The organism is Geodermatophilus sp. SYSU D01045, assembly GCF_054050295.1.
In genome coordinates, this window is sequence record NZ_JBJGZB010000010.1 from 114,689 (window position 1) to 162,736 (window position 48,048).

A 48,048-nucleotide genomic window follows, 5' to 3' on the forward strand; every position below is an offset into this window, starting at 1 on the left:
GTGGGAGGGGATCATCCGCCGCGGCGCGAAGCTGATCTACGCCTACGCCGAGGCCACGGTCCCGAAGATCACGGTCATCACGCGCAAGGCCTACGGCGGCGCCTACGACGTCATGGGCTCCAAGCACCTCGGCGCCGACCTGAACCTCGCCTGGCCGACCGCGCAGGTCGCCGTCATGGGCGCCCAGGGCGCGGTGAACATCCTGTACCGGCGGGAGCTGGCCGACGCCCCGGACGCCGACGCCCGCCGCGCGGAGCTCATCACCGAGTACGAGGACGCGCTGCTGTCGCCCTACATCGCGGCCGACCGCGGGTACGTGGACCAGGTGATCCGCCCCTCGGAGACCCGCATCGAGATCACCAAGGCGCTGCGGCTGCTGGCCAACAAGCGCCAGACGCTGCCCCCGAAGAAGCACGGGAACATCCCCCTGTGAGTGGGCATCCCCCTGTGAGCGAGGAGCAGCGCCCGCTGCTGAGAGTGGTCCGCGGCGAGCCGACCGACGAGGAGCTCGCCGCCCTCACCGTCGTCGTGGCCGCGCTCGCGCAGCGCCGGCCGCGGCGGCGCCCGACCCCGGTCGGGGCGTGGGCGAGCCGAGCCGACGCGCACCGGCAGCCGCTGCAGCCCGGCCCCGGCGCCTGGCGCGCGTCCGGGAGGTACGCATGAGTGACATCCGCCGGCTGGTGCTCGCCTCGGCGTCGCCGGCCCGGCTGGCGCTGCTGCGCCAGGCCGGCCTCGCGCCCGAGGTCGTGGTCAGCGACGTCGACGAGACCACCGTGACGGCGCCGCGCGTCGCCGAGCAGGTCGCGCTGCTGGCGTCGGCCAAGGCGTCGGCCGTCGCACGGCACCAGGACGACGCCCTGGTGGTGGGCGCGGACTCGCTGCTGGAGTTCCGCGGTCAGCCGATGGGCAAGCCGGCCGACGCCGCCGAGGCGCGGGAGCGCTGGCGGCGGATGTCCGGGCGCTCGGGCGTGCTGCACACCGGGCAGGCGCTGCTCGACGTCCGCGGTGGCGCGGTCGAGTCCCGCGACGTCGTCGTCACCTCGACCGTCGTGTACTTCGCCACCCCGACGCCCGCGGAGGTCGAGGCCTACCTGGCCACCGGCGAGCCGCTGGCGGTCGCGGGCGCGTTCACCCTCGACGGCCTCGGCGCCCCGTTCGTGCGCCGGGTCGAGGGGGACCCGGCGTCGGTGGTCGGGCTGTCGCTGGCCGCGCTGCGGGAGCAGCTGCGCCGCCGCGGGCTGACGGTCACCGACCTCTGGCGGCGCTGACCTCGGCTCCGCACCGACCTCAGCTCCGCACGAGGTCGTGCACGACGGCGCCGGAGACGACCGGCAGCCGCTCCAGCGCACGCTCGGCCCGGGCGGCCCACGCGGGCAGCGGCGGGGTGCCGCTCGGGACGACGAACATCCGCTCCCGCCCGCGCAGCCGCCAGCCCGCCTGCCCGGCCACCCGGAGGAAGCGGCCCGGCGGGAAGGTCCGCTCCCCGGGGGTCAGGACGTGGTACAGCCAGACCCAGGGGTGCTGGCGGTTGGGCTCCATCGCGCGCCAGCGGCCGCCGGGCCGGGTGGCGCGGGCGAGCTCGCGGGTCACCCGCTGCCCGTCGACGACGTGGTGCAGCGTGTCGACGGTGAGCACGAGGCCGGCCCAGCGGTCGGGCACCACCGCGCCGAGGTCCTCGCCGGCGCCCACCTCGAAGCGCACGTTGCCCAGCCCGTCCCGGTGGGCGCGCTCCCGGGCGTAGTCCACGTAGGCGTCCAGCGGCTCGACGCCGAGGAAGGTGCGGTCGGGGTGCCGTGCGGCGAGGGCGCGCAGCAGCGTGCCCGTCCCCGACCCCAGCTCGAGCACCGGCCCGGGGGTCGCGCGCACGACCTCGTCGAAGTAGTCGTGCCGGCGCAGGGCCATGTGCCCCCAGGCGCGCAGGTCGTCGTAGCCGCCGGGGTCCCCGTCGAAGCCCGCGTTGAGCGGCGCGGCCGGCCGGCTCGTGTCCCGCGTCACCCGCGTCACCCTAGCCCCGTCCGCCCGGTCCCCGGGGGCGCCGGGACACACGTGCACAACGGGTGCCGCTGGACTTGGGCACAAACCACCAGCAGGTCCTCCGGCGACACACGGTGGCGTTCCAGCATCGGAGAGTAACGATCCGGTTACCGTCCCCGCCGTGGAGTTGAGGACGGGGACGACGGCGACGGCGACGGGGCGGACCGGCCGGCCGAGGCTGGACAGCGTCCAGGTCATGCGGGGCGTCGCAGCCGTCGTCGTCGTCTTCGCCCACGCGGTGGACCTGGTCCTGCTGAACCCGGCGCTCGGGCAGTCGCGGATCATCCCGCTGGGCCACCTCGAGAACTTCGGCGCCATCGGCGTCGACCTGTTCTTCGTCATCAGCGGTTTCGTCATGGCGCTCTCGGTCGCCGGGTCGTCGGGAGCGGCTGCAGCGCGGCGCTTCCTCGTCCTGCGCTGGCTGCGGATCGCGCCGCCCTTCCTCGCCGCGTGCGCGCTGTTCATCTGCCTGCAGGCCTTCGCCGGCGAGCCGCACCCGCTGCCCTGGCGGGCGCTGGCCAACGCGGTCCTGTTCGTGCCGGTGGCGGACGCGCAGCACTACACCGTCCCGGTCATCGACGTCGGCTGGACGCTGTCGTTCGAGTTCACCTTCTACCTGGCCGTCGCCGCCCTCGTTGCCCTCGGGCTGGCGCGGCGGCCGGGGCTGCTCGTGGCCCTGATCGTCGTGGCGGTCGGTCTCGGCGCGTGGCTGCAGCCCGGGCACCTGCTGCTCAGCTGGGCGACCAACCCGATCCTGCTCGAGTTCGCCCTCGGCATCGTCGCCTACCAGCTGTGGGTGACCGGGCTGCTCGACCGGGTCCGCCCGCTGTGGTGGGCCCTGGGCGCCGTGGGCGCCGGGGTGCTGGCCACCGAGCTCGTGGTCGGCTTCGGCACCGTCTCCGAGGCGTGGACGGTCCTCGACGCCAGCGGCAGCGCCCGGCGCGTCCTGCTCTGGGGCCTGCCGCTGTTCCTGCTCTTCCTGGCGCTGGTCCCGCTGGGCCGGACCCGCGGGACCGGCCGCGCCGGCCGGCTCGCCCGGACCCTGGGCGACACCAGCTACTCGCTGTACCTGGTGCACATGCCGGTGTTCCTCGTCCTGGGCGCCGTCCTCCGCCGCTCCGGCCTGTCGCTGCCGGTCGCCGACCTGGTCCTGGTGGCCGCCGTCGCCGTCGCCGTCACCGCGGGCGTGCTGTTCCACCGCTGGGTCGAGAAGCCGGTCAACGCCGCGGCACGCCGGTGGGCCACCGAGCGCCGTCCCGACGCACCGCCGGTCGCGGCGGCCGCCCCCGTGCCCGGTCACGCGACCACCCGGCTGCCGCGGGTCGACGTCCCGGCGCCGCCGCACCGCTCCCCCGTCGCCGCGAGCGGCCACGGGTCCGGCCTCTCGCTCCCCGCCGTCCCCCTGCCGGTCCACCGGCAGGCCTCCGGCCGGCACGCGGTGCCGGTGACCCGGTGACCGTGCCGCGGCCGCCGGAGCGGGCCCGCCGCGTCGTCCCGGCGCCGTCGAGGACCCGCCTGCGGCGCCACCTGCGTCTGCCGCTGGTCGTGGCGCTCGTCGTCGCGGGCGTCCTCGGCATCGGCTGGGCGGCCCGGGCCGACCACCTGCAGGACCGTGTGGCCGCCGGCAGCACCTTCGCCGCCGACCGGGGCACCACGATCGGCATCGCGCTCCTCGACCGGGCTACGGGCCAGTACCGGGACAACGGCGGCATCGCCCACCAGCACTTCTACTCCGCCTCGGTGATGAAGGTCTTCATCGCCGACAGCCTGTTGCGGCGGCGCGACCTCGGGCACATCGCCCTCAGCGGCACCGACCTCGCCGACATGTCGCGCATGCTGCGGTCGTCGGACAACGCGCCGGCCAACCGCTTCTGGGTCGCCTTCGGGCAGAACGGGATCGTCACCGACGTCGCGGCCCGGTACGGCATGGCCGAGACCGCCGGCACGACGAACCTGCGGTACTGGGGCAACGTCCGCATCACCGCCCACGACACGGCCGTCTACTACCAGCGCCTGCTGGACGGCACCGGCGGCCTGTCCCCCGCCTCCACCCGCTGGCTCGTCGACGAGCTGCGGGCCTCCACGCCCGACGGCACCGACGGCTACCACCAGTGGTTCGGCCTCCGCGACGGCCTGCCCGGCGAGGCCGTCATCGGCCAGAAGCAGGGCTGGATGTGCTGCGTGGAGGGGCAGGTCTTCCGCCACTCGACCGGCTTCGTCGGCCCGGACGGCCGCTACGTCGTCGTCGTGCTGACCCGCGAGCCCTCCGGCCTGGGCGCGGCGCACGCCGACGCCTCGATCACCGGCGCCGTCGCCCGCATGTTCCCCGAGGGCCGCATCCCCCGGGTGCAGAACGCCATCGCCGACACCTGGACCCGCCTCGGCGGCGCCGCCGGCGCCCTCGGCATGCCGGTCGACGACGAGCGCGCGGTCGCCGACGGGCGCGGCGCCTTCCAGTACTTCGACCGCGGCGCGGTCTACTGGTCCGGTGCGACCGGTGCGCACGCCGTGGTGAACGGCAACCTCGCCGCGTGGATCGCGCAGGGCTACGAGCGGGGCCCGCTGGGCTACCCGGTCACCGACGAGCTCCCCACGGCCGACCGGCGCGGCGCCTTCAACTGGTTCGAGCACGGCGCCGTGTACTGGTCGGCGGCCACCGGCTCCCACTGGGTGGTGAACGGCATCGCCGAGGCGTGGGTGCGCCAGGGCTACGAGCAGGGCCCGCTGGGCTACCCGGTCACCGACGAGCTGGCCACCGTCGACCGCAGCGGGGCCTTCACCTGGTTCCAGGACGGCGCGGCGTACTGGTCGGCGTCGAGCGGGACGCACTGGATGACCGGCCCGGTCCTCGACGCCTGGATCCGCCAGGGCTACGAGCAGGGGCCGCTGGGCTACCCGGTCACCGACCCGCTGACCACCGCCGACCGGCAGGGCCGCTTCGGCTGGTTCCAGGACGGCGCCGTCTACTGGTCGGCGTCGAGCGGGGCGCACTGGCTCACCGGCCCGATCCTCCAGGCGTGGATCGCGCAGGGCTACGAGCAGGGCCCGCTGGGCTACCCCCTCAGCGACCCGCAGACGGTCGCCGGGGGCACGCAGGTGAGCTTCCAGGGCGGCACGCTCCTCCTCGACCGGGCCACCGGGCAGGTCCGCCCGGTCCCCGCCGTGGCTACGGCGGCGGCGCAGCCCGCCCCGGCGGCGCCTGCGGCCCCCTCGACCACCGCGGCACCGACGACGCCCGCGGCGCCGACGACCTCCTCGGCACCGACGACGCCCGCGACACCGTCGGCTCCCCCGGCGCCGTCCGCGACCGCCACCCCGACGCCGACCGCCACCCCGACGGGGACGGCCGGCCCGGGGGCCGCCGGGTCCGCGACGACCGGAGCGGGCTCCGAGGTGCCCGCGACACCGTCGGGCAGCGGCACGGACGCCGCGGCCGGTGCACCGGCCGCCGGGAGCACCCCGTGACCGTGCGACGCCTGGCCCTCGCTCCGCTGCTGCTGCTCGCCCTCGCCGGCTGCACGGCCGACGGCGACGACGCGACGCCCGCCGGCTCCCCCGCGCCCGCCGCCGCCACCGTCCCGCCGGCCGCCGGCGCCGACGTCGCCGACGCGCTCGCCGCACTCCCCGCGGGGGCCGCCTCCGGCACCGTCGACGTCCGGTACCAGGGCCTCGGCCGGCTGGCCGGGCCGTTGACGGGCGCCTGCACCCACCCGGAGGCCGGACGGACGGCGGTCACCGGCTCGGTCGACACCGCGACCCTCGAGGTCGCCGCCGGTCCCGACGGCGTCGTCCTCACCGTCCTCGACGGCGACGTGGAGCAGCGGACGCCCCTGTCCGAGGGCGAGTACCGCGTGGACGGCCCCCGGCTCGTCGTGACCACGACCCTGCTCGGCCAGGACACCGGCGTCGGCGAGGTCGACCTCGACCTGCGCTGCGGCGGCTGAGCCCTCCCCTCCCCCGCCTGGGGCGGCCGGCCCTCCGGCTCCTGGGCACGACCGCGCCGGTGTCGGTCCCGTGTCCACCACGGACGGCGGGAGCCCGCCGGTCACCGCGGACCGGCGGGGCTCCCGCCCCGGCGAGGTGGCGTTCAGACCCGGGTGACGGCCCCCGACCGGTCGGCCACCAGCGAGCCGCCCTGGAAGTCGACCCGCGTCCCCCCGGCGTACGCGTAGGGGTCGCTCACCGGGTAGCCGAGCGGGCCCTGCTCGTAGCCCTGCCGGATCCAGGCGTCCAGGACCGGGCCGGTCATCCAGTGGGTGCCGCTGGACGCCGACCAGTACGCCGCGCCGTTCTGGAACCAGGAGAACGCGCCGCGCCCGTCCGCGGTGGCCAGCTCGTCGGTCACCGGGTACCCGAGGGGGCCCTGCTCGTAGCCCTGCCGGACCCAGGCGTCGAGGATCCCGCCGGTCATCCAGTGGGTGCCGCTGGACGCCGACCAGTACGCCGCGCCGCGCTGGAACCAGGAGAACGCGCCGCGCCCGTCCGCGGTGGCCAGCTCGTCGGTCACCGGGTAGCCCAGGCGGCCCTGCTCGTAGCCCTGCCGGACCCAGGCGTCGAGGATCCCGCCGGTCATCCAGTGCGTCCCGCTCGGCGCCGACCAGTACACCGCGCCGTCCTGGAACCAGGTGAAGGCCCCGCTGCGGTCGACGGTGGCCACCTCGTCGGTGACCGGGTAGCCGAGCCGGCCGCGCTCGCGGCCGGTGGCCCACCAGGAGCGGGCGATGCCGTTGACCACCCAGTGGGCGCCGGTGGCCCCCGACCAGGCGACCGTGCCGCCCTCGAAGTCCTGCGTGGCGCCGCGGCCGTCGCCCACGGCGCGCTCGGCGCCGGTGGGCAGGCCGAGCAGCGAGGCCTGGCCGCCGGCCGCGTACCAGCTGTCGGCGACGGCGTTCTTCACCGGTGCGACGTTCACCATGATGTGCGGCGCCGCGTCCGGGCGCAGCCAGCGCATGAGGGTGACCAGGGCGTTGCGCTCGATCGAGACGCACCCGCCGGTCGCCGAGCTGTTGGCGACGTGGAGGAAGATCGCCGACCCCGCACCGGGCACCCGCGCGAGGTTGTAGCCGATGGTGACCGCGTAGTCGTAGACGGCGCCGGTCCGGTACAGGTTCTCGCTCGCCCCGCCGGGGCTGGCCGCCTGGCGGACGTGCGTGTTGTAGGTGGGCGAGCTCGGGTTGCCGTCCCACCAGTCGAGCTCGTCGGTCTGGAAGTACGGCAGCGCGGTGCCCGGGTTCGGCTGGCGGCCGAAGCCACCGGTCAGCGGGTAGGTGCCGGCGGGCGTCACGGAGATCCCCTCGCGGGCCTGGCCGACACCGGCGGCACCCACGCGCGCGGGCACCGGCCCGAACACCAGGCGCCACCCGGACGCGGTCCGCTCCCACGCGCGCAGGCTGCCGGTCGTCGACGTCGCGGTGGGGACCTCCACCGTCACGAGCTGGGTCGCGTTCGCCGGCACCCAGGCGGCATCCGCCGGGTGCCCGGGCACGACGACCAGCACGGTCGCCAGCGCCGCCAGCGCCAGAGCGGCACACCACCCGCGGAGGCGCCGTCGCGCGGGGCGCACCGCCGGGTGCTCGTCTCGCAGACTCGCGGTCACGCTGTCATGGAAGCGCACGGCGCCGTCCCCGACGGGAGAGCAGCGACGGGTGGGACCGCTGGGACCACGGAGTCGGCAGAGGACGGAACGGTCCCCACCCGGCGCGGCGTGACGGATGGGGCGGGCGCGCCGCCGGTCACCCCGTGCGACGGCGCGGCCGGGCCGGGGCCGTGTCGTCCCCGGTGACCGGCGGGACCGGTGCCGACGATGACGGGGTGACGGAACGCCCCAGCCCGCGCGTCCTCCTGCACGTCGGGACCCCGAAGTCCGGGACCACCTTCCTGCAGGAGCTGCTCTGGGAGTCCCGCCCGGCGCTGGCCGAGGCCGGTGTCCTGTACCCGGGTGAGCACCCGGCCGCCCACTTCCACGCCGTACTGGACGCGCGGCAGCGCAGCTTCCACGGTCACGTCGACCCCGGCGTGGCGGGGGCCTGGGGACGCCTCGTCGAGGCCGCACGGGCCCACGAGGGCACCACCGTCATCTCGCACGAGCTCTTCGGTGACCTCGGCGAGGAGGAGGCCGCCCGTGCGCTGGCCGACCTCGACTTCGCCGAGGTGCACGTCGTCGTCACGGTCCGGGACCTCGCCCGGCAGCTGCCCGCCGTCTGGCAGGAGGACGTGAAGAACCGGCACTTCCTGCCGTTCGGGCACTTCCTCGAGATGGTCCGCCCCGACCCGGCCCGCCCGGACGAGCAGCGGCCCGCCGCCGACACCACCGAGGGCCACGCCGAGGCCTTCTGGCTGCGGCAGGACGTCCCGGCCGTGCTGCGCCGCTGGGCCGCCGGCCTGCCCGCCGACCGCGTGCACGTGGTCACGGTGCCGCCGCAGGGCGCGGACCCGGGCCTGCTCTGGGAGCGCTTCGCCGCTGTCGTCGGGATCGACCCGGCCGTGGCCACGCTGCCCGGCGGTCGGCGCAACCAGTCGCTGGGCCGGGCCGAGAGCGAGGTGCTGCGCCGGCTCAACGAGCGCCTCGGCTACGGCGTCGGCTGGCCCCTCTACGCCTCGCGGATCACCCACGGTCTCGCGGTCGGCGCCCTGGCCGGCCGCCCGGGGTCGGTCCGGCTGACCCTGCCCGCGAGCGACCGGGCGTGGGTCGTGGCGGCCGCCGACGCCGCCGTCGCCGAGCTCGCCGGCCTCGGCTGCACCGTCACCGGCGACCTCGAGGACCTCCGCGTGCCCGCCCGGGGCGGCGACGACGACCGCGAGGCCGACCCGGCCGAACTGCTCGACGCCGCACTCGACGCGATGGCCGCCCTGCTGCCGGTCGGCCCGCCGCCTCCTCCGGAGCCCGTCGCGGAGCCCGCCGCGGAGCCCGCCGCGGAGCCCGTCGCGGAGCCGGTGGCCGGGCCGGCCACCGAGCCCGTGGTGGAGCCGCCGGCCGTCCCGGAGCCGCGGGTCCCGGCCGCGCACGTCGCCGCCCACGTCGCCGCCCACGTCTCCGCGCACCCCGCCGGCGCCGGTCGCGGGCGCGGCGCCCGGCTGTGGCGGCGGGTGGTGGGTCCGCGTGCGCTCCCGCCGCGGCCCGGGCCGGACGCCGAGACCGCCGGCGTCTGAGCTCCGCGCCTCCTCCCCGGGCGCCGCTGCGCGTGCGGCCCTGCCGCCGGTGCGCCGCCGCTTCCTGGCTACAGTCCGAGCGGTCCACGAACGAGGGAGCAGCCCGGTGAAGAAGGTCCTGATCGCCAACCGCGGGGAGATCGCGGTCCGCGTCGCTCGTGCGTGCAGGGACGCCGGCCTGACCAGCGTCGCGGTCTACGCCGAGCCCGACCGGGACGCCCTGCACGTGCGCGTCGCCGACGAGGCCTTCGCCCTGGGCGGGACGACGCCCGGCGACTCCTACCTGGTCATCGAGAAGATCATCGACGCCGCGGAGCGCTCCGGCGCCGACGCCGTCCACCCCGGCTACGGCTTCCTGTCGGAGAACGCCGACTTCGCCCGGGCCGTCCTCGACGCCGGGCTCACCTGGATCGGCCCCTCCCCCGAGTCGATCGTCGCCCTCGGGGACAAGGTCGCCGCGCGGCACATCGCCACCAGGGCCGGCGCGCCGCTGGTGCCCGGGACCCAGGACCCGGTCTCCGGCGCCGACGAGGTGCTGGCCTTCGCCCGGGAGCACGGCCTGCCGGTGGCGATCAAGGCCGCGTTCGGCGGTGGCGGGCGCGGCCTGAAGGTCGCCCGCACCGAGGAGGAGATCCCGCACCTGTTCGACTCCGCCGTCCGCGAGGCCGTGTCGGCCTTCGGCCGCGGCGAGTGCTTCGTCGAGCGGTTCCTCGACAAGCCGCGGCACGTCGAGGCGCAGGTCCTGGCCGACACGCACGGCAACGTGGTGGTCGTCGGCACCCGCGACTGCTCGCTGCAGCGGCGCAACCAGAAGCTGGTCGAGGAGGCCCCGGCGCCGTTCCTCACCGACGAGCAGCGGGCGCGCATCCACGAGTCGGCCAAGGCGATCTGCCGGGAGGCCGGGTACCACGGCGCCGGCACCGTCGAGTACCTCGTCGGCGTCGACGGCTCGATCTCCTTCCTCGAGGTGAACACCCGCCTGCAGGTGGAGCACCCGGTCAGCGAGGAGACCAGCGGCATCGACCTGGTGCGCCAGCAGTTCCGCATCGCCGAGGGGCTGCCGCTGGAGATCACCGAGGACCCCGCCCCGCGCGGGCACAGCATCGAGTTCCGGATCAACGCCGAGGACGCCGGCCGCAACTTCATGCCGGCCCCCGGCCCGGTCACCCGGCTGGAGATCCCGCAGGGCCCGGGCGTGCGCTGGGACTCCGGCGTCGAGACCGGCGGCGAGGTGGCCGGCGCGTTCGACTCGATGCTGGCCAAGCTGATCGTCACCGGCGCCAGCCGCGAGGAGGCGCTGCAGCGCGCCCGCCGCGCGCTGGACGAGCTGGTCGTCGAGGGCATGCCGACCGTCGTCCCGTTCCACCGCGCGGTGGTCCGCGACGAGGCGTTCACCGGCGAGCCCTTCACCGTGCACACCCGCTGGATCGAGACCGAGTGGGACAACCGGGTCCAGCCGTACGGCGCCGCGCCGGCCGGAGCCGAGGAGGAGGCGTCGCGGCAGACCGTCGTCGTCGAGGTCGGCGGGCGGCGGCTGGAGGTCTCCCTGCCCGCCGGGCTGGCCGCGGGCGGCGGGGCGCCGGTGGCCGCCGGTGGCGGGGCCAAGCCGCGCAAGCGGGGCTCGGGCCACGGCGGCTCCGCGGTGTCCGGCGACTCCCTGACCTCGCCGATGCAGGGCACGATCGTCAAGGTCGCCGTCGACGAGGGCGACACGGTCGAGGCCGGTGACCTCGTCGTCGTCCTCGAGGCGATGAAGATGGAGCAGCCCCTCACCGCGCACAAGGCGGGCACCGTGACCGGCCTGTCGGCCGAGGTCGGCGCCACCGTCACCAGCGGCGCGGTCATCTGCACCATCGCCGACGCCGAGGGGTCGACGGCCTGACCGCCCTCCCCCACGCGTACGACGGCCCGGCGGGATCCCCGCCGGGCCGTCGTCGTCAGCGGGTGAGGACCACCTGGGTGCCGGCCCAGGGCGACCAGGTCACCCGGCCACCCTCGAAGCTCTGCGCGCACTCGCTGCGGCAGGTCATCGTCGACACCGGGTAGCCGAGCCGGCCGGTCTCCCAACCCAGCCCCGCCCAGGCGCCGCGGATCGCGCCGCCGACGGCGTTGGTGCCGGTACCCGGGGACCAGTAGACCGAGGAGTCGGCGGCGAAGTGCTGGCCGCACCCGCCGCGGACCATGCCGCACCACATCTCCGTCGTCGGCAGACCCAGCCCCTGGGTGGTGCGCCGGAAGAACCAGTACTCGCCGATCCCGCCGAACAGGCCGTGCGTGCCCGTGGCACCCGACCAGGTCACCCGTCCGCCCTCGAAGGCCTGGAGGCAGTACCCGTCCGTGCAGGTCATGTCGCTGCGCGGGTAGCCGAGGGGACCCCGCTCCCAGCCCTGCCCGGTCCAGTAGCCGCGGATCGCCCCGGAGACGGCCTGCGCGCCGGTGGCCGGGGACCAGTAGATCGAGCCGCCCTGGAACTGCTGCCCGCAGCCGCCGCGCGGCAGGCCGCAGACCATCTCCGTCGTCGGCATGCCGATCCCCTGGGAGTGCCAGGTGACGAACCACCGCTGGGCGATGGCACCGCCCGTGCCGTGGGTGCCGGTGACCGCCGTCCAGGCCACGACGCCGCCCTCGAAGTACTGCGTACAGCGCCCGTCGACGCAGCTCATGTCGCCAGTGGCGTAGCCGAGCCAGCCCCACTCCCAGCCCGTCCCGGCCCAGTAGCCGCGGATGCCGCCGGTCACCGCGTGCGCGCCGGTGGCCGGGGACCAGTAGATCGAGCCGCCCTGGAACTGCTGCCCGCAGCCGCCGCGCACCAGGCCGCAGACCATGTCACCCACCGGGTAGCCCATCACGCCGGCGAGGCCGTCGGCGTGGATCCACTGCTGGAGGATCGCGCCCTCGAGCACCCGTGCCCCGGTGGCCGGGGACCACGTGACCACGCCGCCCACGAAGGAGCGGGCGCAGCCGCCGTCGCGCAGGTCGCACTGCTCGGGGCCCACGGGCGCGCCGAGGCGGCCGCCGTCGCCCCCGAGGTCGCGGTGCAGGACCGTGATCGGGCTGTCGGCCGACGGCACCGGGACACCGCGCAGCACGCTGACCGCCGCGCCCGTCGCCGTCGCGCTGGAGACCCGGATGGCGAGGCCGCCGACGGTCACCTCCCCGCCCGCGGGCAGCACGGTCTGCTCGTCGGCGTCCCACCCCGCCTGCGCCGACGGGGTGGCGTCGAGCAGCACGGAGGTGTCACTGCGCGGACCGGGCCCGTCGACGTGCACGAGCACCCCGGGCTCGAAGCCGTACCCGGTCCCCGGGTCGAGCCAGGCGTCCTGGCCGACGGCGGCCCGGTACTCCAGCCAGTAGCGGACGCCGTCGTTCCCGACCAGGGACAGCACCCGGGTGCCGCTGCGGCCGCCGAGCGGCGACAGCCACCAGCTGCCGCCCTGGTCCGCCGCGGTGGAGCTCGCCGTCGCCGAGGAGGGCAGGAAGCCCAGCCGGGCGGCGTGCGGGGCGTTGAGCGAGCCGACCTCGTTCCACGAGACGCCCATGACGTCGTACCAGTCCCCGTAGGACACGGTCCGGCACGTGCCGGTCTCGACGGCACCGTCGCACTGCACCGCCGAGGCGTGGCCGAGGCCGAAGTTGTGGCCGAGCTCGTGGGCGATGACCGAGGTCCGGACGCCGCGGACGTAGAGGGACCCGCCGCCGCCGGGCGCGGAGCCGACCTGGGCCAGGCCGTAGGCGCACGACGGCATGCCGGCCGGATAGCCGGGGACGTAGAGCAACAGGTGCCGCCCGGGACCGGCGGTCCAGCCGATCTCGCCGGCGACCGCGGTCCACATGGCCGAGGACGTGTCACAGACCGCGGTCGTGGAGACCCACGTCTCCCGGCCGGCGGTGGCGTGGATGCGCACCGCGCCGTCGCTCTGGGTCTCCCAGAAGTCCGCGACCGGCCCGTTCACCTCGTCGACGACCTGCTGCACCGTGGTGGCGTCCGGGGACGTCCCCTTCGGCGCCACCAGGACGACGGTGACCTCGTTGGTGTACGGCGCCGAGGCGGGGGCCACCGGTGCGGCCTCCGCGGGCGCCACGACCTCCGCGTCGAGGACCTCGTGCACCGGCTCGGCACCCGCGGGCGCACCCGGCTCGGCGGGCACCTCCTCACCCAGGGTCACCTCGACGGTCGCGCCGACGGGGACGTCGTCGACGTCCCCGGTGTCCACGCGGACGCTCGTGCCGTCGGCCTCGGTCACCCAGCTGAGCAGGGCGTCCTCGGCGTGCTCGGCCGCCTCCTCCGGGTCCGCGTGCTCGGCCCAGGCCTGGACCAGCTCGCCGACGACGGTGTCGCCGACGGCCGGCGCGTCGTCGGCGAGGGCCGGCCCCGTCCCCACCAGCGGGACGAGGACGGCGGTGAGGGCCGCGGCGGCGAGGACCCGCGGGCGGGGGGCGAGGTGCACGGACTACTCCTGGTCGTGGGCCGTCGGTCGCGGCACTGGCTCCTCCATCGGCGTGTCCGCGCGCGAACCGGACCCCTCCCGGGAGGGGGATCAGCCGCGGCGCAGGCGCGGGAGGACCCGCCGGGTGGCCAGCACGGTCCCGCCGAGACCGGCGACGCCGCCGGCCGCGATCGCGGGCGCCGCCCAGCCGCGGCCGGCGGGGTCCGTGGCGGCGGCCTCCGTGGCGGCTGCCTCGACCGGCGCCGCGGCGACCGGGGCGGGGTCCTCGGCCGCGGGCGCCGGGGCGACCGGCGCGACGGCGGGCGCCGGCGGCGCGGCCGGGGCGGCGGCGGGCGCCGGGGCGGCCGTCCCGGGGCTGCCGGCCAGGACCTGCGGCTCCGGGGCGGCCGGCGCGGGGGAAGGCGCGCCGGCCGCCACGGACGTGCGGACGACGGTCACCGTGGCGCCGGCCGGGGTGACCGCGTCGAGGGTGACGGTGAGCGTGCCGCCGGCGACGGCGACCGGAACGCCCGGCACCAGCGCCGTCTGCAGGTCGGCCTCCCAGCCGGCCGCGGCCGACGGGCTGCCGTCGAGCAGCAGCGAGGTGTCCGGCATGCCGTCGGCGCGGTGCAGCAGCACGCCGCTGTCGAGCCGGTACCGGTTGTCCGAGGCCAGCCACGCGTCGCGGCCGACGGCGGTGCGGTTCTCCAGCCAGTAGTCGGTGCCGGCGGCGTCGGTCAGGCGCAGCACGCGGGTGCCGGTGGCACCGCCGAGCGGCGCGAGCGTCGCCGTCGTCGTCCCCTCGCCGGCGGCCTGCACGGCCGCGGCCGGCAGCACGCCGAGCCGGTCGGCCTGCGCGGCGGTGAGGGTGCCGACCCGGTCCCAGGAGACGCCCATGACGTCGTAGAAGTCGCGGTAGGCGGCGGTGCGGCAGGTGCCGGTCTCGACCGTGCCGTCGCACTGCAGGGCGCTGGAGTGGCCGAGACCGAAGTTGTGGCCGAGCTCGTGGGCGATGACCGAGGCCAGGTCGTCGCGGACGTAGAGCCGCCCGCCCGAGGCGGGGTTCGCCCCGACCTGGCCCAGGGCGTAGGAGCAGCCGGGCAGGTCCTGCGGCCGGCTGCTGACGTAGAGCAGCAGGTGCCGGCCGGGCCCGGCCTGGAAGCCGACGCGCGCGGCGACCTCGTCCCACAGCGCGGTGGGGTCGGCGCAGCCGGCGGCGGTGGTGAGCCAGTCGTGGGCGGCGGTGACCCCGACGGTCACCGCGCCGGCGGTCTGCTGCGCCCAGAAGGCCGCGACGTCGCCGTTGACCGTGTCGACGACGTCCGCGAGCGCGGTGCCGTCCGGGGTGCCGCCGGCGGGCGCGACCATCGCGACGGTGACCTGGTTGGTGACCGAGCCGGCCGGGACCGTGGTCGCCGCCCGCGCGGTGCGCACGACCTGCGTGTCCAGCACCTCGAGCGCCGGCTCGTAGCCGTCCTCGGTGGCCTCGTCGTCGGCGGTGCCGCCGACGGTCACCTCGACGGTGCTGCCGACGTCGATGCCGGCGACCGCGTCGGTCGGCACGCGCACCGAGGTGCCGTCGGCGCCCTCGACGAAGGTCAGCGGCTGCTCGTGCGACTCCCCCGCGTGCTGGCCCTCGAGCGAGGTCTCCGGCCAGGCCTGGACGAGCTCCCCGACCACCCTGGTGGCGCCGGCGTCGCCGGCGTGGGCCACGGCCACGGGGCCGGCGCACAGCGCGACGACGGCGCCGGCGAGGGCGACGACCCGCGGGAGGGACCGCGACAGGACTCGGGAGGCGTGCATCCCTCCCGGCATCGGCGGGCCGGCGTCCCAGGTGCACCACCCGGGACCGCACGCGTCACACCCGCCCCGGCGGCCCCGTCCCGGCCGCCCCGGCCGTCACACGCGTCACGCCAGCGCGTCGGCCCCCATCAGCCTCCGGCCGGCCTCGGTGATCGAGCCCGACAGCGACGGGTAGATGGCGAAGGTGTGCGCGAGGTCGCTCACGGTCAGGCCCTTGGTGACCGCCAGCGCGATCGGCAGGATCAGCTCGCTGGCGCCGGGCGACACGACCACCCCGCCGACGACGACGCCGGTGGCCTTGCGGGCGAACAGCTTCACGAACCCGGCGTGCAGGTCGCTCATCTTGGCCCGCGCGTTGGTGGCCAGCGGCAGCCGGACGACGTCGAGGTCGTGGCCCTCGGGCAGCGTCTTCTCCTGCACGCCGACCGTGGCGATCTCCGGGTGGGTGAACACGTTGGCGGCCACCGTCTTGAGCCGGATCGGCTGCACCGCCTCGCCGAGCGCGTGCCACATGGCGATCCGGCCCTGCATGGCCGCGACGCTGGCGAGCTGGAAGACGCCGGTGACGTCGCCGGCGGCGTAGATCCCGGGCACGTTGGTGCGCGACACCCGGTCGACGACGACGTGGCCGGACTCGCGCAGCTCCACGCCGCACGCCTCGAGGTTGAGCCCGGCGGTGTTCGGCACGGTGCCCACGGTCATCAGCGCGTGCGAACCCTCGACGGTGCGCCCGTCGGTGAGCTCGACCAGCACGCCCTTCTCGGTGCGGGTGACGCTGGCCGCGCGGCCGCGCTCGGCGATCCGCCCGCCGCGGGCCTGGAAGACCTCGGCGATGACGTCGGCGGCGTCGGCGTCCTCCCCGGGCAGCACCTGGTCGCGGGAGGAGACGAGGGTGACCGGCACGCCCGCCTCGAGGTACCCGGAGGCGAACTCCGCGCCGGTGACGCCCGACCCGACGACGACGAGGTGCTCGGGCAGCTCGTCGAGGTCGTAGAGCTGGCGCCAGTCGAGGATGCGCTCGCCGTCGGGCTCGCTGCCGGGCAGCACGCGGGGGTCGGCGCCGGTGGCGACGAGGACGACGTCGCACTCGAGCGTCTCCCGCACGCCCCCGTCGCGGTCGAGGACCTCGACGCGGTGCTCGACCAGGCCGCGGACGTCGTCGGCGAGCCGGCCCTGCCCGGCCACCAGGCGCACGCCCTCGGCCTCCAGCCGGGCGTGGATGTCGGCGGACTGGGCGACCGCGAGGCCCTTCACCCGGGCGTTGACCGAGGCGAGGTCCAGGCCGACGGTGGCCAGGTCGGCGCCGCGCAGGCCGAGGACGCTGGAGTCGCGGACCGACGTCATGGTGCCCGCGGCCGCGATGAAGGTCTTCGAGGGCACGCAGTCGGTGAGGACGCTGGCCCCGCCGAGGCCGTCGCGTTCGACGACGGTGACCTGCGCGCCGAGCGAGGCGGCCACCAGCGCGGCCTCGTAGCCGGCCGGGCCGCCGCCGATGATGACGATGCGGGTCATGCGGGTCTCCTGCGTCGTGGACCGGGGGTTCGCCGTCCATCCTCCCAGCCCGGGCGGGCGGTGTCGGCAGGCTCACGGGGTCGCGCGGGCCACACCGGCCGTAGGCTCGGTCGGCGATGGGTCTCTACGCCGCGTACGGGTCCAACATGGACCCCGAGCAGATGCTGCGCCGCTGCCCGTCCTCCCCGCACGTCGGCACCGGCTGGATCCGCGGCTGGCGGCTCGCCTTCGGCGGCGAGGAGTACGGCTGGGAGGGCGCGCTGGCCACCCTCGTGCCCGCCGAGGACCGCGAGGCGCCCGGCGTGTTCGTCGCGCTCTACGACCTCACGCCCGCCGACGAGCGCGCGCTCGACAGCTGGGAGGGCGCCGACCGCGGCCTGTACCGCAAGCTCAACCTGCGGGTGCACACCCTCGGCGGCGACGTCGTCGCCTACGTCTACGCGCTGGACGCCTTCGAGGGCGGGCTGCCCTCGGCCCGGCACCTGGGCGCGATCGCCGACGCCGCCGAGGCCGCCGGCGCGCCCGACGACTACCTCGCCGAGCTCCGCGCCCGCGACTGCCGCTCCGCCTTCTGACCCCCACCGCTCGCCGGGATGCTGTGCACGGGCGCGCGCCTGGGGACGGCCCGCAGAACGGCTCAGTCGCCGAGGAAGGTCTCCAGGACCTGCCGGGCCGCGAGGGCCGGGGTCAGCTCGCCGGCCAGCACCGCCTTCTCCAGCTCCGGCGCCAGCGACCGCACCGCCGGGTGGGCCCGCAGCCGGTGCTCGAGCCCGTCCCGCACCAGCTGCCAGGTCCAGCGCACCTGCTGCGCGCGGCGCCGCTCGTCGAAGGCGCCCGAGGCGCGCGCCCGGTCCTGGTGCTCGACCAGCTTCGCCCACACCTCGGCCAGGCCCTCGCCGGTCAGCCCGGCGCAGGTGAGCACCGGCACGTCCCACTCGGAGTGCCCGCGCAGCATCCGGATCGCCCCGGCCAGCTCGCGGGCGGCCTTGCGCGCGTCGGCGGCGGCCGGCCCGTCGGCCTTGTTGACGGCGATGACGTCGGCGATCTCGAGGATGCCGCGCTTGATGCCCTGCAGCTGGTCGCCGGTGCGGGCCAGCGTGAGGAACAGGAACGAGTCGACCATCTCCGCGACGGTGACCTCGGACTGCCCGACGCCGACGGTCTCCACCAGCACGACGTCGTAGCCGGCCGCCTCGACGACGACCATCGACTCCCGCGTCGCCTGCGCGACCCCGCCCAGCGTCCCGGCGGTCGGCGCCGGCCGGATGAAGGCGTTCCGGTCGACGGCGAGGCGCGCCATCCGGGTCTTGTCGCCGAGGATCGACCCGCCCGACCGTGCCGACGACGGGTCGACCGCGAGCACCGCCACCCGGTGACCGGCGCCGGTGAGGTCCACGCCGAGCTGGTCGATGAACGTCGACTTCCCCACCCCGGGCACTCCGGAGATGCCGACCCGCCGGGCGTTCCCCGCGTGCGGCAGCAGCTCGACCAGCAGTTCCTGCGCCCGCTCGCGGTGGTCGGCGCGGCGCGACTCCACCAGCGTGATCGCCCGGGCCAGCGACCGGCGGTCGCCGCCGAGCACCCCCTCGACGAGCGCGGGGACGTCCGGTGCCGGCGCCACTAGTCGGTCGCTCCCGCGGGTCGCTCCGCTCCTCGCTCGCTGGCGCTCGCTGCGATGCCCACTCCCCTGTCCGCTCAGCCGTGCCCGAGTCGCTGGGACAGCGTCCGCAGCAGCTCCTGCGCCGCCTCGGCGATGACCGTGCCCGGCGGGAACACCGCGGCCGCGCCCATCTCCTCCAGCCGCGGCACGTCGTCGGGCGGGATCACCCCGCCGACCACGACCAGGACGTCGTCGGCACCGAGCTCGGCCAGCGCGTCGCGCAGCGCCGGCACCAGCGTGAGGTGCCCCGCGGCCAGCGACGAGACGCCGACGACGTGCACGTCGGCCTCGACCGCCTGCCGCGCGACCTCCTCCGGCGTCTGGAACAGCGGGCCGACGTCGACGTCGAAGCCGAGGTCGGCGAACGCGGTGGCGATGACCTTCTGCCCGCGGTCGTGGCCGTCCTGGCCCATCTTGGCGACGAGGATCCGGGGACGGCGCCCCTCGGCCTCCTCGAACGCCTCGGTCATGCGGCGCGTCTCCTCCAGCGGCCCCGAGCGGCCGGCCTCGTCGCGGTACACACCCGAGATGGTGCGCACCTGGCCGGCGTGCCGCCCGTAGACCTCCTCGAGCGCGTCGGAGATCTCCCCGACCGTCGCCTTGGCCCGCGCCGCGTCGACGGCGAGCTTGAGCAGGTTGGAGTCGAGGTCGCGCCCCCGCCGTCCCTCCGCTGCGGCGCGGGCGGCGTCGGTGAGCCGGCGCAGCGCGTCGGCCACCGCGGAGTCGTCCCGGGAGGCGCGCAGCTCGGCCAGCTTGGCCTTCTGCTGGGCGAGCACGTCGGCGTTGTCGACGCGCAGCACCTCGATCGCCTCGTCGGCGTCGACCCGGTACTTGTTGACGCCGATCACCGGCTGGCGGCCGGAGTCGATGCGCGCCTGGGTGCGGGCGGCGGCCTCCTCGATGCGCAGCTTCGGGATGCCGTCGTCGATGGCCTGCGCCATGCCGCCGTGCTCGGCGACCTCCTGGATGTGCGCCCAGGCCCGGCGGGCGAGGTCGTAGGTCAGCTTCTCCACGTACGCGGAGCCGCCCCATGGGTCGATCACCCGCGTCGTCCCCGACTCCTGCTGCAGCAGCAGCTGGGTGTTGCGGGCGATCCGCGCCGAGAAGTCGCTGGGCAGCGCCAGCGCCTCGTCGAGGGCGTTGGTGTGCAGCGACTGGGTGTGCCCCTGGGTGGCGGCCATGGCCTCCAGGCAGGTGCGGACGACGTTGTTGTAGACGTCCTGCGCGGTCAGCGACCACCCGGAGGTCTGCGAGTGGGTGCGGAGCGACAGCGACTTGTCCTGCTGCGCGCCGGCCTCCCGCATGAGCCGGGACCACAGCAGCCGCCCGGCGCGGAGCTTGGCGACCTCCATGAAGAAGTTCATGCCGATGGCCCAGAAGAAGGACAGCCGCGGCGCGAACGCGTCGACGTCGAGCCCGGCGTCCTTGCCCGCGGTCACGTACTCCACCCCGTCGGCCAGCGTGTAGGCCAGCTCCAGGTCGGCCGTCGCCCCGGCCTCCTGCATGTGGTAGCCGGAGATGGAGATCGAGTTGAACCGCGGCATCTCCTGCGAGGTGAACGCGAAGATGTCGCTGACGATCTGCATCGACGGCTTCGGCGGGTAGATGTAGGTGTTGCGGACCATGAACTCCTTGAGGATGTCGTTCTGGATGGTCCCGGCCAGCTGCTCCGGGGCGACCCCCTGCTCCTCGGCGGCGAGGACGTAGAGCGCCAGCACCGGCAGCACCGCGCCGTTCATGGTCATCGAGACCGTCATCCGGTCCAGCGGGATGCCGTCGAACAGCTGCCGCATGTCCAGGATCGAGTCGATCGCCACCCCGGCCATGCCGACGTCGCCGACCACCCGCGGGTGGTCGGAGTCGTAGCCGCGGTGGGTGGCGAGGTCGAAGGCGACCGACAGGCCCTTCTGCCCGGCGGCGAGGTTGCGCCGGTAGAACGCGTTGGACTCCGCCGCGGTGGAGAAGCCCGCGTACTGGCGGATCGTCCACGGCTGGGTCGTGTACATCGTCGGGTAGGGCCCGCGCAGGTAGGGCGGCAGGCCCGGGTAGGTCCGGAGGAAGTCCAGTCCGGCGAGGTCGGCCGGGGTGGCCAGCGGCGGGACGGCGATGCCCTCGGGGGTCACCCAGCTCGCCTCCTCCACGCCGCGCCCGGTCGCCTCCTCGAACGCCTTGGCCCAGTCGTCGGCCGTGGCGTGCGCCGCCGGGCGGCCCAGCTCGACGCCGCCGAAGTCCGGGATCCCGCTCATGCCCGCTCCTCCTCACCAGGAGCGGCAGAAATGGCCATTCCTGCCGTCAGACCGAGTTGCTGGTGGACCGTCCTCAGCACCTCCAGCGCGTCACACCCGGCGTACACGTACCCGTCGACGCCGTCCACCCCCAGCGAGGGCTTCCCGGCCAGCCACACGTGCTCGGCGCCGGCGGCCCGCAGCTCGGCGGCCAGCGCGGCGGCGGACTCCGCGTAGTCGGCGTCGGTGCCGCAGATGCAGGCGACCGTCGTCCCGGCGTCGGAGAACCCGGAGGCGCCGTCGGCGGCCGGGGTGGCCACGCCGCCGGCCTGGAACAGGTTGCCGGCGAAGGAGGCCCGCGCGGTGTGCCGCGCGATCGGGCCGATCGTGGCGAGGTGGACCTGCGGCCGCTCGCCGGCGGCGTCGGCGCGGTCGCGCAGCTCCTCGTACTCCTGCGCGGCGCGCACCCGGGGCAGCCCGCCGGTGGGGTGCAGGGCGGCCGCGGGCTGTCGCTCGGGCAGCCTCTCGGCGAGGTCCGGGAACTCGCTGACGCCGGTGATCGCGTCGGTGCGCGTCGCCAGCCGCTTCGCGCGGGCGTCCCACGCGGCGGCCAGCCGGTGGCGCACCAGCCCCGAGGCCAGCGCCGCGGCCAGCCCGCCGGCCCGCTCGATCTCGGTGAACCAGGCCCAGGCGGCCTGCGCGAGGTCCTCGGTGAGCGACTCGACGTACCAGGAGCCGCCGGCCGGGTCGAGCACGCGGGCCAGGTGCCCCTCCTCGACCAGCAGGCTCTGGGTGTTGCGCGCGATCCGCCGGGAGAACGCGTCGGGCAGGCCGAGCGCGGCGTCGAAGGGCTGCACGGTGACGACGTCGGCCCCGCCCACGCCCGCCGCGAAGCAGGCGACCGTGGTGCGCAGCATGTTCACCCACGGGTCGCGCTTCGTCGTCATCACCGACGACGTCACCGCGTGCTGCCGCTGCGCCCGGGCGCCCTCGGACGCCCCGCTCACGTCACCGACCCGGTCCCACAGCCGGCGGGCGGCCCGCAGCGCGGCGATCGTCGTGAACTGGTCGGCCGAGGCCGAGTAGCGGAACTCGATGCGCTCGAACGCCTCGTCCACGGTCAGGCCGCCGTCGGTGAGTGCGCGCAGGTAGGCCACCCCGGCGGCCAGCGAGCAGCCGAGCTCCTCGACGGCGGTGGCGCCGGCGTCGGCGTAGACGGTCGCGTCGACGACGACGGTGCGCCAGCCCGCGGGGGTCCGCCGGGCGAGGCCGGCGAGGACGGTGAGGTCCTGCTCCTCCCCCGAGGCGGCCTGGTCGCCGAGCGGGTCGAGGCCCAGCGAGCCGCCGGGCGCGAGGTCGGTGCGGTCGCCGGCCAGCGCCAGCAGCGCCTCGGCCGCCGGCAGCCCGCCGGAGACCGCGACCGGCGCCAGGTCGAGGTAGACGTCGGCGAGCACGTCGCCGAGGGAGTCCACGGGTACCGCGCCCTCGCCGAGGTGCAACCACAGCGACGTGACGCCGTTCTCCAGGTCGGCGGTGATCGCCTCCCGGGTGACCGCGACGTCGGGGTGGGCGTGCCGCTGCCGGACGTCCCAGCCGGCGGGCACGCCGCTCTCCGGGTGCGACCCGGCGCGGGCGCCGCGGACGAACGGCGGCAGCCCGGGCACGCCGACCGCCGTCGGGAGGTCGCCGGCGTCGTCGGCGGTGTAGAGCGGCGCGACGCTGACGCCGGTGGCCACCGTGCGGCGCAGCGCGTCCTCGACCGGGTCGGGCAGCTCCTCGCGGCCGGCCTTGCGCAGGACCCCGGCCACCAGCTCGCGCCACTGCTCGCGGTCGACCGGCGGGAAGTCGCCGGCGAGGGACAGCTCGTCGGGCACCTCGTGCTCGGCGGGGACCTCGTCCTCGCCCGGCGTCGCGGTGTCGGTGGCGCTCATCGGTGAACTCCTCCCAGTCGAGGAGTGTTCTACCGGCGCTCCCCGGACCGCGGACGCGCGGGGTGGCCCGGGCCGGGCGCACCCGCGGCGTGCCCCGACGTCCCGGCGGCCGCGACCAGCGCGTGCAGGGCGGTGCGCACCATCAGCCGGATCCCGACCCCGATGGCCCGCTCGTCGACGTCGAAGGTGCCCCGGTGCAGGTCCAGTGCCGGGCCGCCGCCGTGCGTTCCCAACCGGGCCAGCGCGATCGGCAGCACGTCGGCGAACCAGCCGAAGTCCTCCCCGCCCATGCTCTGCGGCGACTGGCGCAGGTTCTCGCTGCCCACGGTCTGCAGGGCCGCGGTGCGCAGCAGCGCCACCGCGCGCGGGTCGTTGACCACCGGCGGCACGCCGGGCACGTACTCCACCTCGACGCCGGCGCCGGTGGGCGCCACCACCTGCTCGACCAGCCCGCGCAGCAGCCCCTCGGCGCGCTGCCACTCGGCGCGGTCGAGCACCCGCACGGTCCCGCGCAGCGTGCCCCGCTGCGGGATGGCGTTGGCCGCGACCCCGGCGTTGACCGCGCCCCAGACCAGCGAGAAGCCGGCCCGCGGGTCGACCTTGCGCGACAGCAGCCCGGGCAGCCCGGTGACCAGGCGGCCGAGGGCGTCCACCAGGTCCACGGTCAGCTGCGGGCGGGCGGTGTGCCCGCCGGGGCCGGTGAGCGTGACGTCGATGCGGTCGCAGGCGGCGGTGATCGAGCCGGTGCGCAGGCCGACGGTGCCCGCCGGGATCGCCGGGTCGCAGTGCAGGGCGAACGCCCGGGACGCGCCGTCGAGCACGCCGGCCGCCACCACGTGGGTCGCGCCGCCGGGCACCGTCTCCTCGGCCGGCTGGAACACGCAGCGGACGCGGCCGGGCAGGTCGTCCAGCGCGGCCAGCGCCAACGCAGTGCCGAGCAGCACGGTGGTGTGCACGTCGTGGCCGCAGGCGTGGCACATGCCCTCGCGGGTGGACGCGTAGGGGACGTCCTTGAGGTCGGCCAGCGGCAGCGCGTCGATGTCGGCGCGCAGCACCACCGTCGGGTCCCCGGACCCGACCTCGACCACCAGCCCGGTGCCGCTGGGCAGCCGGCGCGGGTGGAGCCCGACCCCGGCGAGCCGCTGCTCGAGGAACGCCGTCGTCTCCACCTCGGCGAAGGCCAGCTCGGGGTGCATGTGCAGGTGCCGGCGCACACCGACCAGGGAGTCCGTGCGGTCGGCCACCCACGCGTCCAGCCCGGCGGCCAGGTCCTCGGGGGTCCGGGTCATGCGGCGTGGCCGCCGGCGCACGCCGCCGGGCCGGGGACCGGGCCGTCGGGGCCGGCGGCCGGCCCGGAGGTGGGCAGGCCGTCCCGGAGCTCGGCGAGCAGCCCGTCGACGACGGCGCGCAGGTCGCCGCCGGAGGCCAGCGCCACGGCCCGCTGCCGCTGGTAGGAGGCGCCGACGGCGAGCACCCGCTCCACGCCCGCGAGCTCCGCCTCGCAGCCCAGCCGCTTCGCCGTGGGGGCGAGCTCCTCGGCGAGGTCGAGCAGCGCCTGCCGCACCGGGCGCACCGTGCCCTTCTCGTCCACCACCACGTCGGCGTCCAGGCCGTACCGGGCCGCCCGCCACTTGTTCTCCCGCACCACCCAGCTGGACGGGGTGGGCAGCGTGTAGCCGCGGTCGAGCTGGGTGTCGAACTGCTCGACCAGGCACTGCGACATCGCCGCGACGACGCCGACCTCCTCGAGCGTGGGCAGGCCGTCGCAGATGCGCAACTCCACGGTGCCGAAGCCCGGGTGCGGGCGGATGTCCCACCACACCTCGCGCACGCTCTCGATGGCGCCGGTGGAGATCAGCGTCTCCATGTAGGTCTCGAAACCGGCCCAGTCCGGCAGCTGGGTGGGCAGCCCCGCCGTCGGCATGGCCTCGAAGACCTTGCTGCGCGCCGAGGCGAGCCCGGTGTCGCAGCCGACCCAGAACGGCGAGGACGCCGACAGCGCGAGGAAGTGCGGCACGTACTGGGTGAGCGCGTTGACGATCGGCATCGCCTTGTCCGGCGAGCGGACCCCGACGTGCACGTGGACGCCGAAGATCTGCAGCCGCCGGGCCAGCCACTGCATCCGCTCGACCAGCTGCAGGTACCGCTCCTTGGGCGAGATCAGCTGCGTCTGCCAGTCGGTGAACGGGTGCGTGCCCGCGCACAGCAGGCCCAGGCCGCGGCGGTCCGCGGCGGCGGCCACCTCGGCGACCGTGCCCGCGAGGTCGGCGGTGGCCTCCTCGACGGTGGTGCACACGCCGGTGATGACCTCGACGGTCGACTGCAGCAGCTCGTGCTTGGCCTTCGGGTGCTCCTCGGCGCCGTCGGGGCGGATCTCCTCGAGGATCTCCGTCGCCCCGGCGGTGAGCTCCCGGCTCTCCCGGTCGACCAGCTGCAGCTCCCACTCGACACCCAGGCTGGAGCGCTCCGAGGAGGAGAACGGGATCTGCACGCTGCCGAGGATAGGGAGATCGGCGCTCCCGCACCCCCTGAACAGCGCGGATCCCGCGCCCGGGTGCACCGCAACCGGGCCGCAACCGGCGGCGGGTCCGGCGGCAACCGCCGCGGGCTGCGCTGGTCCCGTCGCCGGGACCCGCCCGGCACCACGGCCCCGGGAGGTCCCCCGTGTCCCACCGCCACTCCGCGCTCCCCGTCCTCGCGGCGGCCGTCGTCGTCCTCACGCCCTCGGCGGCGCAGGCCGACCCCGCCGCCCCCGACGACCGGACCCCGTCCTGCAGCGCCCTCCTCGGCCAGGTCGACGACTGGCCGGGCACCGGTCCCGACGGCGGGCCGCTGTTCTCGGACGCCTACGAGCGGTACCTGCTGTCCCAGCCGGCGTGCGCCACCCCGACGAGCTGAGGGGCCACCTCCGCGGGCCGTCCGCCGCTCAGGGGAGGTCGGTGCACGTGGCCCGGCACTCCCGGCCGGGCAGGTACCGGTCCCACTCGGCCGGGGTGAGGTCCCGGTCCACCCGCCCGCAGACGGCGACCAGCCAGTCCCCGGGGTCGAGCGGGTAGCGGCGCCCGGGGCTCTGCCCGCTGAGGGCGATCAGCTCCTCCCCGGCCGTCACCAGGTGCAGGGGGCTCTCGGCCGGCCCGCCGGACACCGGCAACGGCGGGCCGCGCAGCAGTCCCCGCTCGGCGTCCACCAGGGCGACCGACCCGTCGACGCCCGACACGGCCACCGTCCGCCCGTCGGGCAGCCAGTCCGCCTGCAGCAGGGGGACCCCGACGTGGGCGGGCTCCCCCACTTGGACCCGGCGCTCGGCGTCGACGACCTGCACCGCGCCCTGGCTGCCGACCACCACGACGCGCCGGCCGTCCGGGGTGAACGCCAGGTCCTCGACCAGGTCCCTCGTGCGCAGCAGCACGACGCCGAGCAGCTCGAGCGTCCGGCCGTCCAGGATCCTGACCGCGGGCCGGGAGGCGCTGGCGAGGGCGAGCAGGCGGTGGTCGGGGCTGACGGCCGAGACCCGCGCGTCCCCGCCCTGGTCCGGGCGGCGCTCCACCCGGCCGGTGACGGCGTCGACGACCGCGAGCGCCGGCACGTCGTCGAACCTGCCGCCCGCCCGCGAGCACAGGAGGAGGTCCGTGCCGTCGGGCGTCCACTCGGCGCAGGACACCACCGCGGTGGGCAGCACCCGGCCGTCGGCGTCGATCTCGCCGGTGGTCGGGAGCTCGATCGAGCCCACGGGCGCCCGCGTGCGCGTGTCGATCACGGTGGTGGCCAGCCCGCTCGTCACGGCGACGCGGCTCCCGTCGGGGCTCACCGCGGCGGTGACGGGCGGGGCGGACAGCACGGCGGGCAGCGCGGGCGAGGAGCGGAGGGGGAACGCCGGCATCTCCCCCACGGCGACGACCTCCAGCACCCGGCCGGTCCGGAGCTCCACGAAGGCGGCACCGACCTCCCGGGTGTCGGCCGGCGGGTCGAGCACCGTGCCGCCGTCGACCGACCCCCGCCGCACCGGCACGACGGCGAGGCGGCCGGGCTCCACGACCTCCGGGCGGCCCGCCACCCACCATCCCGGGACGTCGGGGTACGGGTCCCCGAACCCCCCGCCGGGGCGGACGTCCCAGGCGATCACCGTGTCCTCCGGCGTCGCGGTGAACAGCCGGTCCCCGCCCGGGGCGATCTCCGCCTGCTCGACGACCTCCGCGTGGCCGTCCAGCGCCTCCCGGTTCGACCACTGCCCGGTCAGGGGGTCGACCTCCCACAGCAGGACCCCCGGGTCACCGCCCACGGTGACCGCCCAGGAGCCGTCCGGGGACTGCTCGACGTCGGACACCCCGCCCCGGTGGGCGTCGAGCACCTGGCGCACCGCGCCGTCCGGCCCGTAGAGCGTGACCGCGCCGTCGGACCACAGCTGCGCGGCCCCCGAGCGCAGCGCGCGGAAACCGACGCCGTCCGCCGGCCGGGACGGGACCTGCAGCCCGGCCTGGCGCCCGGTGGTGAGGTCACCGAGGGTGGCGGTGGTCCCCGCCCCCTCCGTCCAGGTGACGAGCGTGGCGCCGTCGCGGCCGAGGTCACCGGCCGGCTCGCCGTCCGGCGCCAGCGCCCCGCCGATCCCCAGGTCGGTGACCGGGCCCCCCTCGCGGTCGACCTCGACCACCCCCCAGCGGGCGCCGGCCGGCACCTCCGGGTCCGGCCGCGTCACGACCACCCGGATGCGCCGGCCGTCGGGCGCGAAGCCGACCGCGGCGGGGTACCCGCCCAGCACCGCGCCCGCCAGCAGCCGGTCCTCGCCGGCGCCGTCGAGCAGGCGCAGCCAGGCCTCCCCGCGCTCGACGTCCCACCCCGCTGCGGCGACCGCCTCCTCCGTCGGGGACCCGGCCACGGCGGTCGTGCCCCACCAGGCGCCGCCCTCGCGGACCACCCGCGGGGCGGGGTCCCCGGGCGACCACGCCGTCCAGTCCGACCCCTGGAGCAGCAGCGTCGCCTCGTCCACGACCACCGCGTCGGTGAGCCCGCCGGGGGCGGGGAGCACCTGTTCGACGCGACGGTGCTCGACGAGGGCGGTGAGGAGGCGGTCCTGGGTGTCGGGGGTCTCGGCGAGCCGGACGGCCTGCGCGGCCAGGAGCAGGGAGAGGTCCAGTGGCCCGGCCCGGGTCGAGAGCGTGGCCAGCCGGTTCGCGTCGGCCACGAGTGCGGCCTGCCGCGCCTCGGTCTCCCGGGACTCGGCGTCGTGCTCGGCGCGCACCGCGACCACCGCCACGACGAGGGCGGCGGCCAGCACCGCGGCGAGCCCGGCGGCCAGCGAGCGGGTCCGTCGCCGGGCCGCGGCCTCGCGGTCGGCGCGGCGGTGGGCGGCCGCGAGCGCCGCGTCGGCCGAGGCGCGGGAGGCGTCGAGGAAGGCCCGCTCGACCGGGATGAGCTCCTCCCCGGCGCCGGCCGCCCAGTCCAGCGCGGCGGCCAGCCGGGCGCCGCGGTACAGCTCGTCGTCCGGGCGCCCGGCGCGGTCCCAGTCCCGGGCCGCCGGGGTGAGGTGCCGGCGCACCGCCCGGCCGGCCGCGTCGTCCTCCAGCCAGCGGGCCAGCCGCGGCCACGCCGTCAGCAGCGCCTCGTGGGTCACCTCGAGCCGGTCGGCGTCGACCGCCAGCAGGCGCCGGGCCAGGAACACCTCCGCGACGGCGCGGCGCGCCCCGTCCGGTCCCAGGTCCGACAGCGGCACCGGCCGCCGGACGAGCGTGCCGGCGTCGTCGACGTCGGCCAGGCGGACGAAGAGCCGGCGGGCGAGCTCGCGACCCGGCTCGTCCAGGGTCGCGTACGCGGCCTCCGCGGAGCGGGCCAGCGCGCCGGCGACCCCGCCGGCGGCCAGGTAGCCGGCCAGGGTCAGCAGGTCGCCGCGGCGCCGCTCCCAGGTGCCGACCAGCGCCGTCGACAGCAGCGGCAGCGCCCCGGGCCGGCCCAGCCCGTCGGCCACCACGGCGTCCACCAGGTCGTCCTCGACCCGCAGCCCCACCGCGGCCGCCGGGTCGCGGACGACGGCGCGCAGCTCCGGGTCGGTCATGGGCGGCACGAGGACCAGCGCCGCCCCGAGCCGGTCGACGAACCCGGGGTGCTCGGCCAGCCTGCCGACGGCGTCCCCGCGGACGACGACCACGCAGCGGGCGACGACGCCGTCGTCCAGCACCGCGAGCACGGCGTCGAGGAACGCCCTCCGCTCCGCCGGGTCGACCCCGGCGGCCCACAGCTCCTCGAACTGGTCGCAGACCAGCACCACCGGGCGCGGCGGCGGGTCCTCGCCGGTCAGGTCCGCGAGCGCGTCCACGGGACGGCGGCCGGGCAGCAGCACGACGGGCTGCCAGCCGCCGCTGCCGGACAGCGCGCCGGCGGCCAGCGCGGGCAGCAGGCCGGCGCGGACCACCGACGACTTCCCCGCCCCGCTGGGCCCCGACACGGCCAGCAGCGGCGCGTCCACCAACCGGGCGACCAGCGCGGCGACCACGCGCCCGCGCCCGGCGAACAGCGCCGCGTCCTCCGTCCGGTACGCCCGCAGGCCCATGTAGGGGCAGGCGCCGGACGCCGGGACGGGCGCGCCGTCGGCGGCGGGACCGGGACCGGGACCGGGACCTGGTCGAGGGCGGGGTCCTGGGCGAGGACGGCGGCCTCCACGGCACGGAGCGCCGGACCCGGGTCCGCCCCGAGCTCCTCGGCGAGCACCGCCCGCGCCCGGCGCGCGGCACCGAGGGCGTCGGCCTGCCGGCCCGCGCGGTACAGGGCGAGCACCAGCAGCCGCCACCACTCCTCGCGCAGGGGCTGCTCGGTGACCAGTCGCTCCAGGTCCGGGAGGAGCGCGGCCGCCTCCCCCAGCGCCAGCCGGGCCTCGGTGCGCGCGGTCAGCGCCCCGTCGCGGAGCTCTGTCAGCCGGCGCCGCCCGGCCTCGGCGAACGGCGCGTCCGGCCAGTCGGCGTAGGGGTCCCCGCGCCACAGCCCCAGGGCCGTGCCCAGGAGCTCCGCCGCCGCGGCCGGGTCCCCCGCGGCGAGGGCGGCCCGGCCGCGGGCGACGAGGTCCCCGAGGGCCAGCGCGTCGAGCTCGGCCCGCTCGACGGCCAGCGCGTAGCCGGGGCCGCGACGGACGACGTACCGGCCGGTGGAGCCCCGCGGTCGCCCCGGCTCCAGGGCGGTGCGCAGCCGCACGAGGTGGGCCTGGAGGGACTTGCGGGCGGAGGCGGGCGGGCTCCCGTCCCAGAGCTCCTCGACGATGCGGTCGGTGGGGACGACGGCGGGCGCTCCCGCGGCGAGCACGGCGAGCAGCAGGCGTTCCTTGGCGCCGGGTACGGGCAGCGGATCGCCGTCGTCGTCCCGGACCTGCAACGGTCCGATGACCGCGATCCGCACCGGACCACGGTAGGGCCGGCGGCGGGCCACGACGGGAGCGGTGACGCGGCCGCCCGGCGCCGGGCGCGCCGCCGTCCTCCCGTGTCCGGTCCGCGCCGGTCGGTGAGGCCGGTCAGCCGACGGGCACGGACTCCGGCTCCGCGGCCCGCGGCCGCGGCAGCAGCGCGGCGGCCGGCACCCGGCCGGTGACCGCGGCGACGGCGCGCCGGCCGTAGAGGTCGGGGTGGACGCGCACGCCGCACAGGTCGCGGCCGACCACCGAGACGCCGCGGCCGTCGTCGGTGGGCACCACGGCCTCGACCCGCGACCACGGGATGCCGTGCACGTCGCCGTCGGCGTCGGTGTGCGCGAGGCCGTCGTCGGAGACGACCAGGGCCACCCGCGCCGCCGGGTCGAGCAGCCGGCGCAGCAGCGGCGGGCGGAACACCGTGCCGGCCGGCAGCTCCGGGAGGGTGCCGCACAGCGGGCGGCGGGCGACGCCGGCCGGGCCGTCCCAGGCGGCGGTGTCGGGCACGGCGAGGACGGCGGTCGCCGCGGCCCGGCGCAGCGCCGCGGTCACCTGCGCCGGCGTCACCGCGCGCCAGGCGGCGAGGGTGTCGGCGGCCGGGCGGAACGGCAGGCCGGTGGCCGCGCAGTAGGCGGCGTCGGCCAGCTCCGTGCCGACGGCGTCCTCGTCGTCGAGCTCGGCCTCCAGCCCCGCGACGGCGTGCGCGACCTCCGCGGCGTCCGGCCCGTCGGCGCTCAGCTCGGCGAAGGTCCGCCACAGCAGCGCGGCGACCTCGGCGTCGCGGCCGGTGCGCGCGTCGACGACGACCGCCACCTCGCGCCGGCCGGGCGCGAGGTCGAGGGTCAGGGAGTCGACGCCGTAGGAGAGCCCGCGCTCGTGCCGAGCGCGCTCGCGCAGCCGGTCCTGGAGCACGTCGACGCCCACCGCCAGCGCGGCGTCGGCGAGGGTGTCGGTGGCCAGGAGCAGCCCCACGCCGGGGGCGTCGGTCCGCGTCCAGACCGGCCCGTCCTGCGGGCGCGGTACCGGCAGCCGGCGCTCCGGGCGCGGCCCGTCGGGCAGCGGCAGCCGCAGGCCCTCGGGCAGCGGGCCGTGGCACCACAGCGCGGCGTTGGAGCGGACGAACCAGCGCGCGGCGTGCGCCCGGACGGTCTCCTCGGTCAGGTACTCCGGCCCCGGGCCGGCCGAGACGGTCAGGCCCGGCCCGGTCAGGCCGTAGCGGGCGGCCCACAGCGCGCTGACCGTGGAGGAGCCGGTGCCGCAGCCCTCGGCCTGCAGCACGCCCGCCTCGGCGGCCAGCCGCTCGGTGGGCAGGTCGGCCAGGGCGCGGCAGACGCCCTCGAGGAAGGCGGCGACGGCCTCCGGGCGGCCGGTGGCGAAGAAGGCGGTGCTGTCGACGTCGGTGACGGCGTTGCAGCGCAGGTGCGTGCGCGGGAGCGCGGCCATGGCCAGGTGCTCGACGAGGTGGGTGACCTCGATGGTCGTGAACGTCTCGTCGCGCAGGCCGACGCCGAACACCAGGGCCGCCGTCGTCCGCTCCCGCCCGCCGGCGCTGAACACCGGGACGCCGTCGATGACCGTTCGCTGCACCGCGCCATGGTCGGGGAGCCGGCCCGGTCGTCCCCGGCCGACACGCGGCCGGGGACGACTGGGACGAGTGGGTCAGCGCGTCGGGCCGAACACCGAGATCGTGCCGTCGTCCTCGTTGCTGGTGAGGAACAGCTGCCGGTTCGGCACCGCGAGCAGGCCCTCCGGGGCGTCGCCGGTGGGCAGCACCTGCAGCAGCCGCGGCGCGGTCTCGTCGGCGAGGTCGTACACCAGGACGGCGTCGCCGCGCTCGGAGCCGACGAACGCGTAGGTGGTGCCGCGGATGCCGGCGACCTCGGCGCCCTCGAACTCGGCGCCCTCGTCGTCGCTGCGGTCGTCGGGGTACAGGCCGGCGTCGGCCAGCGCCCGCTCGGCCGAGCCGCCGGAGGCGTACAGCACCTCACCGGTGGGCGAGAAGACCGTCCAGCCGCGCCCGCCGCTGGGCTCGTCGGCGAGGTCGCCCTCGTCGGCGGTGAGCAGGTTCCCGTCCGGCGTCCACTGCACGGCGTCGGGCTCGCGGAACGCGGTCAGCTCCTCGTCGAAGGCGACCTCCCCGTCGTCCCGGAGGTCCGCGTCGGTCCGGGTGACCTCCCCCGCGGAGAACGAGCGGACCACCGTGCGGCTGCGCAGGTCGACCAGCGCCACCGCGTCGTTCTCCTGGAGCGTCACCGCCGCGACGTTCCTGCGGTTCACGTCCACGAACTCCGGCTCCGGGTCGTCGGGGTACCGGAGGCCGCCCAGGCCCGCCAGCTCCACCCGGTCGACGGTCCAGCCGGCCGGCGGGCCCTGCAGCTCGACGACGGCGAGCCACCCCGCCGGCGCCTGCGGCAGGCCACCCTCGACGCCGTCGACGACGAGCTCCTCGTCGCGCTGGTTCTCGATCGCGATCGCGGCGTAGCGGCCGTCGGGGCTCAGCGCGATCGAGTCCGGCTGCCCACCCAGCTGGTGCTCGGCGACGACCGCGAGGGTGCGCAGGTCCACCACGACCAGCCGGCCCCTCGGGTCCCCGGAGTCCCCGTCGGTGTCGTCGACGACGACGAGGGCCCGCCGGCCGTCCCGGGTGACGGCGACCGAGGTGGGCTCGCCGCCGACGTCGACGGTGCCGGCCTGCCGCGGCCGCTCGGGCCGGCTGACGTCGACCAGCCCGACCTGCCCGGAGGCGGAGTCGGTGTAGACGACGGTGCGGCCGTCCGGGGTGACGGAGAGGATCTCGGCGACCTCGCCGGCGACGTCGAACGTCGCCAGCTCGGTGGACGTCGGGGTGGCGGGTGCGGCGGCGGCGGGCGCGGCGCCGACGGCGAGCGCGAGCAGCGCCACCGGCGCGGCGGTGCGGAGGAGGCGGAGGGACGAGCGCGTCACGGGGGTCCTCGGGGTCGGGGAACGGGTCGCGCAGACCCTCACCGCCCGAGGTGACGCGGACGTGGCCACCCGGGGAACGCCGGCCGTGCCCCCGGTGACACGCACGGGCGGCGCCGGCCGGGGCTGCTGCGCCGACCGGCGGCCCGGGTCGCCGCCGCGGCGCTGGGTTAGCGTCGCCGGGTGAGCGCACCCGACCCCGCGGCCCTGGCCGCCACCGCCGCCGCCGACCTGACCGCAGCCCTGGGCGACGGCCACGACGTCGCCGTCGTCATGGGCTCGGGCTGGGCCCCCGCGGCCGACGCCTTCGGCGAGCCCGCGGCCTCCGTCGCCATCGGCGACCTGCCCGGCTTTGCCGCCCCCACGGCCGTCGGGCACGGGGGGCAGGTGCGGTCGGTGCGCGTCGGCGACCGGCGGGTGCTGCTCTTCCTCGGCCGCACCCACCTCTACGAGGGCCGCGGGGTCGAGCCGGTGGTGCACGGGATCCGCACCGCCGCCGCGGCCGGGGTGCGCACCGTCGTCCTCACCAACGCCGCCGGCGGGCTCGCCCCCGAGCACCGGGTCGGCCAGGCGGTGCTGATCGCCGACCACCTCAACCTCACCGCCCGCTCGCCGCTGGTCGGCGCCACGTTCGTCGACCTCACCGACCTGTACTCCGCGCGGCTGCGCGAGCTGGCCCGCTCCCTCGACCCGGACCTGACCGAGGGCGTCTACGCCGCGCTGCCCGGCCCGCACTACGAGACGCCGGCCGAGATCCGCATGCTGCGCGGCCTCGGCGCGGACCTCGTGGGCATGTCCACCGCACTCGAGGCGATCGCCGCCCGCGCCGCCGGGATGGAGGTGCTGGGGCTGTCGATGGTCACCAACGCCGCGGCCGGCATCACCGGCGAGAAGCTGGACCACGAGGAGGTGCTCGCCGCGGGCAGGGCGGCCGCCGGCCGGCTCGGCGAGTTCCTCGTCGAGTTCATCGGGCGCCTGCCGTGAGTGGCCCGGTCCTGGTCACCGGCGCAGCCGGCCGGATCGGCACGGTGCTGCGCGAGGGGCTGCCCGAGCGCGGCTGGCCGCTGCGCAGTCTCGACGTCGTGGAGATCGCCGAGCCGCGGCCGGGCGAGGAGACGCTGGTCGCCGACGTCACCGACCTCGACGCGCTGACCGCCGCGGCGCGGGGCGCGGCCGCCGTCGTCCACCTGGCCGGCATCTCCGGCGAGTCGGACTGGCCGGCGATCCGGCACGCCAACGTCGACGGCACCTACACGGTGCTGGAGGCCGCGCGCCGCGCCGGCGTGGGCCGCGTGGTGCTGGCCAGCAGCAACCACGCCACGGGCTTCACCGCGCGGCCGGCGTCCGGGCCGCTGCGCGAGGACGCCGGACTCCCCCGCCCGGACACCCACTACGGGGTGTCGAAGGTGGCGCTGGAGGCGCTCGGCGCGCTGTACGCCGACCGCTACGGCCTCGACGTCGTCTGCCTGCGCATCGGCACCCAGGCCCCCGAGCCGCCGGACGTGCGCGCGCTGGCCACCTGGCTGTCCCCGCGGGACGCGGTCGCGCTGGTCGACGCCGCGCTGCGCGCCCCCTCCCCCGGCTTCCGCGTGGTGTGGGGCGTGTCGGCCAACACCCGCGGCTGGTGGGACCTCACCGCCGCCCGGGAGCTGGGCTACGACCCGGCCGACGACGCCGAGGCGTTCGCGGAGGCGCTGCTGGCCGCGCACGGCGAGCCCGACCCCGCCGACCCGGTGCACGCGCGGGTGGGCGGCCGGTTCACCCTGCCCGAGTTCGACGCCGCGGGGGCCGGCTCGTGAACGTCCTCGACACCGCCCGCGCCTGGGCCGCGGCCGACCCGCACCCCGGCGACCGCGCCGAGATCGAGGCCCTGGTCGCCGCCGGGGACACCGCCGAGCTGGAGCGCCGCTTCGCCGGGCCGCTGACCTTCGGCACCGCCGGGCTGCGCGGGCCGCTGCGCGCCGGGCCGGCCGGCATGAACGCCGCCGTCGTCACCCGGGCCGCCGCCGGGCTGGGCGCGTGGCTGACCGCGCACGGGCACGGCGGCGGGGCCGTCGTCGTCGGGTTCGACGCGCGGCGCCGCTCCGACGAGTTCGCCCGCGTCACCGCCGCGGTGCTGTCGGCCGCCGGGTTCGCCGTCTCGGTGCTGCCCCGGCCGCTGCCCACACCGGTGCTGTCCTCGGCGGTCCGGTCGCTCGGCTGCGTGGCCGGTGTGATGGTCACCGCCAGCCACAACCCGCCGCAGGACAACGGCTACAAGGTCTACCTCGCCGACGGCGCCCAGCTCGTGCCGCCGGCCGACCGCGAGATCGAGGCCGCGATCGCCGCCGTCGGCCCGGCGGGCGAGGTGCCCACCTCCGACGCGTGGACCACCCTCGGCGACGAGGTGGAGGCGGGCTACGTGGCCGCCGTCGTGCGCGCGCTGCAGCCCGAGCGGGTCGACGCCGCCGCGCGGGCCGGCCTCACCGTGGCCTACACCGCGATGCACGGCGTCGGCGCGGCCACCACGCGGGCGGTGTTCGCCGCCGCCGGGTTCGCCGAGCCGGTGAGCGTGCCCGAGCAGGACGCGCCCGACCCGGCGTTCCCGACGGTCGCCTTCCCCAACCCGGAGGAGCCCGGCGCGGTCGACCTGCTGCTCGCGCTGGCCGAGCGCGCGGGCGCCGACGTCGCCATCGCCGAGGACCCCGACGCCGACCGCTGCTCGGTGGTCTGCGACGGGCGGCAGCTGACCGGCGACGAGGTGGGCGCGCTGCTCGCCGACTGGCTGCTGCGCCGCGGCGTGCGCGGCACGTACGCGGCCTCACTCGTCAGCGGCTCGCTGCTGTCCGCGCTCGCGGAGGCGCACGGGGTGCGGTTCGCCGAGACGCCGACCGGGTTCAAGTGGATCATCCGCGCCGGCACCGACGCCGAGCCGCTGGTGTTCGGCTACGAGGAGGCGCTGGGCTACGCGGTCACCCCCGAGGTGGCCCGCGACAAGGACGGCATCTCCGCCGCCCTCGCCGTCGCGCTGCTGGCCGCGGAGCTGGAGCAGAGCGGCCGCACCCTGGTCGACCGGCTCGACGAGCTGGCGACCGAGCACGGGCTGTTCGCCACCGGCCAGCTGTCGGTGCGGGTGGAGGACCTGTCGCTGATCTCCGACGCGATGGTCCGGCTGCGCGCCGAGCCGCCGGCCCGGCTGCTCGGCCGGGAGGTCACCGCCACCGACCTGCTGGCCGAGGACCCGCCGGTCGACGCCGTCCGGCTGCTCGGCGACGGCGTCCGCGTCGTGGTCCGGCCCAGCGGCACCGAGCCCAAGCTCAAGGCCTACCTGGAGACGGTGGTCCCGGTGCACGACGACGCCGGGATCATCGCCGCCCGCGGCCGCGGGGCCGACGAGCTCGACCAGCTGCGCGGCGAAATGGCGCACGCGCTGGGGCTGTAGCCGTGGACGTCGGCGCGCTGGTCCTCGACGTGTTCGGCACGGTCGTCGACTGGCGCGCCGGCGTGGCCCGGGAGGCGGCCCGGCTGCTCGGCCCGGACGTCGACGCCGCGGCGTTCGCCGACGCGTGGCGGGCGCGGTACCGGCCGTCCATGGAGCGGGTGCGCGGCGGCGGGCGGCCGTTCGTCCCGCTCGACGTGCTGCACCGCGAGTCGCTGCCGGAGACGCTGGCCGAGGTGGGCGCGGACCCCGTCCCCGACGACGTCGCCGCGGAGCTCGTGCTGGCCTGGCACCGCCTCGACCCGTGGCCGGACGCGGTGCCCGGCCTGACCCGGCTGCGGCGGCGGTTCGTGCTGGCGCCGCTGTCCAACGGCGGGGTGCGGCTGCAGGTGGACCTGGCGCGGCGGGCCGGGCTGCCGTGGGACGCCGTGCTCGGCGCCGAGGTCGTGGGCCGCTACAAGCCCGACCCGGAGGTCTACGACTCGGCGGCGCGGCTGCTCGCGCTCCCGCCGTCGGAGGTCCTCATGGTGGCCGCGCACGTCGACGACCTGGCCGCCGCGCGCGCCCGCGGCCTGCGGACGGCGTACGTGCACCGGCCCGCCGAGTACGGCGGGACGCGGCTGCCGCCGGAGAGCGACCCCGACGCGGACCTGTCGGTGTCCTCGCTGGAGGAGCTGGCCGCCGCCCTGGGCTGCTGAGGCCGGTCAGGCCCCGTGGCGGGGCCGGGTGCCGGTGCCGCGCCGCCCCGCGGCCACGGAGGCGCCCGCGGCGAGCAGCGCGAGGACCAGCCAGCCGATCCCGGTGAGGACGCCGGCGCGGGTGCCGGCGGCGTCGCGGGTCTCGACCCACAGCACGACCGCGGCGGTGCCGAGCAGCCACAGCAGCACCGGCAGCGGCCGCCAGCGGCGGAGGTCGGCCATCACGACGACGGGCGCGAGCACGACCGCCCCGGCGAGCACCACGATCACGCCCGGAGTGTGCCGGACGGGTCCCTCACCTGCGGCGTCGCCCCGGGCGGGCCTGCGGCGGGCGCCACTCGAGGGTCCAGCTCTCCCCCACCGGCAGCGCCCGCCAGCGCCGCCCGGCGTCGGCCAGGGCGGCCGCGGCGGCGGCCAGCCGCTGCGGCGGCAGGTCCAGCGCGGCGGACTCGCCCGGCAGCACCGCCGCGCCGCGCGCGGAACGGGAGACGAGGTCGGCCACGCCCTCGGCCCGCGCGATCGCGGCCGCGCGCTCCCGCTTGAGCCGGGCCGACCGCTCGGTCGCGTGCGGGGGCTGCCGGCCGGAGACGTGGCGCATCGTCGTCCAGACGACGCCGTCGGCGATGCAGCCCCAGATGCCGTCGCGCACCCCGAGCTCGGTCTCGACCAGCGCGTGCACCAGGTCGTGCGGCAGGTCGGCCCCGCCCCCGGCGCCGCGCAGGGAGAACACCACGCCGTCGTCGCGCTCGACGCGGGTCTCCACCGGACGCCGGTCGGCCAGCCGGGAGAAGGTCATCCGCACCCCTCCAGGCTGGCCCGTCCGGTCAACCGGGTTCACCAGGTCGCGAGCCGCGGCTCCCGCCGGGCCGGGGGCGGGGCGTCGTCGTACTGGTTGCGGCCGGGCTCGCTCGGCGAGAAGCCGAGCGTCACGAGCAGGACGATCGCGCCGGCGATCGGGACCAGGCCCCACAGCAGGAACCAGCCCGAGCGCCCGGTGTCGTGCAGGCGGGTCACCGCCGCGCTGATCGAGGGCGCGAACAGCGCCAGCGAGACCAGCAGGGTGATCGGCCCGCCCGAGAAGCTGACGTCGGTGCTGTAGGAGTAGTAGCCGTAGGACTCGTAGCTGGCCGTGTACCAGGCGGTCCCGAGGGCGATGTCCGCCCAGATCGCCGCGACGCTCGCCGCCCACAGCGGCAGCGCGTAGTGCAGCCAGTAGGTGCGCCGGTCGATCCGGCCGCGGCGCACGTACCAGCTGCTGTCCGAGGCCGCCGGCGGGTTCGCGCGGTCGTGGCCGAGGTACGAGTACTCGCTCATGTCGTCTCCCTGTCCGGCCCCGGGGTCCCGGGGCTCCCTGTCGTCGGGGGAGACGATGTCGGCCGGTGCTTGTCCGGCCCTTGCGGGCGACTGGGTCCGCGCTGCAAGTCGGGCTCAGGCGGGGACGTCCTCCCGGCAGCCCGAGGCCAGCGCCCGCTCCGCGGCGGCCAGGACGACGACGACCTCGCGGCCGAAGCCGACGTCGCACGGGTGCGCGCCGCCGGTGACCGCCGCCGCGGTGAGCTCGTCGACCGCCGCCGTCAGCGACGCGACCGGGCTCTCGGTGTCGGGCAGGAGCACCAGCCGCCCGGCGTCGCCGTGGACGGAGAACTCGATGCCCGTGGCCAGCGGCGCCACGGTGTGCGACAGCGTGACGGTCGAGGCCACGCCGGGGGTGGCGTGCTGCAGGACCAGGTGCACGGTGTCGCCGGCGCCCGCGCCCGCCTGCACCGACACCACCGGCCCGAGCGCCGGCACCAGCAGCGACAGCGCGTGCGGGCCGATGTCCCACAGCGCCCCGTAGCGGCGGCGCCAGGCCGAGTCGAACGGGCTGCCGGCCAGCGCGGACAGCCACGAGGCGGCGCCGCCGGCCAGCCGGGTGCGGCCCGCCTGGGCCAGCCACGACGTCGTCTGCGCCTGGAAGCGGAAGGTGAAGAACACGACCGAGGCGACGCCCGCGGAGCGCACCGCCGTCACCACCCGGTCGGCCTCGTCGACGGTCAGCGCGATCGGCTTCTCCAGCAGCAGGTGCCGGCCGGCGGCCGCCGCCTGCTCGGCCAGGGGCACCTGCACGTCCGGCGGGACGGCGACCGCCACCGCGTCGACCTGCTCCAGCAGCGCCGCCAGGTCGTCGGTGCCGGGGACGTCGAACTGCGCGCCCACCTCGGCGGCCTTGCCCGCGTCCCGTCCCCATATCCCGGCGAGCTCCGCGGTGGGGTGCGCGGCGATCGCCGCCGCGTGCACGGTGCGGGCCCAGTGACCGGTGCCCAGGACGGCGAACCGCACGGTCAGACCGCGCCGAACTGGCGGTCCCCGGCGTCGCCGAGACCCGGGACGATGTACGCCTTCTCGTTGAGGCCCTCGTCGACGCTGGCGGTGAACACCCGCAGCGGCAGGCCGCTCTGCTCCAACCGCTCGAGACCGACCGGCGCGGCCAGCGCGCACAGCACGGTGATCTCGGTGGCGCCGCGCTCGGTGAGCAGCGTGCAGCAGTGCACCAGCGAGCCGCCGGTGGCCAGCATCGGGTCCAGCACGAACACGTGCCGGCCGACCAGACTCTCCGGCAGCGAGGCCATGTACGCCTCGGGCTGGAAGGTCACCTCGTTGCGCGCCAGGCCGACGAAGCCCATCTGCGACTCCGGCAGCATCCCGTGCGCGGTGTCGGCCATGCCGAGCCCGGCCCGCAGCACCGGGACGATCAGCGGCGGCGCGGCCAGCCGGTAGCCGGTCGTCGCCGTCACCGGGGTGGTGATCGGCTCCTCGGCGACGGCGAGGTCGCGGGTGGCCTCGTAGACCAGCATCTGGGTCAGCTCGCGCAGCGCCGCCCGGAACGCGGCGTTGTCGGTCCGCTCGTCGCGCATCCGCGACAGTCGGGCACGGGCGAGCGGGTGGTCGACGACGGTCAGCTGCACGGGCGCCACCGTATCGGTCAGGGCGCGACGGCCAGGAACAGGAAGCCGGCCAGCAGGACCAGGTGCACGACGCCCTGCAGCCGGGTGGCCCGGCCGGGCACCACGGTGAGCACCGCGACGACGACGGTGACCGCGAGCAGCACCATCTGGGTGGCGCCGAGGCCGAGCAGCAGCGGCCCGTCCAGCCAGATCGAGGCGACGGCGATCGCCGGGATGGTCAGCCCGATGCTCGCCATCGCCGACCCGAACGCCAGGTTCAGGCTGGTCTGCAGCCGGTCGCGGCGGGCGGCGTTGGCGGCCGCCAGCGTCTCGGGGGCCAGCACCAGCAGCGCGATCACCACGCCGACGAACGACTGCGGGAAGCCGATCGCGGCCACCCCCGCCTCGATCGCCGGGGACTCCACCTTCGCCAGCCCGACGACGGCGACCAGCGCCACCAGCAGCAGCCCGAGGCTGACCAGCGCGGTGCGGTCCGACGGCGGGTCGGCGTGCTCGTCCTCGCCGTCCCGGGCGCCGCCGGTGGGCACGGGGAGGAAGAAGTCGCGGTGCCGCACGGTCTGGGTGACCACGAACGCGCCGTAGAGCACGAGCGAGGCGAGGGCGGCGAAGGTCAGCTGCGCGGTGGAGAACTCCGGCCCGGGGCGGCTGGTGGTGAACGTGGGCAGCACCAGGGTCATCACCGCGAGGGTCAGCACGGTGGCCAGCGCCGCGCCGGCCCCCTCCCGGTTGAAGGAGACGACGTCGTGCCGCAGCGCCCCGAGCAGCAGCGACAACCCCACGATGCCGTTGCAGGTGATCATCACCGCGGCGAACACGGTGTCCCGCGCCAGCGACGTCGCCTCCGGGCCGCCCGACGCCACGAGCGTGACGATCAGCCCGACCTCGATGACGGTCACCGCGACGGCGAGCACCAGCGACCCGAACGGCTCCCCCACCCGGTGGGCGACGACCTCCGCGTGGTGGACGGCGGCCAGCACCGCGCCGACGAGCGCGACCGCGTCGACCACCACCACGACGGGGCCGGGGTCCCGCCCCCAGGTCAGCGCCAGCAGGACCACCGCGGCGACGGGCGCGACGGTGGTCCAGGTGAGCAGGGCCGGTCTCGTCGTCGTCGCCATGTCCCCACGCTGCCATGCCCGGCCTGCTCCCCCGGGTGACCACGGTCCCGGGGTGACCGGTCGCACTGGGAGGATGGGCACATGACCCACGTGCTCGACCCCGGGACGCTGGCGGCCGGGACCCGGCCCGGCCCGGGGCCCGCGGCGCCGTTCGACGACGTGACCCGCTCGGACGCCGCCCTCCGTGCCTTCCTGCACGGGCTGCCCGGTGTCGACCAGGTGGGGGCCGAGCAGCGCGCCGCCACCCTCGGCACCCGCTCCATCAAGACCACGGCCAAGGCCTGGGCGATCGACACCGCGATCTCGATGGTCGACCTGACCACGCTCGAGGGCGCCGACACCCCGGGGAAGGTCCGCTCGCTGGCGGCCAAGGCCCGCCGTCCCGACCCCGGGGACCCGACCGCCCCCTCGGTCGCCGCCGTCTGCGTCTACGGCGACCTCGCAGGTGTGGCGCGGGAGGCCCTGGAGGGCACGGGCATCCACGTCGCCGCCGTCGCCACCGCCTTCCCCAGCGGCCGGGCCAGCCGGGAGGTCAAGCTGGCCGACGTCCGCGACGCCGTGGGCAACGGCGCCGACGAGATCGACATGGTCATCGACCGCGGCGCGTTCCTCGCCGGCCGCTACCTCGAGGTGTTCGAGGAGATCGTGGCGGTGAAGGAGGCGTGTGCCCGGCCTGACGGCACCGGCTCCGCCCACCTCAAGGTCATCCTCGAGACCGGCGAGCTGGTCACCTACGACAACGCCCGCCGCGCGTCGTGGCTGGCGATGCTCGCCGGCGCCGACTTCATCAAGACCTCCACCGGCAAGATCTCGCCCGCCGCGACCCTGCCGGTGTGCCTGGTGATGCTCGAGGCGGTCCGCGACTTCCGCGCCGCCACCGGCACCCAGGTCGGCGTGAAGCCCGCGGGCGGCATCCGCACCACCAAGGACGCGATCAGGCACCTGGTGCTGGTCAACGAGACCGTCGGCGCCGACTGGCTGTCCCCCGACTGGTTCCGCCTCGGCGCCTCCAGCCTCCTCAACGACCTGCTCCTGCAGCGGCAGAAGCTGCGCACCGGCCACTACTCCGGCCCCGACCACGTGAGCGTCGACTGATGACCACCAGCCCCCTGTTCGAGTACGCCCCCGCCCCCGAGTCGCGCTCGATCGTCGACGTGGCGCCGTCCTACGGCCTGTTCGTCGACGGCGAGTTCGTCGACGGCTCGGGCGAGACGATGAAGACGGTCAACCCGGCCACCGAGGAGGTGCTCAGCGAGATCGCGGTGGGCACCGAGGCCGACGTCGACCGGGCCGTGAAGGCCGCCCGCCGCGCGTACACCCGCGTGTGGGGTCCGATGCGCCCCGCCGACCGCGGCAAGTACCTGTTCCGGATCGCGCGGATCCTGCAGGAGCGGGCCCGCGAGTTCGCCGTCCTGGAGTCCCTGGACAACGGCAAGCCGATCCGGGAGTCCCGCGACGTCGACGTCCCCCTGGCCGCGGCGCACTTCTTCTACCACGCCGGCTGGGCCGACAAGCTCGCGTACGCGGGCCTCGGGCCCGACCCGCGGCCGCACGGCGTGGCCGGCCAGGTCATCCCGTGGAACTTCCCGCTGCTGATGCTGGCGTGGAAGGTCGCCCCGGCGCTGGCCACCGGCAACACCGTCGTCCTCAAGCCGGCCGAGACCACCCCGCTCACCGCGCTGCTGTTCGCCGAGGTGTGCCGGCAGGCCGACCTGCCGCCGGGCGTGGTCAACGTCGTGACCGGCGCCGGCGACACCGGCCGCGCCGTCGTGGAGCACGAGGACGTCGACAAGGTCGCCTTCACCGGCTCGACCGAGGTCGGCCGCTCGATCGCCCGCGCCGTCGCCGGCACCCGCAAGGCGCTGACCCTGGAGCTCGGCGGCAAGGCGGCCAACATCGTCTTCGACGACGCCCCCATCGACCAGGCCGTCGAGGGCATCGTGCGCGGCATCTTCTTCAACCAGGGGCACGTCTGCTGCGCGGGCTCCCGGCTGCTGGTGCAGGAGTCGGTCCACGACGAGGTGATCGCCTCGCTGCAGCGGCGGATCGGCACGCTGCGGGTGGGCGACCCGCTGGACAAGAACACCGACATCGGCGCGATCAACTCCGCCGAGCAGCTGGCCCGCATCCGGGAGCTGTCGGAGATCGGCGAGGCCGAGGGCGCGCAGCGCTGGCAGCCGGCCTGCGACCTGCCCGACCGCGGCTTCTGGTTCCCGCCGACGGTGTTCACCGAGGTCTCCCCCGCCCACCGGATCGCCCGCGACGAGGTGTTCGGCCCGGTGCTGTCGGTGCTGACCTTCCGCACGCCCGACGAGGCGGTGGCCAAGGCCAACAACAGCACCTACGGGCTGTCGGCCGGCATCTGGACCGAGAAGGGCTCGCGGATCCTGGCGATCGCCGACCGGTTGCGCGCCGGCGTGGTGTGGGCCAACACGTTCAACCAGTTCGACCCGACGTCGCCGTTCGGCGGCTACAAGCAGTCCGGCTACGGCCGCGAGGGTGGCCGGCACGGGCTGGCCGCGTACCTGAAGGAGAGCTCCCGGTGAGTGACCGTCTCGCGGTCCGGAAGACCTACAAGCTCTACGTGAACGGGGCCTTCCCGCGCTCGGAGTCCGGTCGCACCTACGAGGTCACCGACGCCAGGGGCGCGTTCCTCGCCAACGCCGCGCTGGCCTCCCGCAAGGACGCCCGCGACGCCGTCGTCGCCGCGCGGGCCGCGTTCGGGAAGTGGTCGCGCGCCACCGCCTACAACCGCGGCCAGGTCCTCTACCGGGTCGCGGAGGTGATGGAGGGCCGGCACGCGCAGTTCTGCGAGGAGGTCGCCGCCGGCGAGGGGCTGTCGTCGGGGCGGGCGCGGGCCGTCGTCGACGCCGCCATCGACCGCTGGGTCTGGTACGCCGGGTGGACCGACAAGCTGGCCGCCGTCCTGGGCAGCGCCAACCCGGTCGCGGGGCCGTTCTTCGACTTCTCCCTGCCGGAGCCGACCGGCGTCGTCGCGGTCCTGGCCCCGCAGCGCTCGTCGCTGCTGGGCCTGGTCAGCGTGCTGGCGCCGGTGCTCGCGGGCGGCAACACCGCCGTCGTCGTCAGCTCGCACGAGCGGCCGCTGCCGGCGGTCACCCTCGGCGAGGTGCTGGCCACCAGCGACGTCCCCGGCGGCGTGGTCAACCTGCTGACCGGCGACGCCGGCGAGATCGGCCCCTGGCTGGCCGAGCACGACGACGTCGACGCCATCGACCTGACCGGCGCGCCCGCCGGCCGGGCCATGGAGCTCGAGCGGATGGCGGCCGGCAGCATCAAGCGGGTGCTGCGCCCGCCGGCGGAGGAGCCGGACTGGACCGCCGACCCGGGCACCGGCCGGATGACGCGGTTCCTGGAGACGAAGACGGTCTGGCATCCGATCGGGGTCTGACGGCCCTCAGCCCACTGCGGGCGGCTCGCCGGCCCGGTCGCCGGTGAGCCGCCGCGTGGCCTCGAGCTGGGCGGCGGTCGCGGCCCGCAGGTACCGGACGACGGCCGCCAGCTCGGTCTCGTCGAACTCCGCCCCCACGGCCTCGAGCCGGCGCACCAGGTCGGCGAAGACCTCCCGCTGACGGGCCAGGTGCCCGGGGTCGATCTCCACGAGGGAGCGGCGGCCGTCGGTCGGGTGCGGCACCCGGCGGGCCACCTGCTTGCGCTCGAGCCGGTCCAGCAGCGCGGTCACCGACGCCGGCGCCAGCCCGGTCTGCCGCGCGAGGTCGGCGGGGGTGAGCGGCCCGGCGCGGTGGACGACCTCCAGCGCCTTGGTCTCGGTGACCGACAGCCCGGCCAGCGCCCCGACGGCCGTGTGGAACATGACCACCGCCGTCGAGAGCTCGCGGCCGGCGGCCAGCGTCTGCGCCACCAGGTCCTCGTGCTCCCTTGACACGGCCGGAGCCTAACTTCGACAGTTGTTTCGTTCGATCGAACGAAATAACTGTCGAGGAGGCGGTGATGGACGCGCTCGTCGTGGGCGGTGGGCTGGCGGGCGCAGCGACGGCGCTGGCGCTGCACCACATCGGCGCGGACGTCTCGGTGCACGAGGCGGCCGGGCCGGCCGAGGGGCTCGGTGCCTGGCTCACCCTGGCCGCGAACGGCCTCGACGCGCTGGCCCCGCTCGGGCTGACCGGGGAGGTGCGCACGGCCGGCTTCGCCACCCCGCGGATGACCATGCGCACCGCCGCCGGGCGGGAGCTGGTCGCCTTCGACTCGTCGGCCCCGCGCCCGGACGGCCTGCAGGCGACCACCATCCGCCGCGCGGACCTGTACGGGGTGCTGCACGGGGCACTGGCCCGCAGCGGGGTGCCCGTGCACCACGGGCGGCGGCTGCGGGACGCCGAGAGCCTGCCCGGCGGCCGGGTGCGGGCGCACTTCGACGACGGGACGACGGCCGACGGCGACCTGCTCGTCGGCGCCGACGGCCTGCGGTCCCGGACGCGGACGATCGTCGACCCCGCGGCGCCGGCCGCCCGCTACACCGGGCTGCTCAACGTCGGCGGGTACGCCTGCGGCGCGGACCTCGGCCGGCCGCCCGGGGTCATGGACTTCTGGTTCGGCCGCCGGTGCTTCCTCGGCACCGTCGCCAGCCCGGACGGCGACGTGTGGTGGTTCGCCAACCCGCCGAGCGCGCGGGAGCCGACGCGCGCCGACCTCGCCGCGGACGACCCCGAGGCCTGGCGCCCGCGGCTGCGGGAGCTGTTCGCCGGGGACGACCTGCCCGTCGACGCGCTGCTGGCGGCCAGCGACCGGCTGTTCGCCGGCTGGCCGACCCACGACCTCCCGCGGGTCCCCACCTGGCACCGCGACGGCGTGGTGCTCGTGGGCGACGCCGTGCACGCGGCGTCCCCGGCCTCCGGGCAGGGGGCGGCGATGGCCTTCGAGGACGCCGTCACGCTGGCCCGCTGCCTGCGGGACCGCGCTCCCGTCGCGGAGGCCTGCGCCGCGTTCGAGGCGCTGCGCCGGCACCGGGTGGAGGCCGTCGTCCGGCGGGGCAAGCGGACCGGGGACGCCAAGGCACCGGGGCCGGCCGGCCGCTGGGTCCGCGACCGGGTGGCCGTGCCGCTGTTCGCCCGCCACCTCGCCCGCACCGCGCGGCGCGGCACCGCGCCCGACGACTGGCTCACCGGCCACCACGTCGACTGGGAGGAGCCGGTGCGCGCCTGAACCCGGGGGTGCGCTCCCGGGCCGACCGGGCAGGATGGGCGTCGTGGCCAGGCCGAGCATCGTCCCCATCGCCCTCACCGTCGACGACCGCACGGGCTACACCCTGTGGGCGCCGCCGTGGGAGGAGGACGGCGAGGAGTGGCAGGCCTTCCTCGGCACCTCCGAGGGGGAGACCGCCACGGTCCACCTCTTCCCCACCACGGCCGCACTCGCCGCGTTCTGCCGCACCCGCACCGACCACGACCTCGCCGACCACCCGGTCTGGCCCGTCGTGGTCGGGCTGGGAGCGGCGGACCTGACGCCCGACGACGACCACCGCTACGACCTCGACGGCGTCTACGACATCGCCGCCGAGAACCCGGACCGGTGGGCGGTCGAGGAGCTGGCGGCCACCATCGACATCGTCAGCCGGCTGGCCGAGTGCCTGGACACCGCCGGGGACGAGGACGAGGAGGGCGCGACCTCCGCGCGGGCCGTCGCCGACGACGAGGACGCCGACGAGGACGAGGCCGGCGACGAGGAGACCGAGTTCCCCTCCCTCGCCGAGCTGGTGGCCCGGCCGGAGATCGGGTCGCTCGGCCTCGGGGTCGACGCGTTCGTCGGCCGCTCGGGCGAGGACGCCTGGATCGGCGTCGGCGGGGCGCTCGACGAGCTGTGGGAGGACGTGATCGAGGAGCTGTCGGCGCACCTGGACTGGACCGGCGCCGGCACGACCACCCTCGACGCCTACCCCTCGGCCGCCGACGAGGACGAGACCGACGACGAGGAGCTCACCGGCGGGGACTCGACCGACGAGGACCTGGCCGACGAGGACCTGGCCGACGAGGACCTGGCCGACGAGGCGCCCGCCGGCCGCGGCGGGGGCGCCACCGCCGCCCGGGGCGCCGACGGCTCGGGCGACCGCCCGGCCGCGGGCTCGACGGCCTCCGCGCCGGAGGAGGCGGCCACCGCCGGGGTGAGCACCATCCGCGGCGGCAGCCGGATCACCGCGACCCCGGCCGCGGTCGCCGCGGCGGCGGAGTTCTGGGAGGCCGTCGGCATCCTCCCGGTGGAGCTCGTCGTCCCCGAGGGCGCCGGCGTGACGCTGCGCTGCTACGTGGAGGACGTCGCCCGGTTCCTCGGCCGCGACGGCGAGGTGTTCCTCTTCGACACCCCGGCCGACCTCGCCCGCTTCTGCGCCGGCGACGAGCAGCACGACCTCACCGAGATCGCGTCCTGGCCGGAGGTGGCCGACACCGACGTCATGCCGCTGCCGGCCGAGCAGGACCGCTACGACCTCACCGAGCTGTCCGAGGTGCTCGCCGAGGTGGCCGGGGGCGCGGCGGGCCTGGTCGACCACCGCGTGTTCGCCCAGCCGGTCGAGGGCGTGCGCGACGTCGCGGAGTACGCGGGCCTCACGCGGGTCGACGAACTGCTCGCGCCGACCGCACCCCTGGGACGCGCGGTGGCGCGCGGTGAGCGGGAGCCCGGCGCCACCCTGCGCGCCGAGGACGCCGGGCCCGTGCGGGCGGCGTGGGACGAGGTCGTCGCCCAGGTCGGCGGGGCGCTGGTCTTCCGCCACTGACGGTCGCGGTCGGGGGGCGCGCGCCCCGGACGGCCGGGGCCCCCCCGCCACGTCCTCCTCTT

General features: G+C 76.8%; 39 protein-coding genes and 1 pseudogene (1 of these 40 running past the window's edge). 19 read left to right on the forward strand and 21 right to left on the reverse strand.

The genetic code is table 11. From position 1 onward, the window contains the following. The 3 genes in view from ACI798_RS10285 to ACI798_RS10295 are tightly spaced (at most 14 nt apart) and all read left to right on the forward strand, a layout consistent with a single transcriptional unit that may run on beyond the window. A protein-coding gene (locus ACI798_RS10285) for an acyl-CoA carboxylase subunit beta (RefSeq protein WP_456940898.1) crosses the window boundary here: on the forward strand, positions 1–433 show its end. The gene continues 1,193 nt to the left of window position 1, outside the view; only the last 433 of its 1,626 coding nucleotides appear in the window; the start codon falls outside the window, past its left edge; it ends in the stop codon at positions 431–433. A gap of 14 nt (positions 434–447) precedes the next feature. Then, positions 448–663, forward strand: a complete 216-nt coding sequence (locus tag ACI798_RS10290) for an acyl-CoA carboxylase subunit epsilon (RefSeq protein ID WP_456940897.1) — start codon at positions 448–450, stop codon at positions 661–663. Continuing rightward, a complete protein-coding gene (locus ACI798_RS10295; RefSeq protein ID WP_456940896.1) occupies positions 660–1,268 on the forward strand; it encodes a Maf family protein in 609 nt (202 codons plus the stop codon). Before ACI798_RS10290 ends, ACI798_RS10295 begins: the two co-directional genes overlap by 4 nt. Positions 1,269–1,287: 19 nt before the next feature. Here ACI798_RS10295 and ACI798_RS10300 read toward each other — a convergent pair whose 3' ends face one another. Beyond that, positions 1,288–1,995 carry a class I SAM-dependent methyltransferase gene (locus tag ACI798_RS10300; RefSeq protein WP_456940895.1) on the reverse strand — a complete coding sequence of 236 codons (708 nt, stop codon included), beginning with the start codon at positions 1,993–1,995 and terminating at the stop codon, positions 1,288–1,290. 160 nt (positions 1,996–2,155) lie between these two features. Between ACI798_RS10300 and ACI798_RS10305 the strand changes: the two genes are divergently transcribed. Genes ACI798_RS10305 through ACI798_RS10315 form a run of 3 tightly spaced genes read left to right on the forward strand, consistent with a single transcriptional unit; the run spans position 2,156 to position 5,978 of the window. Beyond that, a complete protein-coding gene (locus ACI798_RS10305; RefSeq protein ID WP_457047872.1) occupies positions 2,156–3,490 on the forward strand; it encodes an acyltransferase family protein in 1,335 nt (444 codons plus the stop codon). After that, positions 3,487–5,499, forward strand: coding sequence for a serine hydrolase (locus ACI798_RS10310; RefSeq protein WP_457047873.1), 2,013 nt, complete (start codon positions 3,487–3,489; stop codon positions 5,497–5,499). The genes ACI798_RS10305 and ACI798_RS10310 overlap by 4 nt, the downstream gene beginning before the upstream one ends. Continuing rightward, a complete protein-coding gene (locus ACI798_RS10315; protein ID WP_456940892.1) occupies positions 5,496–5,978 on the forward strand; it encodes a hypothetical protein in 483 nt (160 codons plus the stop codon). The genes ACI798_RS10310 and ACI798_RS10315 overlap by 4 nt, the downstream gene beginning before the upstream one ends. A gap of 143 nt (positions 5,979–6,121) precedes the next feature. Here ACI798_RS10315 and ACI798_RS10320 read toward each other — a convergent pair whose 3' ends face one another. Beyond that, positions 6,122–7,630, reverse strand: coding sequence for a hypothetical protein (locus ACI798_RS10320; protein ID WP_457047874.1), 1,509 nt, complete (start codon positions 7,628–7,630; stop codon positions 6,122–6,124). Positions 7,631–7,845: 215 nt separating this feature from the next. Between ACI798_RS10320 and ACI798_RS10325 the strand changes: the two genes are divergently transcribed. Continuing rightward, complete coding sequence (locus ACI798_RS10325; RefSeq protein ID WP_457047875.1) at positions 7,846–9,183, forward strand: hypothetical protein; 1,338 nt, start codon at positions 7,846–7,848, stop codon at positions 9,181–9,183. Between the two features lie 106 nt (positions 9,184–9,289). Next, positions 9,290–11,065 carry an acetyl/propionyl/methylcrotonyl-CoA carboxylase subunit alpha gene (locus ACI798_RS10330; RefSeq protein ID WP_457047876.1) on the forward strand — a complete coding sequence of 592 codons (1,776 nt, stop codon included), beginning with the start codon at positions 9,290–9,292 and terminating at the stop codon, positions 11,063–11,065. A gap of 55 nt (positions 11,066–11,120) precedes the next feature. Here the strand turns inward: ACI798_RS10330 and ACI798_RS10335 are convergent, their stop codons facing one another. The 3 genes from ACI798_RS10335 to ACI798_RS10345 form a co-directional block, all read right to left on the reverse strand. After that, positions 11,121–13,631 carry a reprolysin-like metallopeptidase gene (locus ACI798_RS10335; RefSeq protein ID WP_457047877.1) on the reverse strand — a complete coding sequence of 837 codons (2,511 nt, stop codon included), beginning with the start codon at positions 13,629–13,631 and terminating at the stop codon, positions 11,121–11,123. A gap of 90 nt (positions 13,632–13,721) precedes the next feature. Then, a complete protein-coding gene (locus ACI798_RS10340; RefSeq protein ID WP_457047878.1) occupies positions 13,722–15,413 on the reverse strand; it encodes a reprolysin-like metallopeptidase in 1,692 nt (563 codons plus the stop codon). Positions 15,414–15,518: 105 nt separating this feature from the next. Next, positions 15,519–16,973, reverse strand: a complete 1,455-nt coding sequence (locus tag ACI798_RS10345; RefSeq protein ID WP_457047891.1) for an NAD(P)H-quinone dehydrogenase — start codon at positions 16,971–16,973, stop codon at positions 15,519–15,521. A gap of 68 nt (positions 16,974–17,041) precedes the next feature. Here ACI798_RS10345 and ACI798_RS10350 point away from each other — a divergent pair, with 68 nt between their 5' ends. Next, a complete protein-coding gene (locus tag ACI798_RS10350) occupies positions 17,042–17,500 on the forward strand; it encodes a gamma-glutamylcyclotransferase family protein (protein ID WP_457047879.1) in 459 nt (152 codons plus the stop codon). Between the two features lie 62 nt (positions 17,501–17,562). Here ACI798_RS10350 and meaB read toward each other — a convergent pair whose 3' ends face one another. The 5 genes from meaB to ACI798_RS10375 form a co-directional block, all read right to left on the reverse strand. Next, positions 17,563–18,546 (reverse strand): methylmalonyl Co-A mutase-associated GTPase MeaB, encoded by a 984-nt coding sequence (meaB, locus tag ACI798_RS10355; RefSeq protein ID WP_456940885.1) that lies wholly within the window; start codon positions 18,544–18,546, stop codon positions 17,563–17,565. 74 nt (positions 18,547–18,620) lie between these two features. Beyond that, positions 18,621–20,831, reverse strand: coding sequence for a methylmalonyl-CoA mutase (gene scpA / locus ACI798_RS10360; RefSeq protein ID WP_456940884.1), 2,211 nt, complete (start codon positions 20,829–20,831; stop codon positions 18,621–18,623). Then, positions 20,828–22,741, reverse strand: coding sequence for a methylmalonyl-CoA mutase subunit beta (locus ACI798_RS10365; protein ID WP_457047880.1), 1,914 nt, complete (start codon positions 22,739–22,741; stop codon positions 20,828–20,830). Before ACI798_RS10365 ends, scpA begins: the two co-directional genes overlap by 4 nt. Before the next feature lie 29 nt (positions 22,742–22,770). Continuing rightward, positions 22,771–24,030, reverse strand: coding sequence for an amidohydrolase (locus ACI798_RS10370; RefSeq protein WP_456940882.1), 1,260 nt, complete (start codon positions 24,028–24,030; stop codon positions 22,771–22,773). Then, positions 24,027–25,232 carry a glutamate--cysteine ligase gene (locus ACI798_RS10375; RefSeq protein ID WP_456940881.1) on the reverse strand — a complete coding sequence of 402 codons (1,206 nt, stop codon included), beginning with the start codon at positions 25,230–25,232 and terminating at the stop codon, positions 24,027–24,029. The genes ACI798_RS10370 and ACI798_RS10375 overlap by 4 nt, the downstream gene beginning before the upstream one ends. A 173-nt stretch (positions 25,233–25,405) precedes the next feature. Between ACI798_RS10375 and ACI798_RS10380 the strand changes: the two genes are divergently transcribed. Continuing rightward, positions 25,406–25,639: a hypothetical protein gene (locus ACI798_RS10380; RefSeq protein WP_457047881.1), complete on the forward strand. Its 234-nt coding sequence runs from the start codon at positions 25,406–25,408 to the stop codon at positions 25,637–25,639. A 28-nt stretch (positions 25,640–25,667) separates the two neighbouring features. Here ACI798_RS10380 and ACI798_RS10385 read toward each other — a convergent pair whose 3' ends face one another. The 4 genes and pseudogenes from ACI798_RS10385 to ACI798_RS10400 all read right to left on the reverse strand — a co-directional run bounded on the left by ACI798_RS10385 (position 25,668) and on the right by ACI798_RS10400 (position 33,068). Next, positions 25,668–29,282, reverse strand: a complete 3,615-nt coding sequence (locus tag ACI798_RS10385; RefSeq protein ID WP_457047882.1) for an nSTAND1 domain-containing NTPase — start codon at positions 29,280–29,282, stop codon at positions 25,668–25,670. Positions 29,283–29,386: 104 nt separating this feature from the next. Further along, positions 29,387–30,148: pseudogene (locus ACI798_RS10390) on the reverse strand (AfsR/SARP family transcriptional regulator); the annotation flags it as partial. A gap of 82 nt (positions 30,149–30,230) precedes the next feature. Further along, entirely contained in the window at positions 30,231–31,712 is a 1,482-nt protein-coding gene (locus ACI798_RS10395) for a hypothetical protein (protein ID WP_456940878.1), read from the reverse strand. 72 nt (positions 31,713–31,784) lie between these two features. Continuing rightward, positions 31,785–33,068 (reverse strand): hypothetical protein, encoded by a 1,284-nt coding sequence (locus tag ACI798_RS10400; RefSeq protein ID WP_456940877.1) that lies wholly within the window; start codon positions 33,066–33,068, stop codon positions 31,785–31,787. 180 nt (positions 33,069–33,248) lie between these two features. Between ACI798_RS10400 and ACI798_RS10405 the strand changes: the two genes are divergently transcribed. From ACI798_RS10405 to ACI798_RS10420, 4 genes are read left to right on the forward strand one after another with little or no spacing between them, the layout of a single operon-like run. Next, positions 33,249–34,049, forward strand: a complete 801-nt coding sequence (locus tag ACI798_RS10405) for a purine-nucleoside phosphorylase (protein ID WP_456940876.1) — start codon at positions 33,249–33,251, stop codon at positions 34,047–34,049. Then, positions 34,046–34,864 (forward strand): NAD-dependent epimerase/dehydratase family protein, encoded by an 819-nt coding sequence (locus ACI798_RS10410; RefSeq protein WP_456940875.1) that lies wholly within the window; start codon positions 34,046–34,048, stop codon positions 34,862–34,864. The genes ACI798_RS10405 and ACI798_RS10410 overlap by 4 nt, the downstream gene beginning before the upstream one ends. Then, a complete protein-coding gene (locus ACI798_RS10415; protein WP_457047883.1) occupies positions 34,861–36,486 on the forward strand; it encodes a phospho-sugar mutase in 1,626 nt (541 codons plus the stop codon). The genes ACI798_RS10410 and ACI798_RS10415 overlap by 4 nt, the downstream gene beginning before the upstream one ends. A gap of 2 nt (positions 36,487–36,488) precedes the next feature. Further along, positions 36,489–37,181: a haloacid dehalogenase type II gene (locus ACI798_RS10420; RefSeq protein WP_457047884.1), complete on the forward strand. Its 693-nt coding sequence runs from the start codon at positions 36,489–36,491 to the stop codon at positions 37,179–37,181. Positions 37,182–37,187: 6 nt separating this feature from the next. Here the strand turns inward: ACI798_RS10420 and ACI798_RS10425 are convergent, their stop codons facing one another. The 6 genes from ACI798_RS10425 to ACI798_RS10450 form a co-directional block, all read right to left on the reverse strand. Then, entirely contained in the window at positions 37,188–37,451 is a 264-nt protein-coding gene (locus ACI798_RS10425) for a hypothetical protein (protein ID WP_457047885.1), read from the reverse strand. Positions 37,452–37,476: 25 nt separating this feature from the next. After that, the gene (locus ACI798_RS10430) at positions 37,477–37,977 is read right to left on the reverse strand and encodes a hypothetical protein (RefSeq protein WP_457047886.1); all 501 of its coding nucleotides are present in this window, start codon (positions 37,975–37,977) and stop codon (positions 37,477–37,479) included. A gap of 38 nt (positions 37,978–38,015) precedes the next feature. Further along, complete coding sequence (locus ACI798_RS10435; protein ID WP_456940870.1) at positions 38,016–38,495, reverse strand: DUF805 domain-containing protein; 480 nt, start codon at positions 38,493–38,495, stop codon at positions 38,016–38,018. A gap of 114 nt (positions 38,496–38,609) precedes the next feature. Further along, positions 38,610–39,500: a Gfo/Idh/MocA family protein gene (locus tag ACI798_RS10440; RefSeq protein WP_456940869.1), complete on the reverse strand. Its 891-nt coding sequence runs from the start codon at positions 39,498–39,500 to the stop codon at positions 38,610–38,612. A gap of 2 nt (positions 39,501–39,502) precedes the next feature. Then, positions 39,503–40,126, reverse strand: coding sequence for a uracil phosphoribosyltransferase (gene upp / locus ACI798_RS10445; protein ID WP_456940868.1), 624 nt, complete (start codon positions 40,124–40,126; stop codon positions 39,503–39,505). Positions 40,127–40,143: 17 nt separating this feature from the next. Then, complete coding sequence (locus ACI798_RS10450; protein ID WP_456940867.1) at positions 40,144–41,244, reverse strand: calcium:proton antiporter; 1,101 nt, start codon at positions 41,242–41,244, stop codon at positions 40,144–40,146. 81 nt (positions 41,245–41,325) lie between these two features. Here ACI798_RS10450 and deoC point away from each other — a divergent pair, with 81 nt between their 5' ends. The 3 genes from deoC to ACI798_RS10465 are packed head-to-tail and all read left to right on the forward strand — an operon-like array spanning position 41,326 to position 44,653. Further along, a complete protein-coding gene (deoC, locus tag ACI798_RS10455; RefSeq protein WP_457047887.1) occupies positions 41,326–42,339 on the forward strand; it encodes a deoxyribose-phosphate aldolase in 1,014 nt (337 codons plus the stop codon). After that, positions 42,339–43,790 carry an aldehyde dehydrogenase family protein gene (locus ACI798_RS10460; RefSeq protein WP_456940865.1) on the forward strand — a complete coding sequence of 484 codons (1,452 nt, stop codon included), beginning with the start codon at positions 42,339–42,341 and terminating at the stop codon, positions 43,788–43,790. Before deoC ends, ACI798_RS10460 begins: the two co-directional genes overlap by 1 nt. Next, a complete protein-coding gene (locus tag ACI798_RS10465; RefSeq protein WP_456940864.1) occupies positions 43,787–44,653 on the forward strand; it encodes an aldehyde dehydrogenase family protein in 867 nt (288 codons plus the stop codon). Before ACI798_RS10460 ends, ACI798_RS10465 begins: the two co-directional genes overlap by 4 nt. 6 nt (positions 44,654–44,659) lie before the next feature. On the opposite strand, the gene ACI798_RS10470 is transcribed toward ACI798_RS10465, so the two are convergent. After that, positions 44,660–45,148, reverse strand: coding sequence for a MarR family winged helix-turn-helix transcriptional regulator (locus ACI798_RS10470; RefSeq protein WP_456940863.1), 489 nt, complete (start codon positions 45,146–45,148; stop codon positions 44,660–44,662). A gap of 65 nt (positions 45,149–45,213) precedes the next feature. Between ACI798_RS10470 and ACI798_RS10475 the strand changes: the two genes are divergently transcribed. Both ACI798_RS10475 and ACI798_RS10480 read left to right on the forward strand, forming a co-directional pair. Next, positions 45,214–46,422, forward strand: coding sequence for an FAD-dependent monooxygenase (locus ACI798_RS10475; RefSeq protein WP_457047888.1), 1,209 nt, complete (start codon positions 45,214–45,216; stop codon positions 46,420–46,422). Positions 46,423–46,465: 43 nt separating this feature from the next. Further along, positions 46,466–47,986 carry a hypothetical protein gene (locus ACI798_RS10480; RefSeq protein WP_457047889.1) on the forward strand — a complete coding sequence of 507 codons (1,521 nt, stop codon included), beginning with the start codon at positions 46,466–46,468 and terminating at the stop codon, positions 47,984–47,986. The last annotated feature ends 62 nt before the right edge of the window (positions 47,987–48,048 follow it).

Bases quoted from the DNA above. Each gene is read 5' to 3' on its own strand.
- ACI798_RS10295 (WP_456940896.1), top strand. From the start codon at position 660: ATGAGTGACATCCGCCGGCTGGTGCTCGCCTCGGCGTCGCCGGCCCGG.
- ACI798_RS10340 (WP_457047878.1), bottom strand. From the start codon at position 15,413: ATGCACGCCTCCCGAGTCCTGTCGCGGTCCCTCCCGCGGGTCGTCGCC.
- ACI798_RS10350 (WP_457047879.1), top strand. From the start codon at position 17,042: ATGGGTCTCTACGCCGCGTACGGGTCCAACATGGACCCCGAGCAGATG.
- scpA (WP_456940884.1), bottom strand. From the start codon at position 20,831: ATGAGCGGGATCCCGGACTTCGGCGGCGTCGAGCTGGGCCGCCCGGCG.
- ACI798_RS10365 (WP_457047880.1), bottom strand. From the start codon at position 22,741: ATGAGCGCCACCGACACCGCGACGCCGGGCGAGGACGAGGTCCCCGCC.
- ACI798_RS10370 (WP_456940882.1), bottom strand. From the start codon at position 24,030: ATGACCCGGACCCCCGAGGACCTGGCCGCCGGGCTGGACGCGTGGGTG.
- ACI798_RS10385 (WP_457047882.1), bottom strand. From the start codon at position 29,282: ATGGGCCTGCGGGCGTACCGGACGGAGGACGCGGCGCTGTTCGCCGGG.
- ACI798_RS10430 (WP_457047886.1), bottom strand. From the start codon at position 37,977: ATGACCTTCTCCCGGCTGGCCGACCGGCGTCCGGTGGAGACCCGCGTC.
- ACI798_RS10435 (WP_456940870.1), bottom strand. From the start codon at position 38,495: ATGAGCGAGTACTCGTACCTCGGCCACGACCGCGCGAACCCGCCGGCG.
- ACI798_RS10450 (WP_456940867.1), bottom strand. From the start codon at position 41,244: ATGGCGACGACGACGAGACCGGCCCTGCTCACCTGGACCACCGTCGCG.
- deoC (WP_457047887.1), top strand. From the start codon at position 41,326: ATGACCCACGTGCTCGACCCCGGGACGCTGGCGGCCGGGACCCGGCCC.
- ACI798_RS10460 (WP_456940865.1), top strand. From the start codon at position 42,339: ATGACCACCAGCCCCCTGTTCGAGTACGCCCCCGCCCCCGAGTCGCGC.
- ACI798_RS10475 (WP_457047888.1), top strand. From the start codon at position 45,214: ATGGACGCGCTCGTCGTGGGCGGTGGGCTGGCGGGCGCAGCGACGGCG.